This is a genomic window from Nocardia sp. CDC160 (assembly GCF_035818795.1).
In the GTDB taxonomy this organism is placed as follows: Bacteria; Actinomycetota; Actinomycetes; order Mycobacteriales; family Mycobacteriaceae; genus Nocardia.
The window spans coordinates 1-57,307 of sequence record NZ_JAYKYT010000008.1; the positions used below are offsets into that span (position 1 = coordinate 1).

Below are 57,307 nucleotides of genomic sequence, written 5' to 3' on the forward strand. Positions count from 1 at the left end.
CACCCACGTGTTACTCACCCGTTCGCCGCTCGTGTACCCCGAAGGGCCTTACCGCTCGACTTGCATGTGTTAAGCACGCCGCCAGCGTTCGTCCTGAGCCAGGATCAAACTCTCCGTTGAAGACTCTCAATTACGCCCCGAAGAGCGGAATCGGAAGAATTAACCAGAGTCCGAAAACCTTGGCAAGAAAACGCCAGCTCGGAAATTAAGCTGACTAAAAAATGTCCAACCACCCTCACGGGGGGAGAATGATTGGAACCAAATAAAATATTTGGCACTGACATTCATCGACACACTATTGAGTTCTCAAAGAACACACGCACGCACCATCGATCCGAGTTGATCGGATGTCCAGTGAGGCAACTTTTCCAGCCTAGCCCCGAGACTCCGCAGAGTCAAGGACCAGTTTTCAGCTGGAGTGTTCGTGTCCGGCGCTCCTCGTCCAACCTCGTATCCGCTTCCGATTTCCAGCCTCTGAGCTGGGCGTTTCGGTCCCGGTCGGTGTCCGTGTCGCTCTGACCTGGAATAAGTTACGCGGCGGATAACGCGAGGTCAAATCCGCTGGTCGCCAAGGCGTTTGCGCTGGTCAGCCGGTCGGGAAACCGACCGATCGGCCGCCTGGGCCACTGGTTTGTGGCCCAGGTCATGCCGATCTTGTTTGCCTATCAGGCTTTTGCGCGCCGGACACCCGCGAAGTTCTTCTTGCCGCGGCGCAGCACCAACCAGCTGCCGTGCAGGAAGTCGGCATCCGAGGGAGTCCACTCGAGGTCGGACACCTTCTCGTTGTTCACCGACGCGCCACCCTCATTGACGGCACGCCGTGCGGCACCGCGGCTTTCGCACAGTCCGGACTCGACCAGCAGGTCGACGATGGTCGAGGCGGTGGTCGCCTCGGCGACCTTGCCGTCGACCGCGGCCTCGGTCAGCGCCGCCGCCAGCGTCGACTCGTTCAGCTCGCGCAGTTCACCGCGACCGAACAGCGCCTGGCTGGCCAGCTGCACTGAGCGGGTGTGCTCCTCGCCGTGCACCAGCGTCGTCATCTCCGCGGCCAAACGCTTCTGCGCCTCGCGGGCGTGCGGGCGCTCGGCGGTCGTCTTCTCCAACTCGTCCAGTTCCTCCCGCGAGAGGAAGGTGAACCAGCGCAGGTAGCGGACCACGTCGGCGTCGGCCGTGTTCACGAAGTACTGGTACCAGGCGTACGGGCTGGTCATCTCCGGGTCCAGCCAGAGGCTGCCGCCGCCGGTGGACTTGCCGAACTTCTTGCCGTCGGCCGAGGTCACCAGCGGCACGGTCAGCGCGTGCACGTGCTCGCCGTCGACGCGGCGGTTGAGCTCCACGCCCGCGATGATGTTGCCCCACTGGTCCGAGCCGCCGACCTGCAGCGTGCAGCCGTATTCGCGGCGCAGCTGCAGGAAGTCGTTGGCCTGCAACAGCATGTAGCTGAACTCGGTGTAGGACATGCCGTCCGACTCCAGGCGACGCTTGACCGTGTCGCGGGCCAGCATGACGTTCACCGAGAAGTGCTTGCCGATATCGCGCAGGAACGAGACCGTGCTCAGATTGCCGGTCCAGTCCATGTTGTTGGCGATGATGGCCGCGTTGGGGGCGTCGCCGAGGTCGACGAAGCGCTCGAGCTGGGACCGAATGCGGCCCGCCCACTCGGCGACGGTGTCGGTGGAGTTCATGGTGCGCTCGCCGACATCGCGGGGGTCACCGATGAGACCGGTCGCGCCACCCGCGAGCACGATCGGACGGTGGCCCGCCCGCTGGAAGCGCTTGAGCGCCAGCAGGGGAACCAGGTGTCCGGCGTGCAGGGAGGCCGCGGTCGGGTCGAAACCGGCATAGAGGGTGATCGGGCCCTTGGCCGCGGACGCGCGCAACGCGTCCAGGTCGGTGGACTGCGCGATCAGTCCGCGCCAGGTCAGTTCATCAATGATGTCGCCGCTCACGACTCCCTATCTTTCCGCACGTTAATGACGAGGTTGCACAGGCCCGGGTAGTGGAGAAACGACCCCGGCCCGCCGATCGAAGGATCGGCGGGCCGGGCAGCGAATTCGGGTGGATGACCACCGAACGCCCCGAGGCCCGCTGCCGAGTGTCATCGGCAGCGGGCTGGGGGTCTAGCGAATATCGGCGCTCACTTCACCAGGCTGGTGAAGGTGGAGAAGGAGGCGCGGCGCTCGTAGGCGATCCAGGCGAAGACACCGACCAGGATCAGCGGGAAGGGGGCCAGGGCCGGGGCGCCGAGGATGAAGGCCTGGGTGGCGGCGGCGCAGACCATGGTGATGGACAGGCCCGCGGCGGCGGGGCCGGTCAGGCGGCGGACCATGAGGCCGATGCCGCCGGAGACCTCGACCAGGCCGGTGAAGTACATGAACCAGTCGCCGAAGCCGATCTGGTGGAAGATGCGGACGGCGTCGGCCTGGCCCATGAACTTCGGCAGACCCGAGGCGAAGATGAAGAAGAGGCCGAGGACGATCTGCAGGGTCCACAGGACGCGATTGCGGATCTTGCCCGGGGTGGCGGTGGCGGTGGCGACGGTCTGGGTGGCGGCGATGGCGGTCATCTGAATGTCCTTTCGGGGCTTGTCTGTTCGGTGTCGAACTCGCTTGCTCCATAGGACGGAGGCCGTCGCGGAAACTCATCGCCGGTGCGGAGAAATCTTTCGGGCTAGCCGTCGAAGGCGGCCTTCAGCGAGGTCAGGTGCACTCGGCTGGCGGTGGCGGCGGCCTCGGGATCGCGGGCGCGGATGGCGTTGTAGAGGGCTTCGTGCGCATCGTGGTCGGCGGCGGGGCTGCGCATGGGGCGGATGCGGAGCATGTCGATCATGGCGTGGCGCGAGCGCGGGACGAAGGCGTTGAACAGCTCGAGCAGGATGTCATTGTGGGCGGCGGCCACGACGGTGCGGTGGAAGGCGGTGTCGGCGTCGACCAAACCCTCGACGGAGTCACCGCTTTCGGCGCGCGCGGCCAGGGCGCGCAGCATGGAACGCAGGTCGGCGGGGGTGCGGCGGCGGGCGGCCAGGGCCGCGCCCTCGGCCTCGATGGCAATGCGGGCCTCGATGACGGTGACGATGTCGCTGCGGCGCAGGACGGTGTCCCAGTCCTCGGCGGCGTCCAGGGCGGTGACGAAAACGCCCGCGCCCTGGCGACTTTCGAGGACGCCCTTGCCCGCGAGTTCGCGGATGGCCTCGCGCAGGGTGGAGCGGCCGACGCCGAGTTGGGCTGCCAGGGTGGTCTCGCCGGGGAGCCGGTGGCCGAGTTCCCACTCCCCCTCCCGAATTCGGGTCAGCAGCACCTCGGCGGCCTGGGCGGCGAGCGGGTGCCGTTGTACCTGCGCCACTATTCGTCGACCTCTCTACTTGTCTGAGGAGTGAATCCCCTCTAGTCTAGTCCACATGCTTACGGGTGCCCTGCTTCTCCTTCGCCGCCGCGGCGGGGTCTGACCAGACCGGCACCCCGCTAGCGGGCTCGCTGTGCTGCGCCGGTCACCCCTTCCGACGCGAAAGCGAATCGCCGTGAGCACTCCCCCGAACTGGAATCGTCAGCAGCCCTCCGTCATGCCGTCGCATCGGTATCGCGATGTGTACCAACGCGTTTCGGTTCCACTGACCGAACGTGAATGGCCGACCAAGCGGATCACCGCCGCGCCCCTGTGGGTACCGGTGGATCTGCGTGACGGCAATCAGGCCCTGGCCGAGCCGATGGATCCCGCACGCAAGCGGCGATTCTTCGAACTGCTGGTGGCCATGGGCTACAAGGAGATCGAGGTCGGCTACCCCAGCGCCTCGCAGACCGACTTCGACTTCGTACGGCTGATCGGAGCGGAGCGACTGGCTCCCGCCGATGTCACCATCGTCGTATTCACGCCCGCGCGGCGGGATTTGATCGAGCGGACCGTGGAATCTATTCGCGGGATTCCCAATAACGTGGTCATCCACATGTACACCGCCACCGCTCCGACCTGGCGGAATGTGGTGTTGGGCAAGACGCGTGACGAGCTGGCCGAGCTGATCACCGCAGGCGGGCGGGACGTACTGGAGCTGGCGGGTGACATGCCGAATGTGCGATTCCAGTTCTCGCCCGAGGTCTTCATGCTGACCGAGCCGGACTATGTGCTGGACATCTGCGACCGCATGACCACCCTGTGGAACGCCACGCCCGAACGCCCGGTGACCCTGAACCTGCCCGCGACCGTCGAGGTGGCGACGCCCAATGTCTATGCCGACCAGATCGAATACATGCATCGCAATCTGGCCCGGCGCGACAGCGTGATCCTGTCCGTGCACCCGCACAATGACCGCGGCACCGGCGTGGCCTGCGCGGAATTGGCGGTGCTGGCCGGAGCCCAGCGGGTGGAGGGCTGCGTCTTCGGCAATGGCGAGCGCACCGGCAATGTCGATCTGGCGACCCTGGCATTGAATCTGCATGCGCAGGGCGTGGATCCGATGATCGACTTCTCCGATATCGACGCCATCCGCCGCACCGTCGAATACTGCACCCGCCTCCCGGTTCCGGACCGTCACCCCTACGCCGGTGACCTGGTCTACACCGCCTACTCCGGCACGCACCAGGACGCGATCAAGAAGGGCTTCGCCGAACACCGTGAGCGCGCCGCCCGCCTGGGCCGACCCGAGCGCGAAATCCCCTGGGAGGTGCCGTATTTGCCCATCGACCCCGCCGACGTGGGCCGCTCGTACGACGCCGTGATCCGCGTGAACTCCCAGTCCGGCAAGGGTGGCATCGCGTATCTGTTGGAATCCGAATACGGCCTGACCCTGCCCCGCCGCCTGCAAATCGACTTCGCCCGCCACGTGCAGCGGCACACCGACACCACGGGCACCGAGGTGTCGGCGACAACGCTGCGGGAGCTGTTCATCGCCACATATGCGGGCATGGACCCAGACGATGCGATCGAGGTGGAGATTCCTTCTGCGACAACAGAAGAGGCGACCGCGTTCCTGACCGAGCGGGGTTACCCCATCGAGGTGCTGTCGGTGACGACCCAGAGCGTGGCCGCGAACTCCACCCCGACGGGCACGGCCGCGTACGTGGAATATCGTGGCCCCGACGGAGTGGCCTGGGCCTTCGGCGAGGGTGAAACCCCCTCCCGCGCAACGACTGCCGCGATCCGCCGCGCCGCCACGCAGGTACGCGCGACGGTCCCGGCCTGAGCGATTCGCGACACGCCCGACCACCACCCTCCCGTCGCCCAGTCGCCCGATGAGTATGGCCGCGATCAAGATCAGGGAGCTCTTGGTGTGGAGATTCGTCCGAATTCCCTCGCTCAAAGCTCCTTGATCTTGCTTAGGTCACCCAGGGTTCGGGGCTAGCCGAGGACGTCGCCGGGGGTGGTGCCGGTGTCGGGGCCGAGGCGGCGCTCTAGTTCGGCTACTCGGGCCTCAAGGGTTGAGAGGCGTTGGTAGAGGTTGGCTTCGGATGGGGGTGGGGGGTCGTCGCCGGGGGCGTTGCCGAGGGCGGCGATGCGGGCGCGGACGGCGGCTGGTTCGGCGCCGAGGCTGATGAGGATTTGGGGGGCGATGCCCTCGCCCTCCGCCATCAGGGCCAGGAGGATGTGTTCGGGGCCGATGTAGTTGTGGCGCAGGCGCATTGCCTCGCGCAGGGACATCTCCAGGACCTTCTTGGAGCGCGGGGTGAAGGGGATGTGGCCGCTGGGCGGGAGTTTGTCGTGTTCGCCGACGGCCTGGCGGATGCGTTCGCGCACACCGGAGACATCGAGGCCGAGGTCGCCGAGGGCGCGGGCGGCCACCGGGTCGTCGCCGACGAAAACCCCCAGCAGCAGGTGTTCGGTGCCGATCCAATCGTGGCCGAGCAGACGGGCTTCCTCCTGCGCCAGCACGATGGCGCGGCGGGCGGTATCGGTGAACCGTTCGAACATGGGCTTCCACCTCGGGGAGAGCAGTCGATTCACCCACCGTAGTCCTTGCCGGGCGCTATGCGGGGCGATCGAGTTTCGGGGCTCGGGGGCTGCGGCGGTAGGCGGAAACGGCCGGGGAGTTCGGGAGCCAGAGTCGCCAGGGGCGGTCGGCGGCGAGGCTGACGCCGACGCGGGGGCCGGTGGAAATGGCTGCGAGGTCGGTGATTTCGGGGGCCAGCTCGAGGCGGATGGGAGAATTCGCGGCGAAGAGGTGGGTTCCGTAGTCGTCCAGGGTGATTCCGAGGGCGCTGCCGACATTGCCTGGGCCGCGGGCGAGGTCGGCGTCGGTTTTGGCGGCGGGGCGGCGGGCGCGGGCGATGTCGAGGCCGTCGGTGATTTCTCCGGCGCGGATCAGGACGGCGCTGGCGGTGCCGTCGGGTCCGCTGGTTACGTTCACGCAGGTGTGCATGCCGTAGCTGAAGTAGACGTACAGCACGCCGGGCGGGCCGAACATCACGCTGTTGCGGGGTGTGGGTCCGCGATGGGAGTGGGCGGCCGGGTCGGGCCAGGGTCCGGCGGGGTCGCCGCCGTAGGCCTCGACCTCCACGATTCGCATACCGACCGGGCCGGATCGCAGGGTGGCACCGAGCAGTCGGCGCGCGGCGCGCAATGGTTCGACGGCAAGTTCTTCGGCACCCACGCCGACCCATTCTTCCGGAACGCCCTCCCGGCGACGGCGGCGGGAGGGCGCCCGGCTCGAGACGACACTGGCTCGAAGCTGAGACTTAGCGAGCGGACACGGTCACAGCCATTCGGCGACGCCGCCGTGGCCCGAGCAGGTGCCCCGGCGATGCTGGCTGAAGCTGTAGGTGCCGTCCTTGCAGCGCGCGGTGGCCCCGTCCGGCACGGTCGCCGACTGTTCCGGGCGCTGCACGCAGGCGCCGTCGACGTTCTCGTATTCGCTTGCCGCGCACGCGGTCTGAAGAACCGGGACGGCGGTGGCCGGGCCCGCGAGCGCGGTGCTCGCACCGATGAAGGCCGCGGCGGCCCAGGGCAGGATATGTCGCGCCACGCGGCGCGTTGTCTGGCCGATCAATTCGAAATCCCTTGCAGAAAAACGATGCCGAATCGGAAGCGAACGCCCCCGACGAGCGCCGAATACTACGGGACCGCTACGGCCACAACGCCGAATTCCCTACTCGCCGACCGATACACCGGCCGATTCACCATCGGCCCGCCGCTGAATACCGGCCAGTTTGTCCGGATTAACTTGGAAGCGAATGTTTTCGATGTATCCGTCGCGAATATCGTAGGTGAGCGCGCCGATCCGGTAGTCGCCGAGGACGGCGATCAGCCCGAGTTCACCATTGATACAGGCGGATTCGAGTCGCACGCCCGCGCTGGTCGGCTTCGCCATCGCGCCCAGCAGCCAACGCGCCACGTGGTCCGGCCCGAACAACGGCCGCCGCGCCGCGGTCACCTTGCCGCCACCGTCGTTCCACAGCGTCACCTCGGGGGCCAGCAATTCCATGAGCGCGTTGACATCTCCGCCCTGGGCGGCGGCCATGAACTTCTCGGTGATCTCCGTCCGGGTGGACGGGTCGGCGTCGAAACGTGGCCGCCGCGAATGCACGTGATTCTTCGCGCGGTGGGAGATCTGGCGGACGGTCGCCTCGGGTTTGTCCAGGAACCCGGCGATCTCCGCGTGCGAGTAGCCGAAGACCTCCCGCAGCACGAACACCGCGCGCTCGACGGGGTTCAGGGTTTCGAGGACGACCAGCATGGCGGTCGAGACGGTGTCCGCCATTTCGGTCTCCTGTGCCGCGTCGGTCGCGGTGGTGAGCAGGGGTTCGGGCAACCAGGGCCCGACATAGGTTTCGCGGGTGGCGCGCGCGGAGGTGAGCCGGTTGAGCGCCAGATTGGTGACGGTGCGGACCAGGTAGGACTTGGGGTGGGTGACCGAATCCCGGTCCACCTCATGCCATTTGATCCAGGCGTCCTGCAGGACGTCCTCGGCATCGGTGACGGTGCCGAGCATCTGGTACGCGGTGCCGAACAGCAGTCTGCGGTGAGCGACGAAGGGATCGATGTCGCGCGGTTCGGCGGGCGTGGGGTCGTGGTCCAGCATGGGACTCATTCCTACCGTCAATCGCGTCATGCGGTCTCGCGGGTGGCGCGGCCACCGTTCGACAGCTGGGCCTGCATGGTCATGTGCTTGCTCATCTTGAAGGTCGGGACCGGGCTGCCGCTCACCATGGCCTTGTACGCGCAGGCCGCCTTGCCCTTCAGGTACCAGCGGTTCGGGGTGTCGTCGGCATGGGTGAACTGGATGACGGCGTCCTTGCGGCCCAGGCTGACCGGCTGGTGGAAGTAGCCGATTCGGAAGGGCTTCACGGTCTTTCCGCGCAGCCGCTGGGCCAGGGTGTCGGCGGCGTAGGCGGCGCTGGCCATGCCGGTCTGGCAGGTGCCGTGCACCTGGCCCCACGCCATACGGATCGCGGCGGCGTCACCGATGGCGTAGATCTCCGGGTGCGAGACCGAGCGCAGGGTCGGGTCGGTGACGATGAGTCCACGCTCGTCGACGGCGATTCCGGCCTCGGCGGCAAGCGGCGCGACCTTCACGCCGGTGGTCCACAGGGTCAGATCCGAGGCGAGGATCTCGCCGGTGTCCAGGCGTACCGCGTCGGGCAGCACCTTGGTGACCTTCACGCCGACCCTGCGCACGATGCGCAACCGATCGAAAGCGCGCTCGAGGTGGGCGCGGGCCTTGTCACCCATCATGGCGCCGGGCTGCTGCGCGCTGATCAGGGTGACGGTCAGGTTCGGGTGCGCTTCGGCGATCTCGGTGGCGGCCTCGATGCCGGTCAGTCCACCGCCGACCACGGTGACCGTGCCCGCGGCGGTGGCGATCTCGGTCAGTCGCTCCGAGAAGCGGTGTGCCAGGCGGGGATCGTTGAGCGTCCAGGCGTGCTGGTCCGCGCCGGGGACGATCGAGGTGTCGGTGCTGCTGCCGAGCGCGTAGACCAGGTTGTCGTAGGCCAGTTCGGTGGCGTCGTCGAGGGTGACGACGCGGGCCTCGGTGTCGATGGCGAGGGCGGCGGCCCGGTGGAAGACCACGCCCGAGCCGTCGAGGATGGCGGGAATGCGGTAGTCGGCCAGTTCCTGTCCGGCGGCGATCTGGTGCATGCGCAGCCGCTCGGTGAAGCGGTCCGAGGGGTTCACCAGGGTGATCTTCACGTCCAGTTTGCGGGTGCGTCGGGCCAGGCGGATGGCGGCGAGCATGCCGGTGTAGCCCGCGCCGAGAACGACGATTCGCTGGGTGGTGGTGTTGGCGTTCATCTTTGGCTCCGAAGGGTTGTTCCGTGTTGGTCGGGCATGAGACAGGACAGCCCCCGCGAACGTGACAATGCATAGATGTGAACTGGATCACAGTGGAACATTCGGGCCCGGTTACCGGTTGGCATCAGGGTGGCCGGGCCCTCCGGCCTGCGGAAACAGCGTCGGAGTGAGGTGTGATGGCCGTACAGGTCGAGATCTGGACCGATATCAACTGCCCGTTCTGCTACTTGGGCAAGCGGCGATTCGAGGAAGCCCTCGCGGCGTTCCCGCATCGTGACGAGGTGACGGTCGTGCACAAGTCCTTCGAATTGGACCCGACCCTGCCGCGCGATCACAGCGACGCGGTGGTGCCGCACATCGCGGAGAAGTACGGGATCAGCGAGGCGCAGGCCGCGGCCAATGAGCGCGGCATCGGGGCGCAGGCCGAGGCGATGGGATTGACCTACCTGACCTCGGGCCGCGACTTCGGCAATAGCTTCGACATGCATCGGCTGCTGCACTTCGCGCACGAGCAGGGGAAGCAGGAGCAGCTGCTGGATGCGTTGTACGCGGCCAACTTCGCCCAGGAGGAGCCGCTGTTCGGGGATGCCGAGCGGCTGGTCCGGGTGGCGGTGTCGGCCGGATTCGAGGAGTCGGCCGTGCGCGCGGTGCTCGACGACCCGAACGCCTACGCCGACGCGGTGCGCGCCGACGAGGCCGAGGCCGCGCAGTTGGGCGCGCGAGGTGTGCCGTTCTTCGTGCTCGACCGCAAGTACGGGGTCTCGGGCGCGCAGCCGTCGGAGGTGTTCGCCCAGGCGCTCGCGCAGGCGTGGAGCGATCACGCGCCGAAGCTGGCGATGGTGGCCGACGGCGACGCCTGCGGGCCGGACGGATGCGAACTGCCGCAACGGAATTGACGGGTCACCCGCCGCTGCGGTCTCGGTACCGGGCCATCAGGCGGCCGAACGGTGACTCGGCGGGGATCACGTACCAGCTGTCCTCACCAGTTCGGATGGAGATCACATCGTCGGCGATGACGAAGCCGTACGCCACCACGATCAGTACGACGAGCTGTCCCCATGCCACCCAGGCGATTCCGACAGGTGCGGTGGCAAGGACGCAGGCCGCGGCGACCAATCGCCACCACGGGCGGGGCAGGCGCAGCGCCAGCCGGAATGCGCACTGGCCCAACAAGAACAGGGCCACGCCGCCCGAAAGCGACAGTGCCGCGGCCGTGCTCGCGGGCTGGTCGCCGTGCGCGATGGTCATGGCGAGCCCCGCGGCGGTCAGGATGATGCCCAGCAGCAGCACGATGAGCGCGTAGCCGTAGGCGAGTACCGCGGGCCGCACGCGCTGCGCCTCCGGCAGTGCCGCGAGCGCGTGTTCACCGCGTTCGTCGTCGAAGCCGAAATAGGCCCACCACAGGACGTATCCGAGGGTCAGGCCGAGCGCCACGATCGCGACCAGACCCACCGTCAGGTCCTGACCGCTCAGATTGGCGCCGATGGCGACCACAGATTCGCCCAGCGCGATGATGACGACCAGCCCGTGCCGTTCACAGAAGTGACTGGGGCGCACCACGAATCCCTCGGTCCGGACCAGGTTGGGCGAGAGCACCTGCGTGAGGACCGCGATCACCCACAGCAGCGTGCGCATTCGATCCTCGGCGAGGCCTCCGGCCATCACCAGGAGGGCGGAGAGCAAGTTCAACGGCGCGAGACGCAGGATCGCCGAGCTGGCCCCGGCCGATCCCGAGGTCGCGAACATGGCGGAGTGGACGGTGTTCACCAGAAAGTAGGCGAGGCCGAACGCCAGCCCGGAACCCTGGAACGCGCCCGGAATCGAGATGGCCAGGACGAAGAACCCGAACATCCCGACCAACAGAAACGTACGGCGGGAGGTGCTCTTCGGCGCGACCTCATTGGTGAGGTAGACGAATCCGCTGTACATCCACCAGATGATCACGAACATCAGTGCCACATGGCCGAGTTCGACCCAGCCGGGATGGTGGGTGAAGACATGGGTGAGCTGTGTGATGGTGAAAACGAAGACGAGATCGAAGAACAGTTCCAGGGTCGAGACCCGGACCTGCCCGCCCTCCGCCTCGATCTCCGCCGCCGAACCGGACATATCGCTGGTCACGTGCAGAGCGTAGAGCCGACCCCGCTATCCCGCCGCATTCGCCGCGCCCGCACCGACACCCCCGCGCACTCGCGGCCGCCATCCCCCGCATTCGCACCCGCCAACCCCGCGCACGCACACCCGTGCGGACCGATCCGAACGCGGGCGCGAGCCGATCTTGGGCATGGGCACGGTGAAAAATCTGTGACGGGGTGCGGGAGAAGAGCTCGGACCAGGCGATTCGGGCAGGGCGGCGCCTAGGGTGGATTGATGCGGATTCTCGTGGCCGATGACGATCCGGTCGTGCGTGAAGTGGTGCGGCGGTATTTGGAGCGCGATGGGCTCGAAGTGGTGGAGACCGCCGACGGGCCCGCCACCGCGGCGGTGCTGGCGCGCAATGACATCGATCTGGCGGTCTTGGACGTGATGATGCCCGCGCCGGACGGGATCGAATTGACGCGGGCGGTGCGGGCGGGGGCGCATCCGCAGACGCCGATCATTCTGCTGACGGCGCTCGGTGAGGAGGACGACCGGGTGATCGGCTTGCAGGCCGGGGCGGACGATTACGTGACCAAGCCGTTCAGTCCGCGGGAGCTGGCGCTGCGGGTGGCCTCGGTCTTGCGGCGGGCGCATCCGCCGCAGCCGGTCGCCGAGGAGGTGTTGCGCGCGGACGGGATCGAGGTGAATCGGGCCGCGCGGACCGTGGTGGCGGCGGGGATGCCGGTGGAGTTGACCGCCCGGGAGTTCGATCTGCTGGCGTTTCTGCTGGCACATCCGCGGCGGGTGTTCAGCCGCCAGGAGTTGCTGGCCGAGGTGTGGGGGTGGAATTTCGGGGATCTGTCGACGGTCACCGTGCACGTGAAACGATTGCGGGCCAAGCTGGGTGCCGCGCATCGGATCGAGACGGTGTGGGGACGCGGCTACGCGTGGGGGCGGGCCGAACCCGAGCGAGAACCGACAGCGGAGGAGGCGACCGGTGCCGACTGACACACCCGGCCTGATCGGGTACGCCCTGGCGAGCACCCTGCCGGTGGTGGCGGTCGGCGCGCTACTGCTGCGGTACACCCGCAATCGCGCCGTCACCACCAGTCTGGCCGTGCTGGTGCTGATTCCGACGGTGGCCACCCTGTGCGGGGTGGTGGCGGTGAGCGGACTCATGTTCGGGGCCGAATTCGAGCGCACGGCAGTGGTTTTGGCGGTGGTCACCGCCGTCACCGTGCCCGCCGCCGTCGTGTTGGGCCGCGCGCAGGCGCGGGCCATGGTGTGGGAGCGGGAAATGCTCGAGCAGGAGCGCGCCGCCGAACGATCGCGGCGAGAACTGGTGGCGTGGGTGAGCCATGACCTACGGACACCCCTGGCAGGCATTCGCGCCATGGGTGAGGCCCTGGTCGACGGCGTGGTGGCGGAGCCCGGCGAGGTGCAGCGGTACGCGGAACGGATTGTGCGCGAGACGAATCGGCTCTCCTCGATGGTGGACGACCTGTTCGAGATGTCGAAGATCAATTCGGGGGCGCTGCGGCTGGAATTGGAGCCGGTGGACCTGCGCGAGGTCGTCGACGAGGTGCTGGCCGCCAATCAACCCACCGCCGAGCGGGCCGGAATTACGCTGGCCGCAACACAACCCGAGGACAAGCTGGTGGTGGCCGGGAGCGACCGGGCGCTCGGGCGGGTGCTGACCAACCTGGTGGCCAATGCCATCGCGCATACCCCGCCGGGTGGGCGCATCGACATCTCGGCCGGGTCGGCGGACGGGTGGGCGTGGACTCGTGTCGATGACACCGGGCCTGGCATCGCGGAAGCCGATCTGCCGAGGATTTTCGAGGTCGCCTATCGCGGAAGCGCGGCCCGGTCCCCCGGTGCGGGCGAACTCGGCAGCAGCAGCGGGATGGGTTTGGCCATCGCCTCCGGGCTGGTGGCCGCGCAGCACGGGGAGATCAGTGCTCGGAATCGTTCGGACGGTGCGCGTTTCGAGGTGCGGCTGCCATTGCTGGAGTCCGGCGAGCGGATGTGAGCAGGTAGGCGGCCACCCCGGCCCACACGACCGCCAGGCAGACGAGCAGGCCAACCGTGTAATTGCGGTCCAGGATGGTGTCGTTGCCCGGGACCGCGCCCTCCCGGCCGAGCACCGGGATCGCAATGAGCACCAATGCGAGACTGCAGAACGCGCCCACGGCGTAGGCGGGCCACCAGCGTGGCGGGAGCACGGCGTGGCCGAGCGCGCCCAGCAGGGCGGCGGCCGGTCCGAAGACGAGATTCTCGGCGAGGATCGCGCCGATGAACCAGGTGGCGACCGATTTCAGATCGGTGGTGCTCATCTTCAGCAGCAGCTCGACCCCGTAGGCGGCCAGACCGATACCCAACGCGCCCAGCAGGATTCGCATGAAGGTCATGACAGTTCCTCGATCGACTTCAGCCATTTGGTCTGCAGGACGCCCGGGCGGTTCGGGGCGATCAACCGGCACGGATAGCCGTGGTCGAGGGTGAGATCCTCGCCATTGAGCCGCAGCGCGATCAGGGTCGAGGAATCGGTGGCGAAGCCGTGCGGCAGCACCGAGGAGCCGTAGATGCCGGTCGTCTCCAGGGAGACGAAACGGACGTCACCGCCGCCGTATTCGCCCGTTCGGGCCAGCAGATCCCGCAGCCGGACACCGGACCAGTGGCCGGTCGCGCTCCAACCCTCGACGCAGGCGATCGGCAGGACGCTGTCATATTGCGGCATCGCCTCCAGGTCGGCGCGGGAGAAAGCGCGTTGCTGGCCACCAACTTTCACCATCAGTTGGTATTGCGGTGAGCGCGCGGTCTCGGTGACGGCGGCTGCCGCGGCCGTACGGTTGATCGGAACACCTTGCGGGCCTTCACCACTGCGCGGGGCCAGCAGGGAAACCCAGCGCAGGAAGGGCACCGACTGCCCCGCCACGGCCAGACCCGCGACCACGGCCCCGAGCCCCGCGGCGGCGAGAACCGCACGACGTGAGACACCCGCTCGCGGCTCCTCGGGCTCGGTTACTGGACGTGAAAGTGCCTGTCGCACAACCGGAAGCTTCACCGCGAGATGCACGACCACCGCGCCGAACGCCACATAGGCCATAGCGTGATGCGTCGTGGTGAAGAAGAACTTCCACGGATAGAACTGCGCCGTATTGAACAGTCCCGTCACGATCTGGAACAGCACCGCGCCGATGAGCACCGCCACCGAGGCGCGCTCCAACACCTCCGGAAGCGCCCGCCGCACCGACGGTTTCAGGAAGAACCGCGGATACACCGACCACAGCTTCACCAGCAGCAGCGGAATCATCATGACCCCGACCGTCACGTGGGTGCCCTGCGTGACCCGGTAAAGCCACACCGGATGCGTTGGCCACCAGAACCATTCGGGCGGGTGCTGAATCAAATGGCTGATCAGCCCGGTCACGAACAGGATCGTGATGCCCACCCCGAGCGCGATCCCGACGCGCGCCGCCACCGCGGTGGACCGGGCCGAGGACAGCCGTTCGGACAGCGGGGGCGGCAGCAAGAGGGCGGGCCGCCCGACCCCTTCGGACGCGGGGTCGGGCTTCTCCACCGTCGTGACGGCGTCCGCGGCTTCGGTGTCTTCTGAGTGCACCGCGGGCTCCTTTCGAGCGTCGAATCTCAGAGTGGTACAGGCGTTTTCGTGGTCACCAGTTCGGTGACGGTGCGGGCGAAGCGACCCCGGGAGATGGCCGCGACCGCGATGGCGTCGTCGTAGGTGTCGACGTCGGTGAGGGTCGGCAGGGCGTGGACCCGGAAACCGGCATGCCGCAGGGCGGTTTCGGTCAGCTCACCGGTGCGGTCCGTCGACATCGGAATGTCGGTGAGCAGGTGCGCCGGGCGCGGGTCGGTCAGGCCGAGCGCCCACCAGCCGCCGTCGGTGGCCGGACCGAGCACCGTGTCACCGGTGGCGACCAAACGGACGGCCGAGCGGGTGAGCAGGTCGGCGTCGGCCTGCGGGGTGTCCATGCCGATTTGGAGCACGGGCACACCGAAATCGGCGGCGTCGAGGTGGGCATTGGCGAGGCGTTCGCCGAAACTGTCGCCGCGCTGCGGGACCACGGTCACGTCGCGCAGGGCCGCGGCGAGTTCGACGGCGCGTTCGGCGCGGTCGAGGTCGCCGGTCCAGGCCACGATGCGGTGGCGAATACCGCTCTCGCGCACCGCGTCCAGGGTGTCGAGCAGTGCGCAGGCCGCCAGGTAGGCGGCGTCCACGGGCGAGAACTGCGGTGTCAGACGGGTTTTCGCGAAACCCGGAATGGGTGATTTCGCCATGATCAGCAGGGTGGCGGGCACGGTTTCGGCCGCGCCGAGCGGACCCTCCACACCGGGCCGGGGGAACATGATCTCGGTGGGTTCACCGGATGTCATCGCACGCTCCAGAAGTCGCGGGCGGCACGCAGGGTGCCGCGCCAAGAGCCGGAGACCTTGGACTCGCCGTGAGTCCGCGGCCGATAGGTGATGTCGCGCTCCAGCACCAGCCAGCCCGCGCGGGCCGCGCCGGTCAGCAGGGCCAGCGGGTAGCCGGAGCGGGCGTGCAGGTGGCCGAGCGCCTGCAGGCGGTCGCGGCGGGCCACCCGCATGGCGGCAATATCGTGCACGTTCAGTCCGTAGTGGCGGCGTAGCCGGAAGGCGAAGGCCCAGTTGCCGATTCGCGCGTGCAGCGGCAGCGCGCCGGGCACGGCCGGGCGGCGGCGGCCGACCACCATATCGACGCCGGGGCCGAATTCGGCCACCAGGCGCGGTAGCTCGCCCGGATCCAGGGAGCCGTCAGCGTCGAGCACGGCCACCAGCTCGGTGCGGGCGGCATCCACCCCGGCGTGCACGGCACTGCCGTAGCCGGGGGTCGCCTCGGTCACCACGGTGGCGCCCGCGGCCCGCGCCACCTCGGCGGTGCCGTCGGTGGAACCGTTGTCCACCACGATCACCCGATAATCCGGGGGAATTGCTGACAGTACGCCGGGTAATGCGTCCGCTTCGTCCCGGCAGGGGATCACCACCGTGACCCCGGGTTCGGAGTCCCACTCGGTCATGGCCTCGACCGTACGGCCAACGGGGTCGTTTCGACCCCGGGACACGCATGACGAAAGTATGACAAGAGCAGGCAGAATGGCTATCCGGACAGTTCCGGCGGGTTTCGGGGCTTAGGGTTTCCGGCATGGCGAACGCTTCCGCGACGAGGGTCGCGCGCTACGTCTCCACCCGCGTCGACGGTTATTGCGCCCTCGCGGCCTTTCTCCTCGTGCTCGCGGCCTTCCTGGTTCCGCGAATCGAGGGCAAACCGTGGCGGGACAAGCTGTACGCCGGGGCCGCACCGATCTTCGGCGGTTGGCTGCCGCACCTCGGGTGGGGCACGATACCCGCGATCGCCGTCGCGGCGGCCGTGGTGCGGTTCGGGCCGGGCCTCGCGCAACGACTCTCGTGGGGCCGATTGTTGGCGGCCACCTGGGCGACGGCGGCGGTGTGGGCGTTCGCGCTGGCCATGGTGGACGGCTGGCAGCGCGGCTTCGCGGGACGACTCACCACCCGTGACGAGTATCTGCACGAGGTCGGCGGCGTGCACGACATCGGGGCCGTGCTGCGCGGATTCTCCGGGCGCATCCTGGATTTCCAGCCCGATTCGTGGACCACGCACGTGTCCGGGCATCCGCCGGGCGCGCTGCTGGTGTTCGTGCTGCTGGACCGCATAGGGCTGGGCGGGGGCGCGTGGGCGGGGCTGCTGTGCCTACTGGTGGGGACCAGTGCCGCGGCGGCGGTGCCGTTCGCCATTCGGGCGCTCGGGTCGGAGCATCGGGCCCGGGCCGCAACGCCTTTCCTCGCCTTGATGCCCGCGGTCGTCTGGATTGCGGTGTCGGCGGACGGGCTGTTCGCGGGGGTGGGCGCGTGGGCGGTGGCGTTGCTGGCGCTGGCGACCCGGTTGGGGCGGGGGTGGATGGTCACCGCGGTGGCGTCCGGGCTGCTGTTCGGGTTCACCCTGTTCCTGAGTTACGGCCTTGTGCTGATGGCGATTCCGGCCGCCGCGGTGCTGTTGGCGCGTTCGTTCCGGCCGCTGCTGCCCGCGCTGGCGGGTGCGCTCGCGGTGGTGGCGGGTTTCGCCGCCGCCGGATTCTGGTGGCTCACCGGCTATCACCTCGTGGTGGAGCGCTACTACCAGGGCATTGCCAGCACGCGCCCGTACTCGTACTGGGTGTGGGGCAATCTCGCGGCGACCGTGTGCGCGGTGGGACTGGCCACCGCGGCGGCGAGCTGCCGGGTGCTCGTCGAGCTCGAGGTGCTGCCCCTGCATCCCCTCCGACACTGGTTGCGGCGCTGGCGCTCCCATGTCGATCCGGCGGCCCTGGTGGCGGCCGCGGGGGTCGCCGCCATTCTGGTGGCGGACATCAGCGGGCTGAGCAAGGCCGAGACCGAACGGATCTGGCTGCCGTTCGATGTCTGGGCGCTGGCCGCCACCGCACTGCTGCCCCGCCACAGCACCCGCTTCTGGCTCGTGGTGCAGGCGGCGGGGGCGCTGCTGATCAATCACCTGATCCTGACGAACTGGTAGCCGCCGCGGCCGAATTCACCGCCAAGTCGGCGCGCCGGTTCCGGCGGTGCTGCGCAGCGGGGCGGTGGCGAACTCGGCCAGGCCGACACCCGGGGTGATCTCGGCGACGAAACCCAGTGTGCGGCGGGCTCGTTCGGGGCTGGCCACGATATGGCGGACATCGCCCGCGCGGTAGTCGCCGGTGATCACCGGTGGCTTGCCGCCGCACGCACGCGCCAGAATCGCGGCCACCTCACCGATCGTGAGGGGATTGCCGGAGGCGATATTGAGCGGCGTGAACGCGCCCATCGGATGTTCGAGGGCGGCGACATTGGCGGCGGCGATATCGCGGACGTGGATGAAATCGCGGGCCTGCGTGCCGTCTTCGAACACGCGCGGGGACTCACCGGCCTCCAGCGCGGAGCGGAAGATGGCGGCCACCCCGGAATACGGTGTGTCCCTGGGCATATCGGGGCCGTACACATTGTGGTAGCGCAGCGCGGTCACGGTGCCGCCGGTGGCCGCCGCCCACGCGAGGGCGTAATGCTCCTGCGCCACTTTGGATGCGGCGTAGAGGCTGCGCGGCCGCAGCGGCGCGTCCTCGTCGATGGGTGCCCAGGTCAGCGGGCGACCGTCGGGGCCGTAGTGGTCGAAGCGGCCGTGGTCGAGGTCGTTGCGGGTGCGCGGGGCCGGATTCGTCTGCGCGCCCGCGGAATCCACGTACCGGCCCTCGCCGTAGACGACCATCGACGAGGCCAGCACCAGGTGGCGGCACTGCGCACGCTCCATGGCCGCCAGCAGCACGGCCGTGCCCAGGTCATTGTGGCTGGCGTAGGCGGGCGCGTCCTGGGCGCTGACCCCCGCGCCGACCACGGCGGCCTGATGACAGACCACGTCGATGCCGCGCAGCAGCTCGTCGAGGCGGTCCGGATCGCGCACGTCCACGCGCGCGATGCCGGGCGGGGGCACCGCGGCCGGGCCGTGGGCGGCGGCGAGCATGAGGTCGGCCGCCACGACCTCGTGGCCGGCGGCCAGCGCCGCGCGGTGAATGTGCGAGCCGATGAACCCGGCCGCGCCGGTCAGAAGTACACGCATGGGCCCGATTCTGTGCGGCCGCGCGGCCGCACACGACCGGACCGGCCGAGTTCGTCCGGTTCGTCATGGTTTGGTCAGACGCGGTGCTTGCCCTGGGCGGCCGCGTGGCGCACAATTCATCACGTAGTGAATTCAACACTCGATGAATTGAGGGTGACCGTGACGGCACCAGCGACAACATCCGACGCCATCGCCATCGAGCACCTCGAGGTGCGGCGCGGTGGCCATCAGGTTCTGCAGGACATCACGCTGACCGTGCCCCGGGGCAGCATCACCGGGGTGCTCGGGCCGTCGGGGTGCGGCAAGACCACGCTCATGCGCAGCATCGTGGGCACGCAGATCATCGAATCCGGCACGGTCACCGTGCTCGGTGAGACGGCCGGGTCCCGGGGGTTGCGGCGGCGGGTCGGGTATGTGACGCAGGCTCCGAGCATCTACGACGATCTGACCGTCGCCGACAATGTCGCGTATTTCGGTGCGCTGTACGGGGCTTCGCCCGACGGCGTCGAAACCGCTTTGGCGGCGGTGGGTCTCACCAGCCATATCGAGCATCGGGGCAGTGAGCTGTCGGGCGGCCAGCGCACCCGGGTGTCGCTGGCGTGCGCGCTGGTGGCCGATCCGGAGCTGCTGGTGCTCGACGAGCCGACGGTCGGACTCGACCCGGTGCTGCGCGCGGACCTGTGGGAGCAGTTCCACGCGCTCGCGAAACAGGGCCGGACACTGCTGGTTTCGAGCCACGTCATGGATGAGGCCGAACACTGCGATCGGCTGCTGCTCATGCGCGAGGGTCGTCTGCTCGCCCAGCTCTCCCCCGCCGAATTGCGGTCCGACACCGGCGAATCCAGCCTGGAGAACGCCTTCCTCAAGCTCATCCGGATGGGAGAAGAACTGTGACCGCGACCTTTTCGGCGCAGGACCAGGCACGCCCGGCCGGGCCGCGTCCGCTGGCCTGCTACACCGCCACCACCGTGCGGATTCTCAAGCAGTTGCGGGCCGACCGCCGCACGGTCGCCATGATCGTGTTGGTGCCCGCACTGCTCATGACGCTGCTGTATTTCGTGTACAAGAACTATCCGACCATGCCGCACGCGCCGCGGCTGTTCGACCGGATCGGCATCACCATGCTCGGCATTCTGCCGTTCGTGGTCATGTTCCTCATCACCGCGATCGCCATGCAGCGCGAACGGGTTTCGGGCACCCTCGAACGGCTGATGACCACGCCGCTGTCCAAGCTGGATCTGCTCGCCGGGTACGGCACCGCGTTCTCGATCGCGGCCGCGGTGCAGGCGGGCGTCGCGTGCCTGGTCGCCTTCTGGCTGCTCGGGCTGAATGCCGCGGGCAGTCCGGGTCTGGTCGTGCTGATCGCGGTGGTCGATGCCGTGCTCGGCGTGGCCCTGGGCCTGCTGGCGAGCGCGTTCGCGCGCACCGAGTTTCAGGCCGTACAGTTCATGCCCGTGATCGTGCTGCCGCAATTCTTCCTGTGCGGCCTGCTGGTTCCGCGCGGCCAGCTGCCCGGCTGGCTCGAGGCGATCAGCAATGTGCTGCCGCTGAGCTACGCCGTCGACGCCCTGCAACAGGTCTCGACCCACACCGGCGCCACCGGTCAAATGTGGCGCGATGTCCTCATCGTCGCCGTCTTCGCCGCCGTCGCACTGGGTTTGGGCGCGGCCACCCTACGCCGCCGCACCGCATGACCGACTCCAACGGCACCCGCAGCGGACGGCGTCCCGGCAACTCCGGCACCAAGGAGGCCATCCTGGACGCCGCCCGCACGCGGTTCGCCGCGGTCGGCTTCCTCAAGGCGTCGATCCGCTCCATCGCCTCGGCCGCAGGCGTGGATCCCGCCCTGGTGCACCACTATTTCGGCACCAAACACGAATTGTTCGCCGCCGCTCTGAAACTCCCCATCGACCCCAACGACATCCTCTCGCGCTTCCGCACCGTCCCGATCGAGGACCTGGGCGAAACCATCATTCGGACAGTCGTCTCCATCTGGGACTCCCCCATGGGCGTCCCCGTGGTAGCCGCCTTCCGCGGCCTCCTCCTAGGCGACGACCCCTCCCTGGCCCGCACCTTCCTCCTGGAAATCGTCCTGAAAGAAATTCAGCCCCGCGTAGATTCGCCCCCGGGCACCGGCGCCAAACGCGCCTCCCTCGCCGCCTCCCAACTAGCTGGCCTATTCCTCACCCGAAAAATCCTCCACCTGGAACCCATAGCCTCCATGCCGGTCGACGAACTGGCCACCACCGTCGGCCCCACCCTCCAGCGCTACTTCACCGGCGAGCTCGACGGGCTCACGCCATTGGAGTGAGCGTCGTCAGGCCTGGGTGAGGTAGAAGGTGTGGTCTTCGTCGGAGACGTCGCGGGCCTCGTCGATGAGGAGGACGGGGATGCCGTTGTCTACGGGGTAGGCGCGGTGGAGGCGGGGGTTGTAGAGGAGGGGGTCGCCGGTGGCGGTGTGTACGAGGTGCAGGGGGCCCTTGTCCTGGGGGCAGGCGAGCAGGCTCAGCAGGGTGGCGTCCAGGGTTTCCTCCGACATGACCGACAACCTACCGGTCGGCGTCGGTGGGCGCGGAATCGGTGCGGCGGAAGCTGATGTGGCGGTGGCCGAAGAAGCTCGCCACCGCGACCAGACCCATGACGACGACCGCGGCGGGCTTGTCGGGGGCGTGCAGCAGGGAGACCGCGAGTTGTAGCAGCACCATGTTCAAGACCATGCCGACCGCGTTCACGCCGACGAAGGCGATGAAGTCGCGCAGCACGTGGCCGCGGACCCGGAACACCAGCGTGCGGTGCAGGACGAACGCGATCACCATGCCGACCGCGTACGCCAGCGCCACCGACAGCGCCGCGGCCACATCCTTGTTCACCACGCCGCCCAGGACGGTGAGCCAGAAGATGGTCAGCGCCATCCCCATCAGCGTGTTGAACCCGCCGACCAGCGCGAAGGCGACCTCTTGGCGACGCACCAGCCGCAAGAGCGGTCCGGCCGGGGCGGTTTCGGGGTGCCCCGGCGCGGGCAGGCCCGAGACGGGCTCGGGGCGCTGTCCCGCACCCTCGGATTCCATGGCCACACCCTCGGAACCCACGGCCGCGTCCCCGGATTCCATCGCCGGGTCCTCGGTCAGCGAGCGGTGTGCGTCCGTCATTTGGCCGAGCCCACCAGTCCGCGATCCGGATCGTCGATCTGCTCGACGGCCGGTGCGCCCCGGCCGCGGCGGCGCGTGCGCAGGTAGAGCCACTCGAGCACGCCGAGCCCGACGAGTCCGGCCGCGGCACTGCCGATTCCGATCTTCCAGCCCGGCGGTCGCCAGCTCAGCTCCAGCTCGGCATTGTCGGTCCCGGCCGGAATGTCCACGGCCACGAAGACTTTCGACACGGTGTGGAACGGGATGGTCTTGCCGTCGAGGGTGACGCGGTAGCCGGGCCAGGCCAGGCGCGCGAAGGTGAGCCGCCCGCCGGTCTGCGAGGAAACCCGCACCTTGCTGGTGGTGTCGGTCTCCTCGATAGAGGTGGCGGTGGCATCGTGGGCGTCGGCGATGCGGCCGTTGGCGGTCGAGATGGGGCCGCCGTCGCGTTCGAGCACCCAGATGTACTTCTCATGACCCGGGACGTCCACGAAATGCCAACCCTCGGGCGCGGGTTGGTTGCCCGCGTCCGGGAACATGGCCTTCTGCAACACGACTCGGTCGATGAGCATCAGATCCGCCAGCGTGCGCCCGGTGGTGGGTTCGGGTGCGAACAATCTCCGGTAGGAGTCGGGGCACACACTGGAATCCCATTCCATGCACAGCATCTGCATGAAGTAGAAGTAGCCGTTGGGCGTGTACCCGTTGACGTAGCCATCGCGTTCCAGGTGTTTGGCGTAGTTGCCCCACACCAGCGACCCGTACGCGCCGTCCAGGCTCTTGTCGGCGGGCTGCAGCAGTCCGCGGTTGGCGAGCTGAAGAGTCGTGCCGCCCTCGAACTTCGGGAACACGGCCATGGCCTCGCTGCGGTTGGCGGGCAGGTTCCACGACATCGGGGTGGGCTGCACCCACCACACCTGGAACCAGGCGATGGGCACCATGGCCGCGATCACCAGCGCGGTGGCCGCCGAGACGCCGCGGGTGCGACCCAGCCACACCACACCCAGCCCGACCGCGATCACGACCGCCGCGGAACCCAGATGCCAGAGCACGTCGTGCGGGTCGGCGGAGAAGGTCCGCACCCACAGCGCCAACACCAGCACCAGCGCCGCGATGACGCGCTTGCGGCGGTCACGCAGGGTGCCGAAGCGGCCCAGCAGCACGCACACCAGCACCAGCAGCCCCAGCGCCAGCATGGGCAGCACGCGGGCGGGCCAGCGCAGCGGGCCGACGGTCCCCGGTCCGGCGGTCCACATCAGGGCCATCAGCGCGAACAGGGCGATGGCGACGAACTGCTTCCAGTGCCGTTGCGCGGCTTTCCAATCCACGAACGCCAGCGCCGGGATCAGGAACCAGGCGATGTAGGTCATGGGCAGCGGCTGGATGTAGCCCCACCAGGAGGTGAAGGCGGGCAGGGTGGTGGGCAGGCTGGGGTTCAGCGATTCCGACCACGGCACCGTCAGGAACTGGTCGTTATTGATCTGCGAGTTGCCCCGCGCGGTCACCTGCGCCGACAGCATCGACGGCAGGAAGGTGAGCAGACCCGCCAGGCCCGCCGACACCGCGGCGGCGATCAGGCGCAGCAGCGGAGCGAAGGACTCGCGCGGCCGCGTCCGCAACGCGCCGCCCTGGCACACCAGATATCCGACGGCCACCGCGAGCAGCATGAGCACGGCCTCGACGGCCGGGAACACGTACTGCACCGAGATCGCCAGGTAGAGGTACACGAAGACCGGGATCGGCCCGCTCTGCCCGCGCAGGTAGCGCTCCGAGGACGCCCAGGCGTGAATCATCCACGCGGTCCCGGCCATGGCCGTGAACCAGCTGGCCTCGTCGAAGAACAGGAAGAATCCGGTGAACGGCATGGCCACACCGGCGACCGCGGCCCACTGCGGGCGCGCGCCGTACACCAGGCACACCCGGTACACGCCGAGCCCGGTGATGATCGCGTAGATCAGCTTCACGATGGTCGCGTACACCGCGAGATTGGGCACCGAGGGCGCGATCAGATCGATCAGCAGCTGCGGCGGGTTGAACAGTCCCGCTTCCTCATTGGTGTAATTGCCCGTCATCCACTGCTCGGGAATCAGGAACGGGAAGTGGCCGTCGCGGAAGGCGCGGCCGAAGAACACCCACAGGCCGGTGTACTGGGATTCGGTGTCGTCGGTGAAGAAGTGGCGGGGGTTGGCCGCAATGACGGCCAGGTAGCCGAGGGTCACCCCGATCGCGGTGACCAATCCCCAGCGGTAGACCTCGCGTCGATCGGCGCTCAGGCCGCGCGGGCCTCGCTCCTTCTTCGCGTCCGGCCCGGATTCGGTGGCCCCGACCACCTTGGACATTGAGCTCTCCACCACGAGTTCCAGACCCTACAGGGCGGCGGTGTCGATGGCACTTACGCGGGCCGTCGGCCCGGTCGGGTGATTCGCGAGCGACCAGCGGCTTCGATTGTCGCGTCGAATGCCCGAACCACCAGCGTGTTAGAGTTCAGCGCGGCTCAGGCGCTGTTTTTGGGCACCGAGTTCCGGCACACACCGTCATCGAAAGTACATTCAGCTGATGCCGATTCCGTCCGCACGCACCTACGCGAGCGACCCGAGCGTGACCTCCGGCCCCGAGCGGTCCGCGCGGGTGCACGCCGTCTCCGTCGTGGTGCCCGTGTACCGCGGCGAGGAGACGATCGCCTCGCTGGTCAGTGAGCTGGACAAACTGGGCGAGCCGGTGAACACCACCGGCGGCGCCGCCTTCCGGGTCGAGGAGATCGTGCTCGTGCACGATCACGGTCCCGACCGGTCGGATGTGGTGTTGCAGGAACTCGCCGAGACCTACCCGCAGGTCCGCGTGGTGTGGTTGAGCCGCAACTACGGGCAGGACGCCGCCACCATCGCGGGCATGGCCGCCGCGCGCGGGGACTGGACGGTCACCATGGATGAGGACGGGCAGCACGACCCGGCCTTCATCGCCGACTTCCTGGACGCGGCCCTCGCGCAGCGCGCCGATCTGGTCTATTCCAAGCCGGTCAATACCCGCCCGCACGGGTTCCTGCGCAATATCACCTCGCGCGGGGCCAAGCTGGTGCTGGCGACGCTGTTCGCCTTCCCCGACTCGACCCGGTTCGAGAGCTACCGGCTGATTCGCGGCGATATCGCGCGGCAACTGGCGCAGGTCGCCTCCAACGGCGTGTACCTGGACGTGGCGCTCACCTGGGTGGTGGGCGAGGTGGCCCAGGTGCCGGTGCAGTTGCGCGCCGAGGGCCGCGAGGAATCCGGCTACAACTACCGGCGACTGTTCTCGCTGTTCTGGAAGATGGTGCTGTGCAGCGGAACTCGCGGCCTGCGCCTGGTGAGCCTATTAGGTGTGACGCTGGCACTGGGCGGGCTCGGCATGGCGGGGTGGGTGGTGTACCACGCCCTGACCGACAGCGGCACCGACCCCGAGGGCTGGGCCTCGCTCATGACGGTGCTGCTGCTGTGCTCGGGCGCGGTGCTGTTCTCCCTCGGCCTGATCGCCGAATACCTCGGCGTGGCACTGCATGTGCTGGTCGGCAAGCCGCTGTATCTGACCGTTGACACTCCGACGCCGCGACCGCAGCAGCCGCGCGGCGACAACCGTTACGACGACACCGAATTCGAACCGGCAGCCAGGGGGATCTCCGCGCGTGAGCAGTGACCGCATCATCTTCAGCCGCCCCTTCCGCGCCGCGCGTGAGCTGCCGAATATCGAGGCGGTGCTGTCCTCGGACCACTCGCACGGCGACGGACCGTTCACCGCGTCGGCGACGGCGAAGCTGCGCGAGATCACGGCCGCGCCGTACGCGCTGCTGACCACCTCGTGCACGCACGCGCTCGAAATGGCCGGGCTGCTGCTGGAACTCGGGCCCGAGGACGAGGTCATCGTGCCGAGTTTCGCGTTCACCTCCAGCGCGACGGCCATGGCCCTGCGCGGGGCGACCGTCGTGTTCGCCGATATCGATTCCGAGACCGGCAATCTGGATCCGGAGTCGGTGGCGCGGGTCATCACACCGCGCACCAAGGCCGTCATGGTGATCCACTACGGCGGTGTGGCCGCCGACATGGAAGGCCTGCAGCGGCTGGCGGATTCGCACGGCTTCGCGATTATCGAGGACAATGCGCACGGACTCGGCGGCTACTACCGGGGCCGTCCGCTCGGCACCATCGGGACCGTCGGCGCGCTGTCGTTCCACGACACCAAGAACGTGCACTGCGGTGAGGGCGGCGCGGTGCTGCTCACCGACGAAATCCTCATGGCGCGGGCGGAAATCATTCGCGAGAAGGGCACCGACCGGGCCCGGTTCCTGCGTGGCGCGGTGGACAAGTACTCGTGGCAGGACATTGGATCCTCCTATCTGCCCAGCGAATTGAACGCCGCGGTGCTGGATGCGCAGCTGGCGGAGTTCGAGACCATTCAGGCCAACCGGCATCGGGTGTGGAATCACTACGCGGCCGCGCTGCCGGATTGGGCCGCGCGCAACGATGTTCGGCTCATGTCCGTGCCGTCGGACCGCGACCACACCGCGCACCTGTACTACCTGCGCGTTCCCACCGAGCACCGCCGCGACGACCTGATCCGGCATCTGTCCGGGCTGGGCATCGTGGCACCGTTCCACTACATCCCGCTGGACTCCTCCCCCGCCGGTCTGAAGCTCGGCCGCACGCCGTTCCCGTGCGTGCGTAGCGCGGAATTCTCCTCGACCCTGGTGCGGCTGCCGCTGTGGCCGGGGCTCACCGAGGAGCAGTTGACCCGCGTCGTCGACGGGGTCACCAGCTTCACCGTCTGATGCGGCGACGTGAAAGTCCGGTTTACGGCCGGACTTTCACCTTGCGTTCTCAGGCCCGACCGTTACGCTTCCCGCCGAAGATTCCGGCGTAGGCGAGCGCGCCGATCGCCCCGCCGATGAGCGGGAACACGATGAACGCCCACAACTGCCCCCAGGCGTCTTCCTGGAAAGGTGCCGAGGCCAGACTGCGCGCCGGATTGATCGACGCGTTATCCACCGGAATCGCAACGAAATTCGTCAGCGCCAGCGTCAGACCGATGGCCACGCCCGCCAGCGCGGTGTCCGCCACCTTGTCGGTCACCGCCAGCACGACCAGCACCAGCAGCGCGGTCATCACGACTTCGACCACGATGACCGACCCCAGCCCGTAGCCGTCCTTCCCCGCCGCATGGGGCCCGTACTCGCCCCACCCATTGGCCGCCAGCCCATCGGTGTCCCGGTGGTAATCCGGCAACCCCTTCGCGACAGCGAAGACCAACAGCCCGCCGACGAGCGCCCCCACCGCCTGCGCCACCACATACAGCGCCGCCGCAACCGGCCGAATCCGCCCCAAGAGCAAATGCCCCAGTGTCACAGCGGGATTGATATGACACCCCGACACCCGCCCCAACGTGTAGGCCAGGCACAACAGCGTGAACCCGAACGCCAACGAAACCCCGAGCGCCCCCACCCTCGATCCGGCCAACACCGCCGTCCCCACCCCACCGAACACCAGCAGGAAGGTCCCCACCCCCTCCGCCACCACCTGCCGCCCCAATGAAACCCCACCCCGCCCAACATCTTCCGCAACCACGCCACCAGCAGCAATAGCCATAACCACCCACCCCTTCGAGGTAAGCAGCATCGAATTCCGATGTTGTATAAGGTTTTCGACAACCGACGCCATCCATCGCAACGTCGGCCCACCCTCACCACGCCCCAACGACCCACCCGGTTCAATGAACGGACCCATGGGAACTGTCAGCCGGGCTGGATCGCGGCGTCATGGCACACTGGACGGGGATTTGATCTCGAGGGGGAACGTTGTCGGTGATTTCAGCTGCCGCTTGTCCGCATCCGCCGGGTCTGATACCCGAACTCGCAGGCCCGACAGACGAATTGAGCGAGTTACGGCTGGCCTGCGTGGAGGCGATCCGGCGGCTGGGGATACCCAAGTTCGTGACGGGCGCTCAGATGGAGGGGTGGAGGGACGCTCGGGAATGGGTGGGTTCTGAGCCCGATCCGACTGTGCCCGACGTGCTGGTGATCGTCGGCGGAGACGATCGGACGCGGAGGTACGCGTCGGACAATGCCTTTGGCAGCCTGCGGCGGTACGGCTTCGACTGGACCTGGGACATTGCCTGGTGCATGGGCGAGGGGGAAGCGCTGCCGATGTCGCTGTCGATCGGGCTATGGCTGGCCACCGCTCACGGTCCGCAAGGCCTATTCGTCAACCGGTTCGTCTACCAATCGGTTTCGTTCGACGCCACACCTGAGGAATGCGCCGCACTGGGCAGGGAACTCGCCGACATCGGCGAAAGAGTCGCCATGCTGATTGTCGGCGACGGGATGACGGGGCGGTCATCGCAACAGGTGCTCGCGGCGGCACTGGAAGACCACCGATTCGTAGAACACCAACTCTGCAATCCCGCCTCGGTCACGGCCCGTCAGACCGTAACCAGTTGGTCTCGCCAATCACGCGCATAACGCCAGCGATCATGGAACCGATCGGATAACACCCAATGACCCTGGCGACCAACCCGACTCATCCCCCGTCCGGCCGCTACCCCCTACCCGCCCACCCGCGCCAGCGGCTGGTGCCGAAAGCTCTGGTCGCGGCATTACCGTGCATTGCCAGGCGTCAACGGACTGAGCAGGATTCAAGATCGGGCTGTTCGCCAGGCGAGGTTTCAACAGCCACCCACAGGACGCTCGGCTGAAGCAACCCAGCCGAGCGTCTCGTTTTGCTCTTGCCCCAGAGAACCTGTCTCAGGTAGCGACCCCGGCCTGACTGGGTGTTACTTCTGATAGACGTAGCCACCAGTCATATAGGCACCTTCAGTACCTGCGTTGTAGAACCTGGTTTCTGTCGGTGCTTGCTCGGTAGACAGAGGACCTGCCACATATTGCGCCACAGACTTCCCGGTGGCGTCGACGACTGTAAGGCCAGACGGAATGGCGTTTCCTCCACTGACGGTCAGCGTTGGTACGCCATCTTCCGAGTACGTCAACAACAGCGTTCCTACCTCGGTAGCTGGCGCGTTGACGGGCGCTGGGCCCTTCGCGTTCGGCGCCACTGCTTCATCACTCATGGCAACTCCACTCACTCGCTGAACATTTGGAACATGCCCATGTTCTCACCTCACGGGAGTCCACATCGGTTGAGCCGCAAAATAATTCAGGACAGCTGGTCTTGATCGCGATCTGGGATCAGGGGTCCAAGACGGGATCGGTAGTCGTCCGCTCGTCGGCATGTCAGTGCGTCTGCCGGGCGGGGCCGCGGGTGTCCCGAACCGAGCGATCAGCGCCATGACCGCATGTTGGCCGCCGGTAATCAAAGACCTTTGCTGGCGGCCAGACGTTCACGTCAGTCAGGCATCCGGCAACCTGATTGGCCTATGGGGCAATGGGGCTAATGAAGTACTCATCGCCGCCAACCTGGAAGCGCCTGGCCTTCGTGGCGGCCCCCGCCGTGTAGACGGCGACGGGCTGTCCCGTCTCGTCCACTACCATGATCTCGCCGGGTATCGCGTTCCCGCCGCTGGCATTCAGCGTCGGGACGCCGTCCTCCGAGTACGTCAACGACAATTTGCCCACTGTGACGGCAGGGCTGTTCACGGGTGCTGATCCCTTCGCGCTCGGGGTTCCTGCTTCGTCTGCCATGACAACTCCACTCACTCGCTGGACATTTGGAACATGCCTATGTTCTCCCCTCGCAGAAGTTCACATTGGTTGAGCCGCAAAATAATTCATGGCAGCTGGTCTTGAACGCGATCTAGGATCAGGAGCTGAGAGGGGTCGGGAGACGTCCGCTCGTCGGCATTACAGCTCACTATTGTCAGCTATTGCCAGACTGATGGCGAGGTCTGTCCACCCTCCAGCTTCAACCCGCTCAGACTCTCGGGTCCGGCCAAGATCTTGACGCGAGACGGGTTAAGCACCATCGGCTTTGACCGGTGGGATGTTCCGCAGTGGGGGCATGGGTCGCCGGGCGTAGGTCTCTTCGGGGTGGACGGTGACGATATCCAGCTTTTGCACTAGCGAGGCCGGGGACTCGCCGTCTTCGAAGTGCTCCAGGGATGGTACGAACACGGCTTCCGCGTCTAACCGCGTTGCCTGCGCCTTCAAACGCGCGAGTGGCGGGCGGCCGGAGTTGGGGTCGTAGGTCACCATGTCGGCGAAGTCGTAGCCGTAACGCTGTGCGAGCCTTCGTATCTCGGACTCGTCCCATTGCTGGCCGATCCCGGATACATCGGTTCGCAGGTATTCCAGAGCCGTTGGCTTGTACCGCATTACCGCCCCTTGATCGTCGTGTCCGTCGAGTGCGATGTGTCCGTGAATTTCCAGGTAGAACCCGCAGTGGTCGTCGGATTCGTCTCCGTGCGATTGGAGTTCCAAGCACCCACCAGGGAAGGAGAAGAGTCGCGAGCGCGGCCCGGACTCCTCCGTTTCTCTTCCGATCGAGGGTCGTCGTTCACGGTCCGCCCCTTGTCGCCGTTGGTGAAGCAGGTTCAGGACCGGACTCCAGCCCTGAACTTGCAGAACCGACGCTAGGGATCGACCTAGGGAACGGGCCATGAGTTTGCACAATCTTGCTGGAAATCGTTTATACAGAGCCGAATAGGGCGAGGCGGAGGACAATGTAGGGGTGCTCGGAAAGACCGTGCACACGGTAAGTCAGGGGGCAAGAATCATGCGCGGCAAGATCACTGGCCTGACCTTCCTCGGCAAAGGAGGCTCCGAAGTCACCGGATGCCCAAGCCTGTACGCAACCGAGTTCGACAACGGCGAACGGGGGTACCTCGCGCAAGGCTGGAAGACCGGCCGACCCGAAGTAGTCGAAATCCCACACCTGCTACTCGGATTCGTTGAGCCGAATACGTTCGTCGGTTCCACGATGACCGACACCGGTCGGGGCACATTCACCCTCACAGGCGAACCGATCACCGACCCTGAAGTGCTCGCCCAGCTCGACCTGGCCGTCAACGAGACCGCTGTTGAGGTGCCGATGCTCAGGAGGACGTACTACGGTGCTGCACCTACCGAATGACTGGTCAGTCTGGTTGGACCTCTTCCACGGATGCCAGAAGCAAGCCTTCCACCTGGAGGTCAGGGACTCCTACGGTGTGCCGCAAGAGTCCGAACGGCTCCGCCGCTTCCTCGAAGGTGAACCGGACCTGATCGACGATTACAAGAGCTCTTGGGTCGCGCTCGTTCAGGAGACGACTGCGCGCGGTGTCGAGATCAGCCGCGTGCGAGTCGTGACCGTTCCGCACTCCGACTATCAGCGGTGGCTGTTGTCGGTCACCGGGGGCAACGTCGAAGCAGGCGAAGACATCCGCTACCTGCCACGCCACCTTGCCGGGGAGGTGCCGCCGGACGACTGGTGGCTGTTCGATGATGAACGGGTGGTGTTCAACCTTGTTGACGAGAACGGTTCTCAGGCGTCGGCAGGCATGGCCGTGACCACCGATCCCCGGATAGTCGAGTACTGCCGGAGTGTGAAGCAGCGGCTTTGGGAGTTGGCGACGCCGTACGCCGAATACGCCAAGAAATGACAGGAGTCGATGAAGCACGGGAAGCTCTCGGGGCACGTCTGCGGGAGCTTCGCCGTCGCGCTGGCTTGTCCGGCCGACAACTCGCGGCTCTGGCTGGCTGGCACGAGTCGAAGGTCTCGAAGCTCGAATACGGGAGGATCAAACCGTCCGACACCGACATACGCGCCTACTGCGAGCACGCAGACGCGACCGATCAACTCGCGGACCTCCTGGCTACCCTCCACAACATCGACACGGCCTACCTGGAATGGCGGCGGGTCCTCGCTACCGGTGTGCAGCGTCGGCAACAGAAGTCCGTGAAGCTCGAAGCAGAAGCAGCGAACCTTCGCGTCTACACCACCCAGGTTGTTCCCGGACTACTCCAAACCGCCGAGTACGCCGAAGGCATCTTCAGGCGGCATATCGAGTTCTACCGCGTCCCCGACGACTTGGACGCAGGCGTGTCGAAACGAATGGAGCGGCAACGCATCCTGTATCAACGTGACCACCGATTCCACTTCCTGATCACCGAGCAAGCGCTCTACACGACGGTCGGGAACGATGACGTAATGAGGGGGCAGCTCGACCGGCTCGCGTCGATCATCGGCATGCCGCGCATCACGGTGGGCATCATCCCGGCCACAGCCGAAGCGCTCATCGTGTCAACGAGTTTCGTCATGTTCGACAACCGCATGGTGATGGTTGAAGGCACGGCCGCGGAACTGACCATCACCCAGCCGCGAGAGGTCGCGATCTACGGTCGGGCGTTCAATGTTCTTGCCGGACAGTCGGTCACCGGTGAAGACGCACGGTCCTTGATCCGGAAGGCATTGGCTCACCGACAATCCGCAGCAGGCCAGTGATGCCCGGCTAGAAGACGAAGCCGCGGAGGGCTAGGAAGCGGGCGGCGCCTACGGCGGCCATGATGGCGATGACGGCGGTGGCTTGGGTGAGTTGGGGCAGGCCGGGGGCCCAGAACGCGAGGGCGGCCAGGGCCGCGGTGGTCACGAGGAGTCCGATGAGGGCCAAGACGCCGGATTCGAGTTGGGCTGTGTACCAGGTGACTCGGGTGGTGGCGTGGAAGGTTAGGCGGCGGTGGAGTTCGTTGGCTATCGCGGTGCTGACGATCGAGCCCGCGATATTGGCGACCAGCGGGCCGACGGTGGTCAATGCCATGAACAGCAGCACGTACGAGATGTTGCTGGCTCCGCCGACCAGAGCGAAGCGGATCAGTTGTGCGAGGGCGTGATCGCCGCGCAGGAATCGACTCGCGCGGGCGAGGTGACCGCTCGCGACCGTGCGGAACAGCCTCGCGGCACCGTTGGTCTGCTCGACGAGTTCGACGAACATCGTGTCCGCGTAGGCGTTCCGCGGTCCGGTGGTGGCAAGTGCTGTGCTGTTCACGAAAATGACTGTCGCGCCCCGCGCTGACACCGCTCTGACGCCGACCTTACGTGGGCCTGACACGACCTGGCCGAGGTTGGATCAAGCTACGAATTCTGCTGAGGCCGAGGTGGTTCGGCATATCAGGTCGCATGATTGTGGCCGCTTTCGCACGGCGAATAGCGTGGCGTGATGACGGAGATCGACAGAGACGATGTCGTCGCGCGGCTGCGATCCGCCCTCGGGTCAGAGGTGCGCGTGCCGGGCACGGAGGGGTATCGCGGCGCCCTCGCGGCGGTCTTCTCCCCCGAAGCCGCCCGGCGTAGGCCCGCCTGTGTGGTCACGCCCCGGACCGTGGACGATGTCGCGACCGACCTGAGGATCGCGAACGCCACGCAAACGGCCGTGACGGTGCGTGGCGGCGGCCTGAGCTCGACCTGTGTCGCGGATGGGCTTGTCATGGTGGATCTTTCGCGGCATCTGCGCGCCGCCTGCACCGAGGGTGAGCAGGCGGTCATCGGCGGTGGAGCGACGATGGCCAGCATGATGCGCGCCCTCGCCCCCATCGGCCGCGCGGTGCCCATCGGCGTCACGGGTTACGCGGGTCTGGGGTTGGCCACGCGTGGCGGGATCGGTCCGCTGACGAGATCGCTCGGCCTCACCGTGGATCACCTGACCGGAGCCGAGATCGTTCTTCCGTCCGGCGATGTCGTCCACGTGTCGGAACGAAGCACGGGGGCGGACGCCGATCTGTGGTGGGCGGTGCGCGGCTGCGCACCCGCGGTCGGGGTTGTCACCTCGGCCGAATTCCGCACGCACGTCATGGAACCGGTCCGGATCGACCGGGCGGTGGTCGGGCTGGACGCACTCGCCACCTATTTCCGCATCGCCCCCGAACTACCGCGCCACACCAGCATGAGCGCCGTCCTCGGCTACACACCCATGTCACCGGACGAACCGGTCCTGTTCCTCTACACCGTGTGCGCCAGCAACCGAGAGGACGCGATCGGCCGAGCACGCGCGGCGACCTCGGCCGTCGTGGCAGGCGCAAACGGCTCGCCGCTCTACCGTTCGCAGACCACCGGCAGGTATCCGGTCGAGCTACCCGAATTCGCCATCCCCGGCCTCGGCGGCGCTGAGCCCGAACCGTTTTCGCCGCCCGATCCACACCGCCGCGCGCGGGGCTCGTTCCTCGGCAAGGCGGTCTTCTCGGGCACGACTCTCGACCCGGAGCTCGCCGACGCCCTCGCGGATCGCATCCGCGCCGCGCCGAACCGGGCCTGCCGCATCGACTTCCAGCACACCGGCGGGGCGCTGTCCGATATCGACGACACCGCCACCGCGTTCTGGGGCCGCACCGCCGAATGGAGCATTCCGATCAATGCGATCTGGGATGCCGACGGCGATGGCGCCGCCTGCGCGAGCTGGGCGCACGACACCCTGCGAGCCCTGGACGCCCACACCCTCGGCGTCTACGCGGTCGAGCTGCGCCCCGGCCTGCCCGAAACCGACACCGAGACACGAGCGGCCCACGGCGGCAATCTGGCTCGGCTCCGAGCACTTCGACGTCGCTACGACCCGACCGGGATACTCGCACCGCAGCTCCTTTGAGCCCTACGACTTCGATCCCCATGACGAAACACGCCCCGTCCGTATCGGACGGGGCGCGTTCGGATTTCGCTCAGCCGAACAGGCGCGAGGCCAGGTCGGGGGTGAGGATTTCGTAGGCCTCGGTGGTGCGGTTGTACCACCAGGTGCGGTCGTCGGGCTCGGAGCGGCCCGCCGCCTGCACCGCCCGGGTGGAGGGGCGATACGTTGAGCTGCGGGGGATTTCGTCCACGACGTAGACGATGTCCGGGCGCTGGTCCGGGGACAACGCTCGGACGGCTTCGGTGACATCCTTGGGGGCCAGGCTGTAGCCCTTGCGGATGCTGACGGCCGCGACGGCGAGGATGCGGTCGCCCGCGGGGAGGGCGAAGGCGACTTCCATGTCGACGGCGGTGATGTCGTTGAGGACGTCGACGATGGGCTGGGTGTAGACCGGGCCGCGCGGGGTCGGGATGACGGTGTCGCGGCGGTCCATGAGCCAGTAGTCGCCGTCGGAGTCGCGGCGGAAGAGGTTTTCGGTGGGCATCCAGGCGTCGCCGGGTGCGAAGACGCCGCGCAGGCCACCGGCGGAGAGGTCGACGGCGTCGGTGACCGTGCCGATGAGCAGGCCCACCTCGTTGTCGGCGCAACGGCGCGCGAAACCGGTGTCCTCGACCTGGATTTCATCGGTCAGCGGGTCGTAGGCGATGAGTTCGACCTTGGCCGTGCCGGGCACGGGACGGCCCTTGGAGCCGATCTTCGCGCCGGAGACATTGGCCAGCACCACATCCCCCTCGATGGAGGCGTAGAACTCGAGCACCTTGGCGGGCGCGAACCGCTCCTCGGTGCGCCGCCACAGCCCCGCGGGCATGCCCGACCCGATGAACAGGCGAATCGGATGCGGATGCCCATTGGGGAAGGAGTCGGTGTCGAGGATGTCGCGCATCATGGTCCAGGTGTAGGTGACCACGGTGACGCCGTAGCGATGCACCTCCTCGGCGAACCGCGCCGGTTCCAGCGACCGCGCCAACGCGATCCGGCTGCCGCCCGCGACCGCGCCGCCCAGGCTCACCAGCAGCCCGGACGAATGATGCAGCGGCGCAAGGCAGTACACGGTGTCGTGCCGACCCAGGTCGGCGGCCGAGGCGGTGCCGAACGCCGACAGCGCCCACCGGTGATTGGTGACGTGCTTGACCTCGAACTTGTCCCCGGTCCCGGTGACGAGAATGAACGCCAGCTCGCGCGCCAGCCCCGGATTCGGCCGGTACCAGGCGGGCAGCGTCACCGCCGCCGGGTCGATCTTCTCCAGATCGACCACGTCGGTCCCGGCGGGAATGTCGAGCCCGCGCGCCTCGCCGCCGCCGAGCACCAGCACCCGATGCCCGGTCGCGCACGCGCTGCGCAGGTTCTCCGGATCGGTGATGAGCAGCCGCGTCCCGGTCAGCTCCGCCACCTTGGACAGCTCGGTGCCGGGCGCGAGCAGCACCGCGACCGCGCCGATCCGCGACAGCGCCGCGACCGCCGCCAGCGCACTGGGCCGGGTCTCCATCACCACACCGACCCGCATGGCCGGACGCACACCCACAGAGATGAGCCCGCGCACCACATTGTCGATGCGCTGATTCACCGCCTGCTGGGTGTGCACGCGATCGTCGAACAGGAACAGCTCCCGCTGCGGACCCCGCCGCGCCTGCTCGGCGAGCAAGCGCCCCAACGAGATTCGCGTGTGCGGCTGAATCATGCCGAGCCGGGTCAGGCGCGGCAGCGCGCGGGCGGCCTCACCGGTGAGTTCGACGGTGCCGCGCAGCGTCTGCCCGGCCACGCCCTCGATGGTCTTGCCGAGACTGGTCCCGGCCTCGGCGAGGCTGCCGATGGCGTGCACGGCCCGGGTGATCCCGGTGCGCGGCCCGCTGCGCACCACCTCGGTGCTCATCGGTTGAACGGCCGCGGGCAGTTCGCCGCGCCCGGACACGTAGTTCACCCAGTCGCGCACCACGGGCCAGGTCTGCCGGGTCGCGGTCGAGCCCGACACCAGCCCGAAGTGCCCGGCCACAATGCTGGCCTCGTACACCTCGGCGTTGGGCGCGGCCCGCACGATCCCGCGCACGGCGGCGGGCTGGCCGATATCGTCGACCTCGCCGACGAACGCCAGGATCGGGCACTTGATCTCCGCCAGCGAAATCAGCTGGTCACGGATGACGAAGCCGCCCAGCATCATTCGATTGTGCTTCACGAACTGCTGGAGCAGATCGGTGAGCGCGGGCCCCGGATACCCCAGCCAGCCATCGGCTTCCAGGAATCGGCGCTGACGCTCCTTGGGCAGCAAGGCTTCCCGATTGTGCAGTTGGCGCAGGAAGTCGATGCGGGCACGCGCCGTCTTCACCGGGTCGAGGGCCTGGAAGCCCAGGCGCACCATGGAATCGGTGATCGGCAGCCGGTTGAGCACATGGTCGGTGAGGAAGTCGGCGGCATCGGACACCAGCCCGTGCGGCAGTCCGAACGGCATGCCCGCGACGGCATCGACCGGGCTACCGAAGGTGACGATGGACTCCACGCCCTTGCCGTCGCGGTAGGCCGCGGTCTGATAGGCGAACATGCCGCCCTGCGAGTAGCCCATCAAATGCACACCGCGACCGGTGATTTCGGTGACGGTGTCGATGGCGCTGGAGACCGCCAGCACGTGGTCGGCGAGGTCGCGGTCCCAGCCGCCCTCCTCGGTGGCCGGGGAGCCGAAATCGACCACCCAGCAATCGATTCCACCCTGATGCAGAATGCCGACCGCCCCGTCGGCGGCATTCACGTCCCAGATCTCGGCGGTGACCATGATCGGCGGCACCAACACCACGACCGGTCGGTCCGGAACGGTGTCATCCGGGAAGTAGTGCCGCAGGCGGTACATCCGCTTCCGCTCCACCACCTCGTACGGCGACGATTCGATCTCGTGAACCAGCCCCCCGAACCGGATCACCTCGAGCCCGTTCTGCGCGGTCGCGACGAGTCGCTCGATCGGACCGACAACGGACCTCGTATTGAATTTCACGGCTTCACTCCCAGACTTTTCCTGGCCTTGACCAGCGTCACCCGCCCCGACGCGTCCCGATGAGCTTGCCATAGCACCACCCTACTGCGCTGGCGCTGTGACCAGCACCATGCGGGCACCCCGACCCCGGGCGGCATCGAGGAGGCCGCGACAACAAACCGGCCGTTCGGGGTTTACGGGATACAGCAACATTCCAGGCATCATGTTTTGGCTTTTCGATACGTCGCGATGCCCGGGGGCCTACCATCGGTATCGCTGGAACGCACTGTCGCGCTTGTCAATTCATACGTTTTTCAACAAACGCTGTGACTATTTTCCGCAGGCCCTTCGGACCTGTTGCATCGCCGTGGAATCAATCGCCCGCATTCGCGGTGTCCTATTCGACGTGAGGACCGCAGCATGACCATCGAAATGCCCCTCGAGACCACCAACGGCACCCGCAAGTCCCTCAGCACCGCCGCCGCCCACCAGCTCGCGCACACCACCAAATCCGAACCGCAGATGCAGGGCATCAGCTCGCGCTGGCTGACCCGCTCGCTGCCGTGGACCCAGGTGAAGGGCGGTATCTACCGCGTCAACCGGCGTCTGACCCACACCGTCGGCAATGGCGAGGTGGAGTTCATCATCAACGGCCCCAGCGCCCGGGTGATCCCGCTCGAACTGCAGGAGCTGCCGCAGCTGCGCGGCTTCGACGACGAGGAGATCCTGGCCACCGTGGCCGGACGCTTCGAACAGCGGGATCTGCCGCCCGGCACCGTGGTCGCCGAATTCGGCAACCCGATGGATCAGGTGCTGCTCATCGTGCACGGCAAGCTGTCCAAGATCGGCACCGGCGAATACGGCGAGACCACCAAGGTCGGCATCCTCGGCGACGGCGACTTCTTCGGCGACGCCACCCTCACCGATCCGGACGCCATCTGGCCGGTGACGGTCAAGACGGTCACGGCCACCACCATGCTGGTGCTCAGCCGCTCCACCCTGGAGCAGCTCAACGAGCAGATCCCCGCCCTGCAGCAGCATCTGTCCTCGGTCGCGGAGGCCCCCGCGCTGCCGCAGAACAAGTACGGCGAGGCCGAAATCGTCATCTCCTCCGGCCATTCCGGTGAGCCCCTGCTCGACGGCACCTTCGTCGACTACGACGCGCAGCCGCGCGAATACGAGCTGAGCCTGGCCCAGTCCGTGCTGCGCGTGCACACCCGCGTCGCGGACCTGTTCAACGATCCGATGGATCAGATCGAACAGCAGCTGCGCCTGACCATCGAGGCCCTCTACGAGCGCCGCGAATCCGACCTGGTCAACAATCCGGACTTCGGCCTGCTCCACAACTGTGATCTCAAGCAGCGCATCTACTCCGAGTCCGGCGCGCCCACCCCCGACGACATGGACGAGCTGCTGTCCATGCGCCGCTCCACCAAGCTGTTCCTGGCCCACCCCAAGGCGATTGCCGCCTTCGGCCGCGAATGCACCAGGCGCGGAATCTATCCCGACCCGGTGGAGGTCGACGGCCACCGCGTGCCCGCCTGGCGCGGCGTGCCGATCTTCCCGTGCGGCAAGATCCCGGTGAGCGACAGCCAGACCACCTCGATTCTCGCCATGCGCACCGGCGAGAAGGATCAGGGCGTGATCGGCCTGCACCAGACCGGAATTCCGGACGAGTACGAGCCCAGCCTGAACGTCCGGTTCAAGGGCATCGACGATCAGTCGATCATCTCCTACCTGGTCAGCTGCTACTACTCGGCCGCCGTCCTGGTCCCCGACGCGCTCGGCATTCTCGACAATGTGCTGGTCGCCCGTCAGTCCGACTGAGCGAGGTGTCCCGTCATGTCGGTGCTCTCGCGCGCCGCGGCGCCGCCCGCCACCTCCGAGGTGGCGGCGGCCGTCGCCGCCCTGCTGACCAATCTCGACACGGCCGCACCACCCGTCCTGCTCGTGGCTTCCGACACCACGGAAGCCCCTGCGGCCCTGGATGATCCCCGTCTCGGCGCGTCCGAATCCGCCGAGACACACACCCCCCGACGGCTGCTCGGCCCCTCCGGCCTCGGGGCCCCGAGCCTCGTGATCGACCTACCCACCCCCCAGGTGATCACGGAGCTCGCGGGACAGGCATCGCGTCCGCCCTCGCCTGCGGGCGGCGCGGTGCCGACGCCCACCCTCCCGAAACCCCCCGTCCCCCAAGCCCTTCGCCGCATCCCCCGCGGCCTGGGATCGGGCCGACTCCCCACCCCAGCCACCGAACCTCCCACGGCGGCAACAACGCCGCCGGTGGGCGGCCGACCCGCCCGGCGGATTGCCAACGGTCCCACCGGGATCGGGACGACATCCGCATACCGCCGGGCCGGGAAGGCCGCGCCCCCGGTGGCGGCCCGACCCGCCAGCACGTCGCGGGCTTCGGCGATTCCGGCGCTCTATTGCCCACCGCCGGTGCGGGACAATCCCGTGCTCGCCGAGGCGGTGAATGTCGGGATCATCGCCTGGGCCGAGGAGATCGGGCTGTACGAGGGACGGCTGGATGATCTGCGCAAGGCCGACTTCGGCCGGTTGATCATGCTCGCGCATCCGGATTGCGATGATGCCGACCGGTTGCTGGCAGCCGCGAAATGCGCGGTCTCGGAGTGGTCGGTGGACGACTACTACTGCGAGGAGGACGCCAGCGATATCGCGCCGGACGGCAGCAAGTCCAGTGCGGAGGCGGAATTGGGGCCGCGACTGGAATTGGCCGCGGCCGCCATGGATCCGGTGCACCTGCCCGCCCGCTACCAGGTCAAGGTGGAGGAGGCCCTGCAGAGCGATCCGATTCTGCGGGCCTTCCGCACCTCCTTCGAGCATCTGTCCCACTTCGCCACCCCCACCCAGGTGGCACGGCTGCGGACCGAGATCGCGGGCTGGTTCATCGCGCTCGGCGCGGAGGCGGGGTGGCGGGCGGCCAAACGCATGCCGCCGGTGTGGGAATACCTGCTGAACCGGCAACCGCACAGCTTCCTGCCGTGCATGGCCCCGATCGACGCGGTCGGCGGTTACGAGCTCTCGGCCGCGGAGTACACCGATCCGCGCATGCGCCGGGTGACCACCACCGCCGCGCTGGCCGCCCAGATGGTCAACGACCTCTACTCCATGGCTCGCGAAGACCTTTCCAATGGAAGGGAATTCAACCTCCCCACCGTGCTGGCCGCCGAGGAGCAGTGCTCCCGCCGCGAGGCCGTCCAGCGCACCGCCGAGGTGCACGACGAGCTCATGCATCGTTTCGAGGCCGAGGCGAGTCTGCTCGCGGCCACCGGATCCCCGGAGCTGCGCCGCTTCCTGACCGGCCTGTGGGCCTGGATGGGCGGCAATCGCGCCTGGCACGCCGACAGTCGCCGCTACAAGGACGACTGAACTCCAATCCCCTTCGCGCGCAGCACGACCAGCGTCATATCACCCCCATTCGAGAGGATGACCTGCAATGACCGCGCTCCATCCCCGGACCGACGCCGTCCTGAAAACCGAGTATCAGAAATCGGTGGCGTCGTACTGGAACAACAACCCCAATGACGACCGGGTGAACACCAAGCTCGGCGAGGTGGACGGGCTCTACCACCACCACTACGGCATCGGCGAGCCGGACCTGAGTGTCCTGGAGGGCCCGGAGGAGACCCGCCAGGACCGCATCGTCAAGGAACTGCACCGCCTCGAGACCGCCCAGGCCGACGCCCTGCTCGATCAGCTCGGTGACGTTCGCCCCGGCGATCAGCTCATGGACGGCGGATCCGGCCGCGGCGGCACCAGTTTCATGGCCAATCAGCGTTTCGGCTGCCAGGTCGACGGCGTCACCATCTCCGAGTACCAGGTGGGTTTCGCCAATGAGCAGGCCCGCGAGCGCGGCGTCTCCGACAAGGTGCGCTTCCACTTCAAGAACATGCTCGACACCGGTTTCGAGTCCGGCTCCAAGCGCGGCATCTGGACCAACGAGACCACCATGTACGTCGATCTCTTCGAGCTGTTCGCGGAGTTCTCACGGCTGCTCGAGCCCGGCGGCCGCTACGTCTGCATCACCGGCTGCTCCAATGACGTCTTCGGCGCCCGCTCGGCCTCGGTGAGCTGGATCGACGCCCACTACGGCTGCAACATCCACCCGCGCAGCGAGTACTTCAAGGCCCTCGCCGCCAACAACCTGGTCCCCCTCGCGGTCACCGACCTGACCCCGGCGACCATCCCCTACTGGGAACTGCGCACCCACTCCGACCTCGCCACCGGCGTCGAGAAGCCGTTCCTCACCTCCTACAAGGAGGGCAGCTTCCAGTACCTCATGATCACCGCCGATAAGGTGGGTAGGTGACCGGCACCCTCGACACCTCCACCGCCTCGGCGGTCGACCGCGAAACCCTGCTCGTCGAGCTCGTGGACGAGCAGGGCCACGCCCGGGGATCGCTGTCGGTGGCGGCGGCCCACACCGCCCCCGGTCGGCTGCATCGCGCGTTCTCGGTGCTGCTGTTCGATGCCGCCGGTCAGGTCCTGCTCCAGCAGCGCGCGAGCGTGAAGACCCGTTTCCCGCGCCTGTGGACCAACACCTGCTGCGGGCATCCGGCACCGGGCCAGGCCGTCGTGGAGGCCGCCGCCAAGCGTCTGCACGAGGAACTCGGCCTCACCGCCGATCTCACCGAGGTCGGCGTCTTCACCTACCAGGCCACCGACCCGAACACCGGCCGCGTCGAATTCGAATACGACCACGTCCTCATTGGAACTCTCGAAAACGCCACCCCCCAACCGAATCCGGATGAGGTGGACGACCTCACCTGGGTCCGGCCGGACACCCTGGCCGACCAGGTCGCGGCCGAGCCCGCGCGCTACACCCCGTGGCTGGGCGGAGTGCTAGCCACCGTCGCCGCCGCGCGCGACTGAGAAGTCAACGGCCGGACCGCCAGTGCGCGATGGTCCGGCCGATTTCGGTGGTCGGCGATTCGCCGTAGAGCCATTCGCGGGCGATGCGGTGCCAGTTGTTGGTGGTGTGCAGCTGGCCGAGCGCGGCGAAGGTGAACAGATCGGCGCGGCGGGAGAAGACGTGTTCGGGCGGTAGCAACTGCTGTCGCATGCCGCGGAACTCGGCGGCCCTCGGATCGATGGCCAGGACAATGGCACCGGTGGCGAGCTCGGGCGTCACGGTGATCTCCTCGTCCAGCAGATGCCATCCGGCCGCGGCCCAGACGTAGTCGAGCACCTCCTCGGGCGTCACTCCCGCGGCCGGATCGATGATGCCGCGGCGAACCCAGTGCTCGTAGAGTTCGTCGGCGCGGCGCTCACAGGAGATACGGAGCCCGGTGCGCTCGTATTCCACATGGACCGCGTCCATCCGGTTGTACAACCCGAAATCCACGAAACCGACCCGACCGCTGGGATGCAGCAGGATATTGCCGGGGTGCGGATCCCCGCAGAATTCGTAATCGGTGAACAGGGACGTGATGTAGAAGCGGTAGACGATCTCACCGATGCGATCGCGTTCAGCCTCCGGCTGCGCCCGAATCCCCTCGAAGGACTGCCCTTCCACGAACTCGGTCACCAGAACGTGGTGCGTGCAATGCTCTTCGACGCTGTCGGGAACGAGGATGAACGGATGGCCTCGGTAGCGCTGCGCGACCCGATGCTGTGTCCTGGCCTCGTTCACGTAGTCGAGTTCGCCGCCGACATTGCGCGCGATCTCGTCGAGCACCCCGGCGTCCCCGGCGCTGGGCAGCACCGATCTCAGTAGCCCGCTGAGCATTTCGAGATTGCGCAGATCCGCCCGGACCGCCTCGTCCACGCCCGGGTATTTCACCTTCACCGCGACCGCACGCCCGTCGCGCAGACGGGCCCGGTACACCTGCCCGATGGAGGCGGCCGCGACCGGCGTCTCGTCGAAGTCGGCGAAGACCCGCGAGAGCGGTCCGAGGTCGTCCTCGATCACCTTGCGCATACCCGTGAACGGCACCGCGGGCGCGCGATCGCGCAGTTCGGCGAGCTTGGCGCGGAACAGTTCCCGATGCGATTCCGGGACCAGGTCCAGATCCAGGACCGACAACATCTGCCCCAGCTTCATGGCCGCGCCCTTCATGCCGCCGAGCACGGTGACCAGTTGCTGTGCCGCCTGCAGCGCGGAGCGCTCGGCAAGGATCCGCCGGGCCTGCTCGGGCCGCCCGATCATGGCCAGCCGCGTCCCGACCCCGCGCGCGGCCTCCCGGGCGGCGAGCCCGCCGATGCGGGTGCCGCGCGCCAGGCGTCCCTTCGGTATTCGGCGGGCCATGCGAACCTCCTCGGCCTTGTAGCGCAACAACATACCGGTCCCGGATCGATCTTCGCCGGTTAAGATGAGCATTGCTCAGTTTCACCGCAGCGAGGAGGCCGCGATGCCGCCGAAGGCCGTGCGCCAACGCCGCCGACCGACACAGGAGCGTTCCAAGGCCACCCGGGAGCACATTCTGGATACCGCGGCCCGGCTGTTCGGCGAGCGCGGCATCGCCGACACCTCGACCAATCGAATCGCGGCCGAGGCCGGGGTGAGCATCGGCACGCTGTATCGGTACTTCTCCGATCGCGGCGTCATTGTCGAGGAACTGCTGAATCGGCTGCTCGAGAACGCCGAGCGCCGCTTCACGCAATGGGTGTCGGGCCTGTCGCGGCAGACGGTGCCGGAACTGATCAGCTCGAGCGAACAGGTCATGACCGAGCTCCTCGACGTCTTCACCGAGGAACTCGTCGCCAATGCGAAGCTGGTGCGGGCGCTGGTGGCGGGCGTGCAGTTCTACAGCAGCGGCCTGCCGGAATTCGAGCCGCGCCTGCGCCTGCTGGTCAAGGTGCTGCTCATCCAGATCCTCGGCCCGGGCGACGATCACGAGTACGACGTGATGACCTTCGTGCTGATCAATACCGGGTTCGCGGGCGTGCTGCGCTCGACCGCGCTCGAGGTCGGCAGCCAGGAGCGCCAAGAGGCCATCGCCATGACCGCCCGCATGATGAGCACCTGGATCGACGCGGAGATCCGCAAGCGGCGACCGACCCTCGTTCCGGCTCAATAGCCCTCCGACACAGCGAGTCCCGTGGCGAGTACCGGCCACGAGCGTTCGAGCGCGTCGCGCCAGTAGCCCCAGGAGTGGGTTCCGGTCGGCTGGAAGTCGAAGGTGGCCGCGATGCCGAGCCCGTCGAGTCGGGTCTGGAGATTGTGCGTGCACCAGTTCACCGCCGCCTCGAGCACACCACCGATCACCAGCTGATTGACCAGGCCCCGCGGTCCGGGTTGCATGAACGGGCCGTTGTAGACGTCGTACATGCCGGGCACCCCGGTGCCGGTCGAGATGAACAGCGCGAGTCCGCGCAGTCCGTCCGCGTGCAGGTAGGGGTCGTTGTCGGCCCACATCGGATCATTGTCGGGCCCATACATATTCACGGTGTCGCCGCCGCCCCAGGTCTCCACCGCCGTCTTGACGAACAGCTTGCCGAGGGGATCGCTGATCTGCGCACAGCCGCTGTAGGCGGCCACCGCCCGGTACAGCCCGGGTGCGGCGATCGCCAGCTGTAGCACGGAGGTTCCCGAAGTCGACAGTCCGGCAATGGCATTCACGCCATTGGTCTCGAATTCCGTGTCGATCAGCGGCGGCAGTTCCTCGGTCAGAAATGTCTTCCATTTGTACACACCGAGTTTCGGGTCCGGCGCGCGCCAGTCGGTGTAATAGCTCCAGCGCCCGCCGATGGGTTGCACGACGGTGACGTGCTTGTCGGCCAGGAACCCGAGCACGTCGGTATTGTGCTGCCAGGTGGCGCTGTCCTGGCCGCCCCCGCCGCCATTGAGCAGATAGAGGACCGGCCGCCCCGCCGAACCGTCCTGTGGCCGTTGCACGTTCACCATGATGTCGGTGTCCATCGCCGCGGAGTGCACCCGCAGCTGGACGGTGCGGTCGTCCACCGGCCAGGACCCGGTGATCGCGGACCCGTCGGGGGCGGCCGCGTGGCCGGGCGTCGGCCCGAGCACCGCCGCGAGAAGCGCGAGGATCGCCAACGCTGTGCGACACAACATAATTCAGCTGCTTTCGTGAAGGACGGAGGCCCACCGGGGGTTTCAAGGGGGCATTCCCGGTGGGCGCGCCCGCAGGCGCGGATCATCCCCGTGCGATGACGAGCACGGCTCCGCGAGCACCCGAGGTCAGTGCGAACCTGCGATCGATGCCGGAGCGGGCGGGGCCCGGGTGCGGCGGGCAGCCGCCCCTCCGGCACGCTTACCGGCTCAGAGCGACCCGCCGCCGCCCATGAGCCATGGGTTGAAGGTGCAGTCCAGGTTGGGATGTCCCACCGGGTCCAGCGCCCGCAGCGCGATGGACAGCGCCCGCGGCGAATACATCATCGTGAGGTGGTCGGACAGGTCCTGTTCGCAGCCGTCCTGCAGCGTGATGTTGGTGACCTGCGCGCCCGGCCCGGCCTGGAGGAAGGTCAGCCCGTACGGGTTGGTGACCTCGTCGTAGCGGGTGCCGACAATGGTGTAGTCGATGCCCGGCACCGTATCCCCGTTGGCGTTCAGCTTGTTCACGAAATCGGATCCGATGGTCTGCTGAATGCCCGAGTGGCCCACGAAGATCTCCACCAACCCCAGCACATCGATGCCGAAGTTGTTGATCGCCCGGCCCAGTGCGCCGATACCGTCGAGCGAGGTGCCGTGATGGGTCGCGCCGTAGGTGATCAGGTTGTGCACCTTGGCCGCCCCGCCCTCGAACTTGGTGTACCAGTTCGACATCGACCCGCCCTGCGAGTGCGCGACGATATCGACCTGGGACGCCCCGGTGGCGGCGAGCACCCGATCCACGAAGGTGGCCAGCTGTTTGGCCGAGTCCTGGATGTATTCGGTGCCCATGGTGCCCGGCAGTATCGAGCCCAGGCCGCCGCCCTCGAGCAGATTGGCCCGGCCGTAGTTGAAGGTGAAGGTGCAGAAGCCCGCGTCCTTGATGGGCTGGCCCATGTACGCGAATCCGTTGTAGGCGTTCATCCAGGTGCCGTGGACCATGACCACCGGCCGCGGATGCTCGGCGGTGGGTTTGCAGTTCCAGTCGTTCGCGCCCGGCGGGGCCACATCCGGATTGAGCAGCCCGTAGCCGAACGCGGCCAGCCACGAGGTCATGGGCGGCCCGTAGCCCTTGGTGTCGGAGGCGTAGCCGCCCGAGGAGCCCGAGCTCGAGCCGGAGCCGCCGTAGCAGTCGCCGGAACCGTTGCCCGAGCCCGCGCCGCTGCCGGAGGTGCAGGCCGAGCCGGAGCTGCCCGCGCTGCCGCTGTCGGCGACCGGTCCGGCCTGTTTCACGCCCGCCGCGATGTAATCGGCCAAATCTTGTTCGGTCGGCTGCCCCGCGGTCGGCTGTTGCCCAATGGGCGGGGCTTGGGGTTCCGCGTCGGCGCCCGCGCCGGAGAATCCGACCGCCAGCAGGGAAACCCCCATCATGACCGCCGTCCTTACCGTCCTGCGGCGGGTACTTCGTCTCATTTCGTGCCTTCCTGCAGCCCGACGTAGGTTCGAGTTCCGCTGCCGCCGTGTGTTTTCCGGCATCGGAACCGCGCTCAAGCTATGCCCGCACGAGAAAGCCCAGAAGGGCTATGACCGAATGCTGGAGCAGCTCACCAATTTCCGGCGGAGAATTCCGTGAGACGCTACAAAGGCGTTCTCCGGAGGGCGGGTCACAAATAGTCGCCGCCGATTTCGGTGAATTTCCCAGATATGTCCTCGATTTCACGCGACCGCGCGCCGGGCGCCAATCATTGATATTCCGGTGGCCATGCCGGTCACCGCCCGCGTGGACGTTTTTGGAGTTTCTGTGCGCGCCTTGTCTGCCCTTTCCCATCGGCTGCGGAACGCGGCCGCGACCACCGCCCTCGCCTGCGCCGCCCTCACCGCGGCCGCGCCAGACGCCCCCGCGTGCCTGCCGCCGCTCCCCCACGGTCCCGAGACCGCCGTGGTCATCCTCGGCTACGGCCTGCTGCCCGACGGCGGCATGCGACCGGAGCTGATCGACCGTTTGCGCGCGGGATATTTGGAGGCCGTGCTCTCCCCCGCCTCACCGGTCATTGTCACCGGCGGCAATCCGCGCGCGGGCGTCACCGAGGCGCGGGCCATGGCCGACTGGCTGATCGCCCGGGGCATTCCGGAACAGCGCGTGCATCTCGAATCGGCCGCGCGCTCGACGGCCGAGAACGCCGAACTGTCCGCGGAACTCATGACCGAGATCGGCAGCCGCGACGCCGTGCTGGTCACCTCCGCCGACCATCTGCCCCGCGCTCTGGCCCTGTTCACCGCCGCCGGGGTGAACGTCAGCGACACCTACACCCCCGATGACTTGGCCGAACTGCCGACCCCGCTGCCCTTCGGGCCGCTGTCCTAGCGGAGAGGAACGACGGTGAACCGCAATACCCTGAGCACCGGCGCGGAACAGGCCCTGGCCCTGGTCGGCCGACACTACCGCTGCCCGGAACCGTTCCGGGTCGAGCGGGCCCGCATTCGCGAATTCGCCCGCGCGGTACAGGCTTTCCACCCCGCGCATTGGCACGAGGGCGCGGCGGCGCGGCTGGGTTTCGACGCGGTCGTGGCCCCGCCCACCTTCGCCGCGGTGGTGTGGCAACGGGCGCGGCGCGAGATCCTCGAGAAGCTCATCACCGGCTATCGCCTGGACCGGATCGTGCACGTGGACCAGACCCTCGACCTCGCCCGCCCGCTGCTCGCGGGCGACCTGCTGACCTGCGACGTCTATTTCGAATCCTTCCGGCACTTCCGGACTTTCGACGTCCTCACCGTCACCGCGGTACTCACCGATCAACACGGCGCGACCGTCCAAACCGGGTCCACCGCCCTGCTGGCCCGCACCCGCGACCATGAGGACGGCCCGGCCCGCGAGGCGGTCGCGCGTCCCGGCTTCGCCGCGGGCGAGCCCCCGGTCACCACCGGCCCGCGCCAGACCCGCCTGCCCCGCACCCGCATCGATTTCGACCGGCTCACCGTGGACACCCCCTTGCCCGCCGCGGGCACCACGCTGGGTGCACGCGATCTGACGAATTACGCACGCACCGTGTGCGATCCGGCCGACGGCTACATCCGCCCCGGTCCCCACGGCGAAGCACCGACACTGGTGGCCCCCGGCATGCTGATCCTGGCCCTGGCCGCGGGCTATGTCACCTCCTGGACCCGAGACCCCGCCGCGGTCACCAAGTACCGCGCCGAATTCGCCAATCACGTGCACTATCTGACGGTGCCGCGCTGCGACGAGACCGAGATCGAATTCACCGGCCGCGTCGTGGCGCGCGACCAGCGCCGCCGCACCGCGACCGTAGCCATCGAGGCGAAATCACAGGGCCGCAAGCTCTTCGGCTATGCCAGCGCGGAGATCAGCTTCGCACCCCCGACCGCGCACTGACCGCCGCAGGGCGGGCCGCCTCCGACCGCGGCCCGCCCACGAGTAGCGGACAACGCGCTCAGCAGATCGCCGCGTCGTCGCGCATGGTCTCCCGGTTGCGCACGGCCTCCCGAGCGCCCGAATCACCCGCGCGGGCACGGATATCGGACTCGTGAGCAGCGGCATCGGGTGCGACGAGGCCGTGGACGAGCAGGGCCGCGCGGGCGCGAGCGATGCCTTCCGGGCAACCCAGGTCCACGCCCGACAGCCGGTGAATACGACGCAGGCGGTGGGTGATGCTATTGGGGTGCACGCCCAGTCGGCGCGCGGTTTCCGTACGGTCGAGGCCGGTTTCGAGGAACATCACCAGGGTGCCGTGCAGCCGGGGGTTACCGCGGATCGGGGCGAGGAGATCGGCCAGATGCTCGCGGGCGGGACCCGGGCGGGAGAGTTGATACTCGACGGCGAGGTCGGAGATGCCGTACAGGCCGGGCGGGTAGCCGAGACCGTTCGCCAGTTCCAGCAGTTCGTGCGCGCGGGCCGCGAGATCGGGGATCTGCTCGGTCGGCCCGGACAGCACCACCGCGGTCAGGCCCGCACCGGCCGCCTCGGTCAGGGTCGCCAACGCCTGTGTGGTCATGGTGAACGCGCCCGCGAGTTCGGGTCCGGCGGCGTCGTCCAGCGGGACCAGCACGGTCCCGCCGCCGACGGTCAGCAGCGACAGCGCCCGGGACCCGAGCGCGGATGCCAGGGCCGCCTGGACGCGGCGCAGGCGGCGCAGAGCTGTCGCCTCCGCGCCGCGCGGTTCCGCGGTGCCGGTCGGAATATTCAGGGCGACAACCTGATACGCGCGGGCGATCGCGATGCCCGCGCGCCGCGCCAGCATGGACCGGCTGTGGCCGCTCAGCAGCGCCGCGACCAGAGTTTGCGCGGCGGTTTGGTGTTGGCGCGCCACGAAGCGGTACTCCTCGACGTAGGCGGACGTGGCCGCCACCGTCACCGCCCGCAGCAGACCCAGCAGCAGTCCCACGCGCCCGGCGGCGGTGGCGTCCACGCCGGGTGATTCGGTGACGGCCAGCTCCAGGCCGTCGTGGATGGCCTCGTGATAGCCGAGCAGGACACGATCGAGGCCGATGCCCTCGCGCGCCCAGGCGGCCGCCGCCTCGGCGACACCCACCAGCCATCCGGAGGGCTGGCCGGGCGATCCGGACCCGGCGCGCGCGCCGGGTGCGAGACAGGCGCGCACCCGGTCGTCGAAATCGCCGGGCCCGGGCCATTCCGTGCCGCTGGAAAACAATTCGGCCAGTTTCGTGGCGAAGATCCGGCGGTCCGCGTCGGCGGGGTCGGCGGGCCGGAGGGATTCCGCGATTTGTGGTGTTTTCAACACGCCTCCTGATTTCGGCCTCAGGCTACGAGTCGTCGGGGCGTATTCGCGTGCACCACCGTCTTTTTCGGATACTTCACAGACTTCGATCCGCGTCGCTGTGATCGGAGAACGAGCGGGCGATGAGCGCGGACCGCAGCTGCCACAAATCGGCGGTCAGGGTCGGGTCGAATCCGGTGAGCTGACATATGCGTTTCAATCGATAATCCACGGTATTGGTGTGGATGTGCATGATTCGCGCGGTGCGCTGCCGATTGAGATTGTTCGCGATGTGGCATTGCAGGGTGTGCAGCAGTTCGGGATGAGCGTCGAGCGGGTCGAGCAGCGCGCCCAGTGTTTCGCGACCGGGCCCGGGCCGGGTGAGCTGGTATTCCAAGGCCATATCGGTGAATCGGTACAGCCCGGCGACGCAGTCCAGCCGCTGCACCATGTCCAGCAGTTCGTGCGCGCGGTCGGCGGCGGCGGGTATCTCGGCCGGGGCGGCGATCACCAGGGCCGCGGTGATGGGAACCCGTGCCGCCGTGGCGAGTTGGGCGATCAGCTCGTCCAGATGCTCGTCGGCGCGGGTGGTGGTGGGCACCAGGATGGTGCCGCCGTCCACGCTCAGCAGCGCCAGCGCGGTGTCGCCGCAGCGGGTCGCGAGTTCGGCCTGGAGTCGGCGCAGCTTGCGGCGCGCCACCACCTTCCCGTCCAGCCGCGGATGCCGTTCGTCCGGATGCTTCGGAATGGCAAGGGCCAGCACGTAATACGCGTCCGCGATCTCGATGCCGCATTCGCGGGCCATGGTCGAGGTCGGATGCCCGCCCAGCAGCGCCGAGGTGAGGGTGTGCACGGCGGTGTGATGCTCGGAGACCACGGCCTTGTGCTCGCGGACGTAGGCGCGCGCCACGACGGCATTGATGGTGTCGAGCATGGTCACCACGAGTTTCGCGCCCTCGATCAGGTTCTCGTGGTCATTCGTGGTCGCCTGGGCCATCACCCGATCCATGCCGAGCTTGAAGCCCTCGTGGATGGAGTGCAGGACGGTGTCGATCGGCACGCCCTCACGCGCCCATCCGGCCGCGGCCTCGCTCAGCCTGCCCGTCTTGGCCGGAATGTCCTGACCGTCGAGCATGCTCACGGCAAGTTCCAGGCAGGCCCGGGTGACGGCCGTGACATCCCCGGCGATGATGTCGCCGGGCAGGGTCGCGCACGGGATGACGTGGTCGACGAAATGGCCTACCAGCTGCCGGGATACCGTTCGAACGTCTTGCAGCGGAGTGGACATCGGGCGACCGGAGACGGTCAGGCCCACCCGCAGTGTTCCGTCGGTTGTCATCGTCGACTTCCTTCCGATCTACAGCACATCATCGGTGGATGTCGAAACTCTAAGGTGATCAAGGACTCACCTTCTACTCTCTTTCGAAGAGAGGATTGCACGGCCGCGAATCACCGTGATGACCTGGGCAAGCAATCGTTTGCCAGGGCCCAGTACATGCGAGACTCGCCGCATGATGGTGAGATCAACTCACTTTTCGACGCCGCCGCGGGGCCACCAGCACCGCTCGCCGAGCAGGGCCATGGTCGCGGGCACCAGCAGGATGCGCAGGACGGTGACGTCGATGAGCAGGGCCGCGATCGTGCCGTAGGCGATGTACTGCATCATCAGCAGTTCGGAGCAGGCGAACGCGCCCACCACGACCAGCAGGATCACCGCTGCCGCCGTGATGATGCGCCCGGTGCTCGCCGTTCCGGTGCGCACCGCCTCGGCGGTCGCGGCACCGGCCGCCCGTGCCTCGGCAATGCGTGAGAGCAGGAAGACCTCGTAGTCGGTGGAAAGGCCGTAGACGACGGCGATGATCACCACCAGGACCAGCGCCATGATCGGCTGCGGCGTGAATCCGATCAGCCCGGAGCCGTGGCCGTCGATGAAGATCCACGTCGAAATGCCCAGTGTCGCAGCGAGTCCCAGGGCGTTGAGCACGGCGGCCTGCACGGGCAGGACCAGTGACCCGAAGGCCAGGAAGAGCAGCACCGTCGTCGCGGACACGACGAGCGCGACCATCCACGGCAGGCGTTCGGCCAACGCGCGCAGGCTGTCGTGCAGGACGGCCGGTTGCCCGCCGACCTCGACGGTCGTGCCCGGCGGGGTGGCGATGGCGCGCAGCTGCTCGATGGTCGGGTCCGCCGCGCGCGAATTCCGCAGTGGCGCATCGGTGGTGAACACGTCCGGCCGTGTGGTACTGCGCCGGGGCACGCCGAAGGGGGCCGCGAGCCCGTCGACACCGTTGGCCTGCTGCCACACCGCGCCCGCGGCTCGCGGGTCGTCGGTGCGGATGACCAGCAGCACGGGATCGATGCGCCGCGCGGGGAACAATTCGTCGAACCGCTGCTGGGCCACGCGGGTGGCGTGTTGCGGCGGCAGGAATCGCTCACTGATCCCGCCGAAGGCCAGATCCGTGATCGGCGCGATGAGCAGGAGCAACCCGGCGCACACCGGAATCAGTACGGCGACAGGGTGTTTCACGACACAGGCCACCGTCCGATACCACCGCCCCGCCGGGTCCGCCCCGGTGCCGCGGAACCGTTTGACGCCGAGCCGGTTCACGCGTCGTCCGAGTACGGCCAGCAGTGCGGGCAGCACCGTGAGCGAGGTCAGCGCCGCCAGGGTGACGGTCACGATCGCGCCGAAGGCGAACGAGCGCAGGAAGTTCTGCGGAAACAGCAGCACACCGCTGCTCGCGGTGACGACGATGACGGCGGAGAACACGACGGTGCGCCCGGCGGTCGACACCGCGTGCCCGACGGCGGCGTCGACCTCGTCGCCCGCGGCCAGCTGTTCGCGGAACCGGCTCACCAGGAACAGCCCGTAGTCGACGGCCAGCCCCAGTCCGATCATCGAAACAATCGGCTCCACAAACGAATTCACCTCGGTCACCGTGGTCAGCGAGCGCACGATCCCCCACGCGCCCAGCACGGTCAGTCCGCCGCACAGCAGCGGCAGCGCCGCGGCCACCGCACCGCCGAAGAGCAGGAACAGCAGCACCGCGACCGCCGGAACGGCCAGCAGTTCCATGCGCCGCTGGTCCTGCGCCATGGTGTCGTTCAGGGCCGCGCCCACCGGCTGCCCACCGGCGACCCGCAGGTCCACGCCCGGGAGCCGGAAGTCCGCGGCCACCGTGTGGAAGTTGCGCATGCGGGTGGTGTCGTCGTCGCCCGCGAGGGCGATCGAGGCGAAGCCGTCGCGCCGGTCGGCGGTGCCGAAGATGGCCCGTTGCGCCACACCGGTTTCGGTGGGCCAGTACGCGCCATTGACCCCGGTGATCTCACGGGGATGCCGTCGCGGCAGGTCGTTCAGGTAGGCGGTGACGGTGCGCGCGAAGTCCGGGTCGTCGATCGTGGTGCCGTCCGGGGCGTGGAACAGCAGGATCACGTCGCCGCTGTGATCGCGCCCGAAGGCGGTGTCGCGCAATCGCGCCGCCCGCACCGATTCCGATCCCGGATCGTCCCAACCGCCCGAACTCAGGTGCGACGACAGCCCCAGCCCGTACCCGCCCAGCGCGAGCAACGCGGCGGCCACCAGGCCGAGCACCGGCCAGCGCCGCCGGACCACGATTTCTCCCCAGCGCGCGAACCCGATCATCACAGCCCACTTCCGAATGTCTCGCGGATCGCGTGCGGATGCTACGGGCCAGCGGCGGTGGCCGAATTCTCGAGAAAGACATTTCGTGGCGCATCACAGGCCCGGCTTCCGGGAATTGTGCCGTGCTTCAGCATTGTCCGCTCGGTGGTCGAAATCCCTTGTGCCGCCAGTACTATCGGCCGCACCGCAATTCGGGAGGAAACGCATGTCGGATATCGCCGTCGTCGGTATCGGTTGCCGTTATGGCGGCGGAATCGATTCACCGCAGAGTTTCTGGGATTTCGTCGTCGAGAAGCGGGACGCCGTGGTCGATATTCCGGCGAGCCGCTGGGACTACCGCCGCTGGTACGACCCAGACCGGCGCACCCCCGCGCGCAGCTACACCAAGCGCGGCGCGTTCCTGACCACCGACCCCTGGGAGTTCGATCCGGACTTCTTCGGGATCTCGCGGCGCGAGGCCACCGGTCTCGATCCCCAGCAGCGGCTGCTGCTCGAGGTCGCCTGGGAGGCGCTCGACGACGCCGGTGCCGCCGCCCGCGCGAGCGGGGCGGCCGTCGGGGTGTACGTCGGCGGTTTCGTGGTGGATCAATCGGTGGTCGGCATCGTCGGCCCGGCCTTGCCGCACGTGGACATGCACACCGCCGCGAGTGCGTCCTACACCATGCTGTCGAACCGGATCGCCTACGCGCTCAACCTCACCGGTCCGGCCCTGACCGTCGACACCGCCTGTTCGTCGTCGCTGGTGGCGATCGATCTGGCCTGCCAGGCGCTGCAGCGCGGGGACTGTGAGATCGCGCTGGCGGGCGGGGTGAACATCATGCTGCAGCCCGAGACGTTCGTGATGATGTGCAAGGGCGGGTTCCTCGCGGCGGACGGGCGCTGCAAATCCTTCGACGCCGCCGGGGACGGGTACGGGCGCGGCGAGGGCGGCGGGATGATCGTGCTCGAACGCCTCGACGAGGCGATTCGCCACCGCGACCGGATCTACGCCGTCATCAAGGCCACGGGGGCGAATCAGGACGGGCGTACCACCGCCATCACCGTACCGAATGCGACGTCCCAGGAGCGGTTGGCCCGAACCGTCTGCGCCCGTGCGGGATTGAGCCCCGCCGAGATCACCTACGTGGAGGCGCACGGTACCGGCACACCGGTCGGCGACCCGATCGAACTGCGTGCGCTCGGCCGCGTCTACGGCACCGCCGAGGGGCGCGTCGGGTCGCTCGGCGTCGGGTCGATCAAGGCCACGCTCGGCCACACCGAGGCCGCGTCCGGGGTGGCGAGCGTCATCAAATCGGCGCTGGCCATCGCGCATCGCACCATTCCACCCCAGGGCTGGTTCGACACCGCGCACCCGGACATCCCGTTCACCGATCTGAACCTGCACGTCCAGTTGGAAGCCGAGCCGGTGGCCCCGGAGATCGAGCGAATGACCGTCGCGGTCAACGGTTTCGGCTACGGCGGCACCAACGCGCACGTGATCCTGCAGGAGTACCCGGCCGCCGCGCCCGAGCCTCCCACCGCACCAAAGCATTTCGGCGTGCTGCCGGTGTCCGGGCGCGATCCGGCGGCGGTGCGCGAGCTGTCGGGACGCTTCGCCGACCTGCTCGCCGCCGGAGCCGATCCCGGTCACCTCGCGGAGGCGGCGTGGACGCGCCTGGCCCATCACCCGTTCCGCACCGGGTTCCCGCTCGGCGACACGCTCGTGCGGGACCTGCGCCGGTACGCGGCGGGCGACGAGCGCGACGCCGTGCGCATTGTCGGACGCCGGGTCGCCGAACCGGTGTTCGTGTTCTCCGGCATGGGTCCGCAGTGGTGGGGCATGGCGCGCGAAGCACTCACCACCGACGGCGTTTTCGCCGAGACCGCGCGCCGCGTGGATGCCGCGTTCCGGGCGGTGTCGGGCTGGTCGATCCTCGAGGAGCTGCTGCGCTCCGAACAGGATTCGGCCATGCACGCCACCGAGATCGCCCAGCCCGCCAACTTCCTGGTCCAGGTGGCGCTGGTGAGCGCGCTGGCCGAATTCGGCATTACCCCGGCGGCCATTGTCGGCCACAGCGTCGGCGAGGTGGCGGCCGCGTATGTGGCGGGCGTGCTCTCCCTCGAGGACGCCGTGACCGTCGCCTACCACCGCTCCCGGTTGCAGGCCGCCACGGCCGGGTCCGGGGGCATGCTGGCGGTCGGGCTCACCGCGGAGCAGACGCACCGGCTCATCGACGGGGATCCGCGGGTGGACATCGCCGCGATCAACAGCCCGACGTCGCTGACCCTCTCGGGCGCGGTCGACCGGCTCGACGAGATCGCCGAAACTCTCACCGATGACGGCGTTTTCGCGCGCCGACTGCGGGTGGAGGTGCCGTATCACAGCCGCCTGATGGACCCGATTCTCGAGCAGCTGCGGGTCACGCTGGCGGGGCTGACGCCGCGTGCTCCCAGTGTGCCGCTGTATTCCACCGTCACGGGCGCGGCGGTGACCGACGAGAAGTGGGACGCGGACTACTGGTGCGCCAACGTCCGCCAGCCCGTGCGATTCTCGGACGCCATCGCGGCGCTGCTGGCCGCCGACAGCCAGATATTCCTCGAGGTCGGTCCGCATCCGGTGCTGTCGGGCAATATTCGCGAGCTGCTGGTGGGCGCGGGCGACACCGGCGCGACCGTGGCCACCCTCGATCGCAAGCAGCCGGACTCGGTGAGCCTGCGCCGCACCCTCATCGGCCTCTACGCCGCGGGGGCGGTCGAACCCGACGCGCTCTTCCCGCACGATCATCCGCCCACCGCGTACCTCCCGCTGCCGCGCTATCCGTGGCAGCACACCCGATTGCATACGCCGCTACCGCTTTTCGAGCAGATGCGGCTGGGCACCCCGGGCGGTTACGCCCTGCTCGGCGACCCGGATCTGGAGGGTCGGCCGGGCTGGCTGTTGCAGATCGGTTCGCAGAATCTGCCGTGGATCGACGATCACGTGGTCGCCGGTGCCCGGATCCTGCCCGGCGCGGCGTATCTGGATGCCGCGCTCAGCGCCGCGGCCAGCCGCTCGGGCGGCACCCGGGTGGCGCTCGAAGGCGTGCGGTTCGTCGCCCCGCTCGTCATCGCGGCATCGGATGTGCCGCTGTTCGAGACCAGTGTCGAGGATTCCAGCGGCCGATTCCTGATCCGCTCGCGGCCCGCGACCGGATCGGTGTGGACGGTGAACGCGACCGGGCGGCTGCTCACCGAGGGCTATGAACCGTCGAAAACCATTCCACCCGAGCTCGATTCGGCGGTCGACCTCGACCCCGACCTGTTCTATTCCGCGCTCGCCGCACGCGGCCTGCGCTACGGTCCGGTCT

At 67.9% G+C, this 57,307-nt stretch carries 52 protein-coding genes and 1 rRNA gene (1 of these 53 cut by a window edge); 23 read left to right on the forward strand and 30 right to left on the reverse strand.

The annotated features are described in order from the left end of the window. The 4 genes from VMT40_RS34365 to VMT40_RS34380 all read right to left on the reverse strand — a co-directional run. Window positions 1–120 (reverse strand): 16S ribosomal RNA (locus tag VMT40_RS34365); the annotation flags it as partial. 545 nt (window positions 121–665) lie between these two features. Beyond that, on the reverse strand, window positions 666–1,949 hold the full coding sequence (gene tyrS, locus VMT40_RS34370; RefSeq protein ID WP_326363640.1) for a tyrosine--tRNA ligase: 1,284 nt from the start codon (window positions 1,947–1,949) through the stop codon (window positions 666–668). A gap of 188 nt (window positions 1,950–2,137) precedes the next feature. After that, complete coding sequence (locus tag VMT40_RS34375) at window positions 2,138–2,566, reverse strand: DoxX family protein (protein ID WP_326363642.1); 429 nt, start codon at window positions 2,564–2,566, stop codon at window positions 2,138–2,140. Window positions 2,567–2,670: 104 nt separating this feature from the next. After that, window positions 2,671–3,345, reverse strand: coding sequence for a FadR/GntR family transcriptional regulator (locus VMT40_RS34380; protein WP_326364009.1), 675 nt, complete (start codon window positions 3,343–3,345; stop codon window positions 2,671–2,673). A gap of 214 nt (window positions 3,346–3,559) precedes the next feature. On the opposite strand from VMT40_RS34380, the gene VMT40_RS34385 reads away from it, so the two are divergent. Beyond that, entirely contained in the window at window positions 3,560–5,173 is a 1,614-nt protein-coding gene (locus VMT40_RS34385) for a 2-isopropylmalate synthase (protein WP_326364011.1), read from the forward strand. A gap of 155 nt (window positions 5,174–5,328) precedes the next feature. Here the strand turns inward: VMT40_RS34385 and VMT40_RS34390 are convergent, their stop codons facing one another. From VMT40_RS34390 to VMT40_RS34410, 5 genes are all read right to left on the reverse strand, one after another. Continuing rightward, the gene (locus VMT40_RS34390; protein WP_442790104.1) at window positions 5,329–5,898 is read right to left on the reverse strand and encodes a Clp protease N-terminal domain-containing protein; all 570 of its coding nucleotides are present in this window, start codon (window positions 5,896–5,898) and stop codon (window positions 5,329–5,331) included. A 55-nt stretch (window positions 5,899–5,953) separates the two neighbouring features. Beyond that, on the reverse strand, window positions 5,954–6,577 hold the full coding sequence (locus VMT40_RS34395; protein ID WP_326363643.1) for a DNA-3-methyladenine glycosylase: 624 nt from the start codon (window positions 6,575–6,577) through the stop codon (window positions 5,954–5,956). Window positions 6,578–6,679: 102 nt separating this feature from the next. Continuing rightward, a complete protein-coding gene (locus VMT40_RS34400) occupies window positions 6,680–6,949 on the reverse strand; it encodes a DUF3761 domain-containing protein (protein ID WP_326363645.1) in 270 nt (89 codons plus the stop codon). A gap of 123 nt (window positions 6,950–7,072) precedes the next feature. Then, window positions 7,073–8,005, reverse strand: a complete 933-nt coding sequence (locus VMT40_RS34405) for an RNA polymerase sigma-70 factor (RefSeq protein WP_326363647.1) — start codon at window positions 8,003–8,005, stop codon at window positions 7,073–7,075. Between the two features lie 26 nt (window positions 8,006–8,031). Beyond that, the gene (locus VMT40_RS34410) at window positions 8,032–9,216 is read right to left on the reverse strand and encodes an NAD(P)/FAD-dependent oxidoreductase (protein WP_326363649.1); all 1,185 of its coding nucleotides are present in this window, start codon (window positions 9,214–9,216) and stop codon (window positions 8,032–8,034) included. A 176-nt stretch (window positions 9,217–9,392) separates the two neighbouring features. Between VMT40_RS34410 and VMT40_RS34415 the strand changes: the two genes are divergently transcribed. After that, on the forward strand, window positions 9,393–10,112 hold the full coding sequence (locus tag VMT40_RS34415) for a DsbA family oxidoreductase (RefSeq protein ID WP_326363650.1): 720 nt from the start codon (window positions 9,393–9,395) through the stop codon (window positions 10,110–10,112). Between the two features lie 4 nt (window positions 10,113–10,116). Here VMT40_RS34415 and VMT40_RS34420 read toward each other — a convergent pair whose 3' ends face one another. After that, window positions 10,117–11,337 (reverse strand): low temperature requirement protein A, encoded by a 1,221-nt coding sequence (locus VMT40_RS34420; RefSeq protein ID WP_326363651.1) that lies wholly within the window; start codon window positions 11,335–11,337, stop codon window positions 10,117–10,119. A 249-nt stretch (window positions 11,338–11,586) separates the two neighbouring features. Between VMT40_RS34420 and VMT40_RS34425 the strand changes: the two genes are divergently transcribed. Further along, window positions 11,587–12,303 carry a response regulator transcription factor gene (locus tag VMT40_RS34425; protein ID WP_326363653.1) on the forward strand — a complete coding sequence of 239 codons (717 nt, stop codon included), beginning with the start codon at window positions 11,587–11,589 and terminating at the stop codon, window positions 12,301–12,303. After that, the gene (locus tag VMT40_RS34430; protein WP_326363654.1) at window positions 12,293–13,327 is read left to right on the forward strand and encodes a sensor histidine kinase; all 1,035 of its coding nucleotides are present in this window, start codon (window positions 12,293–12,295) and stop codon (window positions 13,325–13,327) included. The genes VMT40_RS34425 and VMT40_RS34430 overlap by 11 nt, the downstream gene beginning before the upstream one ends. On the opposite strand, the gene VMT40_RS34435 is transcribed toward VMT40_RS34430, so the two are convergent. From VMT40_RS34435 to VMT40_RS34450, 4 genes are all read right to left on the reverse strand, one after another. Continuing rightward, window positions 13,251–13,706: a hypothetical protein gene (locus tag VMT40_RS34435; protein ID WP_326363656.1), complete on the reverse strand. Its 456-nt coding sequence runs from the start codon at window positions 13,704–13,706 to the stop codon at window positions 13,251–13,253. The genes VMT40_RS34430 and VMT40_RS34435 overlap by 77 nt on opposite strands. Next, complete coding sequence (locus tag VMT40_RS34440; RefSeq protein ID WP_326364013.1) at window positions 13,703–14,827, reverse strand: molybdopterin-dependent oxidoreductase; 1,125 nt, start codon at window positions 14,825–14,827, stop codon at window positions 13,703–13,705. Before VMT40_RS34440 ends, VMT40_RS34435 begins: the two co-directional genes overlap by 4 nt. 119 nt (window positions 14,828–14,946) lie before the next feature. After that, window positions 14,947–15,669 (reverse strand): TIGR04282 family arsenosugar biosynthesis glycosyltransferase, encoded by a 723-nt coding sequence (locus VMT40_RS34445; protein ID WP_442790111.1) that lies wholly within the window; start codon window positions 15,667–15,669, stop codon window positions 14,947–14,949. Between the two features lie 23 nt (window positions 15,670–15,692). After that, window positions 15,693–16,358 (reverse strand): glycosyltransferase family 2 protein, encoded by a 666-nt coding sequence (locus VMT40_RS34450; protein WP_326363659.1) that lies wholly within the window; start codon window positions 16,356–16,358, stop codon window positions 15,693–15,695. A 125-nt stretch (window positions 16,359–16,483) separates the two neighbouring features. Between VMT40_RS34450 and VMT40_RS34455 the strand changes: the two genes are divergently transcribed. Then, window positions 16,484–17,869: a hypothetical protein gene (locus VMT40_RS34455; protein ID WP_326363661.1), complete on the forward strand. Its 1,386-nt coding sequence runs from the start codon at window positions 16,484–16,486 to the stop codon at window positions 17,867–17,869. Between the two features lie 15 nt (window positions 17,870–17,884). On the opposite strand, the gene VMT40_RS34460 is transcribed toward VMT40_RS34455, so the two are convergent. Beyond that, the gene (locus VMT40_RS34460; protein ID WP_442790105.1) at window positions 17,885–18,943 is read right to left on the reverse strand and encodes an NAD-dependent epimerase/dehydratase family protein; all 1,059 of its coding nucleotides are present in this window, start codon (window positions 18,941–18,943) and stop codon (window positions 17,885–17,887) included. 159 nt (window positions 18,944–19,102) lie between these two features. Between VMT40_RS34460 and VMT40_RS34465 the strand changes: the two genes are divergently transcribed. The 3 genes from VMT40_RS34465 to VMT40_RS34475 are packed head-to-tail and all read left to right on the forward strand — an operon-like array spanning window position 19,103 to window position 21,254. After that, a complete protein-coding gene (locus VMT40_RS34465; RefSeq protein WP_326363663.1) occupies window positions 19,103–19,837 on the forward strand; it encodes an ABC transporter ATP-binding protein in 735 nt (244 codons plus the stop codon). Between the two features lie 50 nt (window positions 19,838–19,887). Next, entirely contained in the window at window positions 19,888–20,637 is a 750-nt protein-coding gene (locus VMT40_RS34470) for an ABC transporter permease (RefSeq protein ID WP_326364017.1), read from the forward strand. Next, window positions 20,634–21,254, forward strand: a complete 621-nt coding sequence (locus tag VMT40_RS34475) for a TetR/AcrR family transcriptional regulator (protein ID WP_326363665.1) — start codon at window positions 20,634–20,636, stop codon at window positions 21,252–21,254. Before VMT40_RS34470 ends, VMT40_RS34475 begins: the two co-directional genes overlap by 4 nt. A 6-nt stretch (window positions 21,255–21,260) precedes the next feature. On the opposite strand, the gene VMT40_RS34480 is transcribed toward VMT40_RS34475, so the two are convergent. Genes VMT40_RS34480 through VMT40_RS34490 form a run of 3 tightly spaced genes read right to left on the reverse strand, consistent with a single transcriptional unit; the run spans window position 21,261 to window position 24,410 of the window. Further along, window positions 21,261–21,482 (reverse strand): Trm112 family protein, encoded by a 222-nt coding sequence (locus VMT40_RS34480; RefSeq protein ID WP_326363666.1) that lies wholly within the window; start codon window positions 21,480–21,482, stop codon window positions 21,261–21,263. 10 nt (window positions 21,483–21,492) lie between these two features. After that, window positions 21,493–22,092 (reverse strand): GtrA family protein, encoded by a 600-nt coding sequence (locus VMT40_RS34485; protein ID WP_326363668.1) that lies wholly within the window; start codon window positions 22,090–22,092, stop codon window positions 21,493–21,495. Then, on the reverse strand, window positions 22,089–24,410 hold the full coding sequence (locus VMT40_RS34490; protein WP_326363669.1) for a hypothetical protein: 2,322 nt from the start codon (window positions 24,408–24,410) through the stop codon (window positions 22,089–22,091). Before VMT40_RS34490 ends, VMT40_RS34485 begins: the two co-directional genes overlap by 4 nt. Before the next feature lie 289 nt (window positions 24,411–24,699). Between VMT40_RS34490 and VMT40_RS34495 the strand changes: the two genes are divergently transcribed. Then, window positions 24,700–25,737: a glycosyltransferase gene (locus VMT40_RS34495; protein WP_326364018.1), complete on the forward strand. Its 1,038-nt coding sequence runs from the start codon at window positions 24,700–24,702 to the stop codon at window positions 25,735–25,737. Beyond that, the gene (gene rffA / locus VMT40_RS34500) at window positions 25,727–26,866 is read left to right on the forward strand and encodes a dTDP-4-amino-4,6-dideoxygalactose transaminase (protein WP_326363671.1); all 1,140 of its coding nucleotides are present in this window, start codon (window positions 25,727–25,729) and stop codon (window positions 26,864–26,866) included. Before VMT40_RS34495 ends, rffA begins: the two co-directional genes overlap by 11 nt. A 49-nt stretch (window positions 26,867–26,915) precedes the next feature. Here rffA and VMT40_RS34505 read toward each other — a convergent pair whose 3' ends face one another. Further along, on the reverse strand, window positions 26,916–27,680 hold the full coding sequence (locus tag VMT40_RS34505) for an aquaporin (RefSeq protein ID WP_326363672.1): 765 nt from the start codon (window positions 27,678–27,680) through the stop codon (window positions 26,916–26,918). A 422-nt stretch (window positions 27,681–28,102) separates the two neighbouring features. On the opposite strand from VMT40_RS34505, the gene VMT40_RS34510 reads away from it, so the two are divergent. Beyond that, on the forward strand, window positions 28,103–28,552 hold the full coding sequence (locus VMT40_RS34510; RefSeq protein ID WP_326363674.1) for a hypothetical protein: 450 nt from the start codon (window positions 28,103–28,105) through the stop codon (window positions 28,550–28,552). A gap of 311 nt (window positions 28,553–28,863) precedes the next feature. On the opposite strand, the gene VMT40_RS34515 is transcribed toward VMT40_RS34510, so the two are convergent. The 3 genes from VMT40_RS34515 to VMT40_RS34525 all read right to left on the reverse strand — a co-directional run bounded on the left by VMT40_RS34515 (window position 28,864) and on the right by VMT40_RS34525 (window position 30,463). Then, window positions 28,864–29,157 carry a hypothetical protein gene (locus tag VMT40_RS34515; protein WP_326363675.1) on the reverse strand — a complete coding sequence of 98 codons (294 nt, stop codon included), beginning with the start codon at window positions 29,155–29,157 and terminating at the stop codon, window positions 28,864–28,866. 304 nt (window positions 29,158–29,461) lie between these two features. Continuing rightward, window positions 29,462–29,728 (reverse strand): hypothetical protein, encoded by a 267-nt coding sequence (locus tag VMT40_RS34520; RefSeq protein ID WP_326363676.1) that lies wholly within the window; start codon window positions 29,726–29,728, stop codon window positions 29,462–29,464. 270 nt (window positions 29,729–29,998) lie between these two features. After that, a complete protein-coding gene (locus tag VMT40_RS34525; RefSeq protein ID WP_326363677.1) occupies window positions 29,999–30,463 on the reverse strand; it encodes a hypothetical protein in 465 nt (154 codons plus the stop codon). 295 nt (window positions 30,464–30,758) lie between these two features. Here VMT40_RS34525 and VMT40_RS34530 point away from each other — a divergent pair, with 295 nt between their 5' ends. The 3 genes from VMT40_RS34530 to VMT40_RS34540 are packed head-to-tail and all read left to right on the forward strand — an operon-like array spanning window position 30,759 to window position 32,465. After that, a complete protein-coding gene (locus VMT40_RS34530) occupies window positions 30,759–31,115 on the forward strand; it encodes a hypothetical protein (protein ID WP_326363679.1) in 357 nt (118 codons plus the stop codon). Further along, window positions 31,096–31,623: a DUF6879 family protein gene (locus VMT40_RS34535; RefSeq protein WP_326363680.1), complete on the forward strand. Its 528-nt coding sequence runs from the start codon at window positions 31,096–31,098 to the stop codon at window positions 31,621–31,623. The genes VMT40_RS34530 and VMT40_RS34535 overlap by 20 nt, the downstream gene beginning before the upstream one ends. Then, on the forward strand, window positions 31,620–32,465 hold the full coding sequence (locus VMT40_RS34540) for a DUF5753 domain-containing protein (protein WP_326363681.1): 846 nt from the start codon (window positions 31,620–31,622) through the stop codon (window positions 32,463–32,465). The genes VMT40_RS34535 and VMT40_RS34540 overlap by 4 nt, the downstream gene beginning before the upstream one ends. A gap of 7 nt (window positions 32,466–32,472) precedes the next feature. Here the strand turns inward: VMT40_RS34540 and VMT40_RS34545 are convergent, their stop codons facing one another. Next, window positions 32,473–33,006: a GtrA family protein gene (locus VMT40_RS34545; protein ID WP_326363683.1), complete on the reverse strand. Its 534-nt coding sequence runs from the start codon at window positions 33,004–33,006 to the stop codon at window positions 32,473–32,475. A gap of 171 nt (window positions 33,007–33,177) precedes the next feature. Here VMT40_RS34545 and VMT40_RS34550 point away from each other — a divergent pair, with 171 nt between their 5' ends. Next, window positions 33,178–34,596, forward strand: a complete 1,419-nt coding sequence (locus tag VMT40_RS34550; protein WP_326363685.1) for an FAD-binding oxidoreductase — start codon at window positions 33,178–33,180, stop codon at window positions 34,594–34,596. 70 nt (window positions 34,597–34,666) lie between these two features. Here VMT40_RS34550 and VMT40_RS34555 read toward each other — a convergent pair whose 3' ends face one another. After that, window positions 34,667–37,612 (reverse strand): AMP-binding protein, encoded by a 2,946-nt coding sequence (locus VMT40_RS34555; protein WP_326363687.1) that lies wholly within the window; start codon window positions 37,610–37,612, stop codon window positions 34,667–34,669. A 399-nt stretch (window positions 37,613–38,011) separates the two neighbouring features. On the opposite strand from VMT40_RS34555, the gene VMT40_RS34560 reads away from it, so the two are divergent. The 4 genes from VMT40_RS34560 (at window position 38,012) to idi (ending at window position 42,487) form a co-directional block, all read left to right on the forward strand. Beyond that, a complete protein-coding gene (locus VMT40_RS34560) occupies window positions 38,012–39,418 on the forward strand; it encodes a family 2B encapsulin nanocompartment shell protein (protein ID WP_326363689.1) in 1,407 nt (468 codons plus the stop codon). A 15-nt stretch (window positions 39,419–39,433) separates the two neighbouring features. Further along, window positions 39,434–40,984: a family 2 encapsulin nanocompartment cargo protein terpene cyclase gene (locus VMT40_RS34565; RefSeq protein WP_326363690.1), complete on the forward strand. Its 1,551-nt coding sequence runs from the start codon at window positions 39,434–39,436 to the stop codon at window positions 40,982–40,984. 67 nt (window positions 40,985–41,051) lie between these two features. Next, window positions 41,052–41,924: a geranyl diphosphate 2-C-methyltransferase gene (locus VMT40_RS34570; RefSeq protein ID WP_326363692.1), complete on the forward strand. Its 873-nt coding sequence runs from the start codon at window positions 41,052–41,054 to the stop codon at window positions 41,922–41,924. Next, on the forward strand, window positions 41,921–42,487 hold the full coding sequence (gene idi / locus VMT40_RS34575) for an isopentenyl-diphosphate Delta-isomerase (RefSeq protein ID WP_326363694.1): 567 nt from the start codon (window positions 41,921–41,923) through the stop codon (window positions 42,485–42,487). The genes VMT40_RS34570 and idi overlap by 4 nt, the downstream gene beginning before the upstream one ends. 4 nt (window positions 42,488–42,491) lie before the next feature. On the opposite strand, the gene VMT40_RS34580 is transcribed toward idi, so the two are convergent. Beyond that, window positions 42,492–43,862, reverse strand: coding sequence for an ABC1 kinase family protein (locus tag VMT40_RS34580; RefSeq protein WP_326363696.1), 1,371 nt, complete (start codon window positions 43,860–43,862; stop codon window positions 42,492–42,494). Between the two features lie 103 nt (window positions 43,863–43,965). Between VMT40_RS34580 and VMT40_RS34585 the strand changes: the two genes are divergently transcribed. Next, on the forward strand, window positions 43,966–44,634 hold the full coding sequence (locus VMT40_RS34585; protein WP_326363698.1) for a TetR/AcrR family transcriptional regulator: 669 nt from the start codon (window positions 43,966–43,968) through the stop codon (window positions 44,632–44,634). Here the strand turns inward: VMT40_RS34585 and VMT40_RS34590 are convergent. Then, a complete protein-coding gene (locus VMT40_RS34590; protein ID WP_326363699.1) occupies window positions 44,628–45,629 on the reverse strand; it encodes an alpha/beta hydrolase in 1,002 nt (333 codons plus the stop codon). The two genes, VMT40_RS34585 and VMT40_RS34590, sit on opposite strands and share 7 nt — an antisense overlap. 207 nt (window positions 45,630–45,836) lie before the next feature. After that, window positions 45,837–47,036 carry an esterase/lipase family protein gene (locus VMT40_RS34595; RefSeq protein ID WP_326363701.1) on the reverse strand — a complete coding sequence of 400 codons (1,200 nt, stop codon included), beginning with the start codon at window positions 47,034–47,036 and terminating at the stop codon, window positions 45,837–45,839. A gap of 370 nt (window positions 47,037–47,406) precedes the next feature. Between VMT40_RS34595 and VMT40_RS34600 the strand changes: the two genes are divergently transcribed. Together VMT40_RS34600 and VMT40_RS34605 are read left to right on the forward strand one after the other, a co-directional pair. Beyond that, window positions 47,407–47,970 (forward strand): YdcF family protein, encoded by a 564-nt coding sequence (locus VMT40_RS34600; protein ID WP_326363702.1) that lies wholly within the window; start codon window positions 47,407–47,409, stop codon window positions 47,968–47,970. A 15-nt stretch (window positions 47,971–47,985) separates the two neighbouring features. Then, window positions 47,986–48,996, forward strand: a complete 1,011-nt coding sequence (locus VMT40_RS34605; protein WP_326363704.1) for an FAS1-like dehydratase domain-containing protein — start codon at window positions 47,986–47,988, stop codon at window positions 48,994–48,996. Window positions 48,997–49,054: 58 nt separating this feature from the next. Here the strand turns inward: VMT40_RS34605 and VMT40_RS34610 are convergent, their stop codons facing one another. The 3 genes from VMT40_RS34610 to VMT40_RS34620 all read right to left on the reverse strand — a co-directional run bounded on the left by VMT40_RS34610 (window position 49,055) and on the right by VMT40_RS34620 (window position 53,981). Then, window positions 49,055–50,359 (reverse strand): PucR family transcriptional regulator, encoded by a 1,305-nt coding sequence (locus tag VMT40_RS34610; RefSeq protein WP_326363706.1) that lies wholly within the window; start codon window positions 50,357–50,359, stop codon window positions 49,055–49,057. Between the two features lie 76 nt (window positions 50,360–50,435). Further along, window positions 50,436–51,677 carry a PucR family transcriptional regulator gene (locus tag VMT40_RS34615; protein ID WP_326363708.1) on the reverse strand — a complete coding sequence of 414 codons (1,242 nt, stop codon included), beginning with the start codon at window positions 51,675–51,677 and terminating at the stop codon, window positions 50,436–50,438. A gap of 189 nt (window positions 51,678–51,866) precedes the next feature. Continuing rightward, window positions 51,867–53,981: an MMPL family transporter gene (locus VMT40_RS34620; RefSeq protein WP_326363712.1), complete on the reverse strand. Its 2,115-nt coding sequence runs from the start codon at window positions 53,979–53,981 to the stop codon at window positions 51,867–51,869. A gap of 205 nt (window positions 53,982–54,186) precedes the next feature. On the opposite strand from VMT40_RS34620, the gene VMT40_RS34625 reads away from it, so the two are divergent. Beyond that, window positions 54,187–57,307, forward strand: partial view of a type I polyketide synthase gene (locus tag VMT40_RS34625; protein ID WP_326363714.1) — the 5' portion only. 3,161 nt of this gene lie beyond the right edge of the window; the window shows 3,121 of its 6,282 coding nt (coding positions 1–3,121); its start codon is at window positions 54,187–54,189; its stop codon lies beyond the right edge, outside the window.

Excerpts from the sequence above, each read along its gene's own strand:
- VMT40_RS34375 (WP_326363642.1), bottom strand. The coding sequence starts at position 2,566 with ATGACCGCCATCGCCGCCACCCAGACCGTCGCCACCGCCACCGCCACC.
- VMT40_RS34385 (WP_326364011.1), top strand. The coding sequence starts at position 3,560 with ATGCCGTCGCATCGGTATCGCGATGTGTACCAACGCGTTTCGGTTCCA.
- VMT40_RS34390 (WP_442790104.1), bottom strand. The coding sequence starts at position 5,898 with ATGTTCGAACGGTTCACCGATACCGCCCGCCGCGCCATCGTGCTGGCG.
- VMT40_RS34405 (WP_326363647.1), bottom strand. The coding sequence starts at position 8,005 with ATGCTGGACCACGACCCCACGCCCGCCGAACCGCGCGACATCGATCCC.
- VMT40_RS34410 (WP_326363649.1), bottom strand. The coding sequence starts at position 9,216 with ATGAACGCCAACACCACCACCCAGCGAATCGTCGTTCTCGGCGCGGGC.
- VMT40_RS34415 (WP_326363650.1), top strand. The coding sequence starts at position 9,393 with ATGGCCGTACAGGTCGAGATCTGGACCGATATCAACTGCCCGTTCTGC.
- VMT40_RS34425 (WP_326363653.1), top strand. The coding sequence starts at position 11,587 with ATGCGGATTCTCGTGGCCGATGACGATCCGGTCGTGCGTGAAGTGGTG.
- VMT40_RS34435 (WP_326363656.1), bottom strand. The coding sequence starts at position 13,706 with ATGACCTTCATGCGAATCCTGCTGGGCGCGTTGGGTATCGGTCTGGCC.
- VMT40_RS34445 (WP_442790111.1), bottom strand. The coding sequence starts at position 15,669 with ATGTTCCCCCGGCCCGGTGTGGAGGGTCCGCTCGGCGCGGCCGAAACC.
- VMT40_RS34450 (WP_326363659.1), bottom strand. The coding sequence starts at position 16,358 with ATGACCGAGTGGGACTCCGAACCCGGGGTCACGGTGGTGATCCCCTGC.
- VMT40_RS34455 (WP_326363661.1), top strand. The coding sequence starts at position 16,484 with ATGGCGAACGCTTCCGCGACGAGGGTCGCGCGCTACGTCTCCACCCGC.
- VMT40_RS34460 (WP_442790105.1), bottom strand. The coding sequence starts at position 18,943 with ATGCGTGTACTTCTGACCGGCGCGGCCGGGTTCATCGGCTCGCACATT.
- VMT40_RS34475 (WP_326363665.1), top strand. The coding sequence starts at position 20,634 with ATGACCGACTCCAACGGCACCCGCAGCGGACGGCGTCCCGGCAACTCC.
- VMT40_RS34480 (WP_326363666.1), bottom strand. The coding sequence starts at position 21,482 with ATGTCGGAGGAAACCCTGGACGCCACCCTGCTGAGCCTGCTCGCCTGC.
- VMT40_RS34485 (WP_326363668.1), bottom strand. The coding sequence starts at position 22,092 with ATGACGGACGCACACCGCTCGCTGACCGAGGACCCGGCGATGGAATCC.
- VMT40_RS34490 (WP_326363669.1), bottom strand. The coding sequence starts at position 24,410 with ATGTCCAAGGTGGTCGGGGCCACCGAATCCGGGCCGGACGCGAAGAAG.
- VMT40_RS34505 (WP_326363672.1), bottom strand. The coding sequence starts at position 27,680 with ATGGCTATTGCTGCTGGTGGCGTGGTTGCGGAAGATGTTGGGCGGGGT.
- VMT40_RS34515 (WP_326363675.1), bottom strand. The coding sequence starts at position 29,157 with ATGAGTGATGAAGCAGTGGCGCCGAACGCGAAGGGCCCAGCGCCCGTC.
- VMT40_RS34520 (WP_326363676.1), bottom strand. The coding sequence starts at position 29,728 with ATGGCAGACGAAGCAGGAACCCCGAGCGCGAAGGGATCAGCACCCGTG.
- VMT40_RS34530 (WP_326363679.1), top strand. The coding sequence starts at position 30,759 with ATGCGCGGCAAGATCACTGGCCTGACCTTCCTCGGCAAAGGAGGCTCC.
- VMT40_RS34540 (WP_326363681.1), top strand. The coding sequence starts at position 31,620 with ATGACAGGAGTCGATGAAGCACGGGAAGCTCTCGGGGCACGTCTGCGG.
- VMT40_RS34550 (WP_326363685.1), top strand. The coding sequence starts at position 33,178 with ATGACGGAGATCGACAGAGACGATGTCGTCGCGCGGCTGCGATCCGCC.
- VMT40_RS34560 (WP_326363689.1), top strand. The coding sequence starts at position 38,012 with ATGACCATCGAAATGCCCCTCGAGACCACCAACGGCACCCGCAAGTCC.
- VMT40_RS34565 (WP_326363690.1), top strand. The coding sequence starts at position 39,434 with ATGTCGGTGCTCTCGCGCGCCGCGGCGCCGCCCGCCACCTCCGAGGTG.
- VMT40_RS34570 (WP_326363692.1), top strand. The coding sequence starts at position 41,052 with ATGACCGCGCTCCATCCCCGGACCGACGCCGTCCTGAAAACCGAGTAT.
- VMT40_RS34580 (WP_326363696.1), bottom strand. The coding sequence starts at position 43,862 with ATGGCCCGCCGAATACCGAAGGGACGCCTGGCGCGCGGCACCCGCATC.
- VMT40_RS34585 (WP_326363698.1), top strand. The coding sequence starts at position 43,966 with ATGCCGCCGAAGGCCGTGCGCCAACGCCGCCGACCGACACAGGAGCGT.
- VMT40_RS34590 (WP_326363699.1), bottom strand. The coding sequence starts at position 45,629 with ATGTTGTGTCGCACAGCGTTGGCGATCCTCGCGCTTCTCGCGGCGGTG.
- VMT40_RS34595 (WP_326363701.1), bottom strand. The coding sequence starts at position 47,036 with ATGATGGGGGTTTCCCTGCTGGCGGTCGGATTCTCCGGCGCGGGCGCC.
- VMT40_RS34615 (WP_326363708.1), bottom strand. The coding sequence starts at position 51,677 with ATGACAACCGACGGAACACTGCGGGTGGGCCTGACCGTCTCCGGTCGC.
- VMT40_RS34620 (WP_326363712.1), bottom strand. The coding sequence starts at position 53,981 with ATGATCGGGTTCGCGCGCTGGGGAGAAATCGTGGTCCGGCGGCGCTGG.